The following is a 57671-nucleotide window of genomic DNA, read 5'->3' on the forward strand; positions in this document are numbered from 1 at the left end:
TTCTTGTATGGGATGAACATCTTGTCTATAGAAGAAAAATTACCTTCATCTACACCACTTTTATCCATAGACATAATGAAAATATGCTCGGGTCCTCCTGGTTTGCGGGTGTCGTAGATACTTATCAGGTCAGGCGATAAGCTATAGGTCGATTGATCATACAATACTTTACGTGACCAATCCGCAGCAAACTGATACATCTCAGACACATCTTTATCCATCTCTTTATAACCAGCAACTCCATTTTCCTTGGAAGAGGCAATACTGAGATATACCTTTGCCAGTAGGGCCTGTGCAGCGACTTTGTCCACTCTTCCTACTATTCGCCGAATGGACATCCGTTTCTCCGCCTCTATACAATCGGCGATGATAAAATCATATAATTCGTCGAAATCTTTGGGCATTGGTGCCACAGTCTGCGACGCAGACGTGATAGCGCTCTTATGAAGAGGCACTAATCCATACATCTGGATGAGATGGTAATAGTTCCAGGCTCTCAGAAAGTACGCTTCACCCAACACACTACTTTTGAAGTCTTCACTCAGATTGCTGTTGATGACGTTGTCGATGACTGCATTTGACCTGTTTATGGCAATGTAGCAGTACTTGTAGTACAGCTCCAATTGTTCATTTTCTCGGAATAAGGTATAGTCCCAACGATTGATCTCTTGTGAACCAAATCCCTCTTCTCCTTTCACATCACAGCTTTCCGTGGCTAGTTCATTAATATAGAATATTGCCCGTACATACTCATTGTATGAAAAAGTATTATAGGCGTAAAAAAGAGCGGATTCAGCATCCTCATTTGTTTTGTAAAAATTCTCCTCGGAATAGAATCCATAAGGTTCCTCTTCAAGGTCGCACCCCACTAATAGCGTGCATATGGTCAATAATATTAAATATCTGTACATATAAAAATCTTTAAAATGTAAAATCAATACCAAATGAGAACATTCTCAACTTGGGATAACCTCCGCCATAGCGCCCGTTGAGCCCTACCTCTGGGTCGTATCCTTCAAACTTGGTGAATGTATACAGGTTTTCGGCATTGATGGATACACGAGCCTGTTTTATCCATTTTTGAGTGGGTGTGGGGATGTTGTAGCCGACATTGACATTTTGGATTCGAAGAAAACTTCCGTCCTTTACGAACCAATCGGACGTATAATGCAATCTTCCTTGTCGTACGCTTGGGTACTCGGTACTGGGATTGTCCGGCGTCCAGCGCAGAGGAACGTACAAAGCCGAATTGTACATACCGCTCCATAGGACATCATTTCCAAATACGCCATTTAGGAAGACGCTCATATCTAATCTCTTATATCTGAAATTAAGATTCAAGCTCGCCATGAAATCAGGATTCGGATCTCCAATGGCGGTCCTATCTTTAGTGTCAAAAACTCCATCTTGATTCAAATCGGCATATAGGAACTCACCCGCTCGAGCCTCAGCGCCCACAAGTCCTGCTGCCTCTCCCTCTTGATCCGATTGGACAATGCCATTTACCCGATATCCGTAAAAGACATTGACAGGCAAGCCCACAGCTAAGATATTGGATGAAGGTTCTCGAAAAGGATCCATGCCTCCACCATAGTACTCATAATAGGTATCTGATAAGAAGTCTTTGTTAAGCCCTGAGCTGATTGCATCGCCTAAGCTGACCACTTTGTTTATATTTCTGGAGAATATAAATGTACCCGACAGTTCCCAATCTTGCTTACGAATAATGTTGCCCGTGAAAGTAAGCTCAATACCTTTGTTATTGATTTCCCCGTCATTGACCCACATACGGTCGTATCCCGAACTCAATGTCAGATACCGTTCACGTAGCAAGTCATACGTGTTTTTGCTATAATAGTCTACCGTAACTCCTAGCCGATTTTTTAAAAATGAAAAATCTGCCCCTATGTTATATTGTGCTGTTGTCTCCCAACGTAAATCCTTATTAGGTATACCTCCCCACTCTTTGTACCGTCCTCCGACACCCGTATTTCCAATGATATAGCCAGGGCCTATTGCCGTATTCCAAGCCCCGTCGGTATAGAATGTCTCGATTCCGTAGCGACTCAATGTCTGATAGGGCGATATCCCTTGATTTCCTGATACACCATAGCTCGCCCGTAGTTTGAACTCGTCAAATACCTGTAAATCCTTTATAAATTGTTCTTGATGCAGTTTCCAACTAATAGCCCCAGATGGAAAGTAAGCCCATTTATGGTTTGTGCTAAATTTGGAAGACCCGTCCGTACGCATGGTAAGCGTCAAAAGATACTTGTCCATGAAAGCATAATTTACACGTCCAAAATAAGAGAGTAATTTGGTCTCTGTCTGTGCATTACGATGACGATTTAGTTCTGGAGCTCCAGACGCCATATTCTCATTATTCAACGTTCCATTTTTAAAATTATAGGACTCCATGGCCGAACTCCGAGCATGAGAATACTCATAAGAATGTCCCAGCATAGCGGTAATATCATGGTTTTGCTTCACTAGCTTTTGATAAGTCAAGTAGGTATCCACCGTGTATACCTGTCCCATCCAATTGTCAAGGTAAGCGGCCCCCTTGTTATTGGTCCCTGCTTCTGTATACCGATCGGGTTCATAACGATCTTGTATCGAAGCTCCGTACTTGTAGTTGAGCTGCGACTTCAGACTTAGTCCAGGATACAGTTGCAGATCCAGTAGCCATGAGGAGATGACATCCGTTCCCTTAGCAATATTTTTACGATTGTCCGTCCAAGCCATCGGATGACTGTAATCGGCATTCCCTTCTAAAAAATAACTCCCATCGTCATTATATATTGGCCATAGGGGGTTGCGCCAGTAAGCTAACCCTGTATTCGTCCGGCGATTGTCTTTTGATAGGTTGTTAAATGCGCTGATATTTAGATATTTGTTAAACTGATGTTTGATATTCGAACTCACGATCTGTTTACCATAATTATCCCGGATATAGGAACCTTCCTGCAGCAGGTTATTTGCACTCAGTGTAAAGGAGGTCTTGTCGTTGGCCGTGGCCAGCGATATGGTCGATGTATTATTCATCGGATTGTCCCTAAAGACTACTTTGGACCAGTCCGTAAAATATGGCCAAGCGCCACTCTGGACTTCATCGACCGACGGGAAGTAGATCCCGGTGGAGTTGACCGAGCCTATATAGAGCGGGGGCATGTTGCCATTTATTTTGGCCTCATTGTCCAATTGTGCCATCAACGCTGGGTCTGTCCATTGAATGAATTCAGATGTAAACTGGGATAAGGTCGTTTGATGTTTGATGTGGATGTCGGTTTGTCCGTTCTTAGCTTTCTTGGTTGTGACCATGATGACCCCATTTGCTCCCCTAGATCCGTATATGGATGATGCCGAAGCATCTTTTAGAACTTCTACTGAAACGATATCAGCTGGGTTAATCTGCTTGAGATTACCCGCATCACCGATGGGAAACCCATCGACCACAATCAATGGCGCGTTGGATCCTCTTAGAGAGCTTCCTCCCCGTATCCTCACAGTCGTCCCGGCTCCCGGGTCTTGAGAAGTCTTGACCACGTGAAGGCCCGCCGCTCGTCCCTGCAATAGCCCCTCAATAGAATTTGCTGGAATATCTCGAATTTCTTCCGTTTTTACATTGGTCACCGAACCTGTTACATCTTTCTTTCTCATCGTACCATATCCTACCACGACCACCTCATCCAGATTATCGATAGAGGCTTTTAAAGTCACATTTGCTGTGTTGCTAGCGCCAATCCGTATTTCATGCCTATCGTAACCGATCATACTGAAGAATAAAGCATCCCCCGTTGATGTTACGACGATACTATAACTTCCATTATCATCTGTCGAAGTTACATTGGAAGACTGTGAAGCCCGTATCGTCACACCTGAAATAGGCACTCCCTGCGAATCCACTACCTGACCGGTGATGATGCGCTCTTGCGCTTGTGCAGGAACCATCTCCATTGATGAGACCGTCTTTGGATTTATAGGCCTTGGTTTTAAGATGATTGTGCCAGCACTGATTACCCAACCTACCGGTTGGTCGCGCAGGATTTCTTCCATGGCCTGCTCCACATCCATGTTCTGTACATTGGCGCTTACGGCCAGTTTGGCAAGATCCCTTCCATAAAGGAAAAAAGGATATCCAGACTGATCTTGGACACTCTTCATAATTTTTGATAAGGGCAAATTCTTTGCACTGATACTGATTTTTTGTGCAGCGCTGGGATGAGCGAACACTTGGAAAGCAGTCAAAAACATAATATATACCACTAGTTTCATAGCCAGAATACATCGGAATGCCAAAGGCCAAAATCGGTCTTTAACATATTCATAAAAAATCATAAGTTTGTATCGTTTGATAGTGTTAAAAAATGAGGTTGCTAATTGATTTGATAGCTTATCAAACTTATCCGGATAGAGTCGCCACTCTATCCGGTTTTGTTTAAGCTATTCCTATTCTCGTCTAGAGATAAAATCGTAAGTGTTTCATAACTTGTTTACATTTGGTCAATAATTGGTTTATATACGCTGAAATTATAACAAGACGATAAGTCTATTTTGATTTGCTTTTCTTTCTATTTTAAAGGATACACCTCCTTCTTTAAGTATAGCAAGCACTTCAGACAATTTTTTTGTTCTGCTGATTTCTCCATAAAAGTATGTTTGCTTACTCGCTCCTTTGTAGACGATTTCTATATCATACCATCTACTTATTTGTGCCATGGCATCCGGTAAGGTAGTCTCGTTAAAGATGAACTTATTGTCTTTCCAAGCCGTAAATTCTTCAACGTTCACGTTTGCCTTTCTAAACACATTGCCTCGGTATATCCCTTGTTCTCCCGGTCTTAGTTTCATGCTATCTTGGGGCGTCCTCAACAATACGGAGCCTTCTACCAAAGTCGTTGTACTACTCGCCTCATCACCATAGGCTTTTAAATTAAATTGTGTCCCCAATACCTGCACCGTTTGTCTAGCCGATTTTACCAAAAAGGGAATATGGCCATTGGGACCTTTCGCCTTGGCAACATCGAAATAAGCTTCGCCTTCCAACTCTACGGTGCGTGATGTGCGGGTAAATCTTATCGGATATCTAAGTTTTGATGCAGCATTTAGCCATACCTCTGTCCCGTCCGACAACGTAATTTTGTATTTTCCGCCTCTAGGTACCGATAAGGTCACCAAATCCGTACCTTGCAACTGTCCCGTAGGGATTGGTGCGCCATCTGCATAGGTAAGTTGATTGTCTACAACTATCCCTGCTTTAGTGCCGTTCAGTTCAACTATACGCCCATCGGTCAGTGTCAAGGAAGCTTTATCTTCACCAGCCTCGATGTCTATTACCGTAGTGAGCGCGTCCCCCTCCATAAATCTGCTCTCACGGTATTGATAGATGCCTATGCCGAATAATACGATAAGCACCGCTGCCGCCCCATAGGGCATCAAGCGCCTATATAGACCCAAAGAAGATTGCCTATCCCCCTGTTTGTGTTGGTGAATTTTTTCCAGTACAGTATCTTCTAAGCGATTACTCCAGTCTTGCTGATCGGAAAGCTCTAATTCAAGCCAGATACAAACATCTTCCCATAGCAGGTCCTCACGAAGAACACGTTCCAAAAATAAAGTGCGGTGTGGTGACTTCTTTGCCCACGAAAGTAAATAGTCGTTCTCAGCCGGAGTAATATTTCCCTCCAACTTCCTTTTGATAAGAAATGTTATCTCCTCATTACTCGTCATAATAATATTATAATGGTCTACAAGATAGAAACGGTAAATAGGAAGGAACCTTAGTAAAAAAATAAAATAAATTTGAGATTGTTTTTTAGGGTTTCAGTATCAATTTTTGCGCTGTCACTCGTCATTCTTGAATAGGTGCAATATTTCCATGCCGACGCCCGGGGGTGCTGTTGTTAGATATACGCTGTTGGTTTTTTGTAGACTTTACGATTATGACCTCCAACGACTTTAAAACCTTTAAAAGAATCAAATAAATAGACGTTATGCAACTCGCGCCAATGTTTGGAGTTAGTTTTTATGGATGCATTTCAATCGTGTCCAAGCATTGGGACGCGATCATACTTATGATTTGAATTCTACTGTATTATTTTTATGTTTGCATAGATAGTGATATTCCAATAAATCTAATAATACGTATGTGTAGGGACGATGATCAAGAAATCTTGACAAAACTAGCCTCGGGCGATACACTGGCTCTGGTCGCTTTATACGATAAGTACTGGAATAGTTTGTTCAAATATGTCGAGCGTATTTTATTCGATGATGACGAGGTCGCCGATATATTACAGGATACCTTTATTAGTATATGGGAAAACAGAGCTGATGCCCCAAAAATCAAATCTCTAAAATCTTACCTTATAGTCGTTGCTCGCAATAGAGCTTTTAAACGATTGAAGGATATACTAAAATCAGAAGAAGTACTTGCAGAATATAGTTCTCAATTTGAATATGGGGGGTATGTAATATCGGGCCTTGTTGATTCCAAAGAATTAGAAAAAGTTGTGAATCAAGAAATCGATAAACTGCCACCCCGGATGAAGGAAGTTTTCCTGCTGAGTAGAAAGGATAATTTGTCCTACAAGGAGATTGCCGAAAAATTGGAGATATCTACAGAGACTGTGAAAAAACAAATTAGCCTGAGTCTACGCTATTTAAAGACCCACCTTCCTCCAGAGTACTACCAGAGTGTTTTTATACTTATTTTGTTCGACTACACTAAAAATATGTAACTGACTATCAGGTGGTTGTTTTTTTTTATATATTTGATATACCCCTACACCTACCTTAATATACTCTACTATATAACAACTGATTATAAATTAAACCTTTTCCATGAAAAAAGAAATCATGGCACTGCTTAGTCGTTATGCGGATGAGAAAAGTACTGTTGAAGAAAAAAAGCAGCTTGAATCATTTGTACTCAAAAAAGGCCTTGCCAATCATATTCGAACGAGTGAACCCGACTATTCTTTTTTGAAGGATCGTGGTCGAAAGCAATTGGTGGCTTATTTATCTATTCAAAATAGATCAGTCAGACTTAGAAAGAGAATTAAGATAGTTACTGCTGTGGCTGCCACGTTTATTATTGGGTTTCTCCTTGTCAAACTACTATATATCCCGAGTTATTTGGATAACAATAAGACGGACATCTATATTACGGAGGCTGTCAATCCTGGCGATACTTCTGCTATCCTGAAGCTTGCGGACGGTAAAAAAGTGCTGCTAGGTAGGCACGATGGTGTGTTGATGGAAGGCCAAATGCAACTAGCTGAAAACAACAAAGGACAAGAATTAAACTATGCCAATCCACTAGCCAGCGAAGAGCAAGGTTTGGACGCTTGGAACGAACTGATTATTCCTCGAGGAGGACAATATGTAGTCATCTTGTCTGATGGGACACGTGTCACGATGAATTCTGCCAGTACACTACGTTTCCCTGTACGATTTACGGGAACAGATCGAATTGTTTCACTCGAGGGGGAAGCCTATTTTGAGGTTGAAAAAGATGCAAAAAGGCCGTTTAAGGTCCTGAGTAAAGACCAGATCGTACAGGTGACAGGGACCAAGTTTAATGTCAAATCATACGGTCAAAATGCCTACGTGCAAACTTCCTTGTTAGAGGGGGGAGTACTTATTTCACAAGGCGACCAACAGGTCCATTTATCACCGGGACAGCAAGCACAAAGTAGCCCTGGAACCACCTTGAAAGTACGGGCTTTTGAGGAGATGGATGTCCTTGGATGGAAAAATGGCAATTTTGCGTTCGATAACAAATCTCTACGAGAAATCATGGAAGATATAGAACGGTGGTATAATATCGACGTCTCATACGAAGGAGAAATATCTAGCGTAAAATACGGAGGAAACTTTACAAAATCTAAGGGCTTGAAAGTTCTTTTAAATCATCTAAGCAAGATGACAGGTAATCGATTTGTAATAGAAGGAAGGAGGGTCACGGTGAAATCTTAAAATACCTAAAGAATTTTGTCTGAACCAAAAAGTTGGGAATGTAGGGCATTCCCAAACTTTTCTTTACCAAATGGTAAAATCAGGTTCTTTATCCTAAGAGTTTTTATTTCGTAATTCTTACAAACCTAATCTATGCAAATATACAATTTTTTCCTGAGTCGAAGATTCAGGAGACCAGACCATTTATACCCCAAATTAATTAGAATGAAGCTTTTGGCAATTATGCTATTTGCTTTTGTAATGCAATTAGAAGCAAGCACAAGAGCGCAGACCGTCACTATTGTTTCGAAAAAGACAACCATAAAGCAGGTTTTTTTGGAAATCAAAAAGCAGACCGGTTATGATTTTTTTTATGCAAATGAGGATATTGCCCATGCCGGTAGTTTTTCCGTGAGCATAAAGAATAGACCTTTAGTCGATGCTTTGAATAGCATTTTGACGACAAATGGGTTAAGATTTGACGTAAACAACAAATCTATCTTTGTAGAAAAAGATAAGCGGGCGATTAAAGCCGAAGCATCAGTTGACAAAATACAACAGGAATTGATTACCGGGACAGTGCTTGATTCCTTAGGCAATACCTTGTCAGGGGTGACCATCGTTATCGTTGGCAAGAGTGGAGAGGGAACCAAGACAGATGCAAAGGGGCATTTTGAATTGAAGGCTCCACTAGGTAGCAAATTACTCTTTTCCTACGTCGGATACAATAGTCAAGAACTTACCGTTGCCAATTATTCTCCTTTGCGTATTGTCTTGTCACCCATTCAAGAAGCTCTGGATGAGGTTGTCGTTGTGGGATTTGGCACCCAGCGCAAAATACAGACCTTAGGATCCCAATCTACTTTGAGTGTCGCAGATTTGAAGCAGCCTGTAGCCAATATTACCACGGTATTGGCGGGACGTATATCTGGACTTGTAGGCGTTCAGCGTAGTGGCGAACCAGGTTTGGATGGAGCACAGTTATGGGTTAGAGGTGTTAACACACTAAACTCTGGCTTAGCACATCCTCTGGTGATAGTAGACGGTGTAGAACGTGATTTTAATAATTTAGATCCGAATGATATAGAAAGCTTTACTATACTAAAAGACGCTTCTTCGACCTCCGTATATGGGGTAAGAGGTGCTAATGGCGTTATCTTGATTACCACAAAGAAAGGAATGGTGGGTGATACAAAAATCAATGTAGAATACCTGCAGGGGGTGACCCAATTTACACAGGTACCACAGCAAGCGGATGGAGTCACTTATATGCAGATGGCCAACGAGGCTTTAGTTACACGCGGCCAATCACCTTTATATACAGAGGAAGCTATTCGAAAAACCTATACCCAAGAGGACCCTTACTTATTTCCGAATGTCAACTGGATGAATGAAATTTTTAATGACTTTGGAAAGAATCGCAAAGCTAATTTAAACATCCGAGGTGGATCCGATAAAATGCAGTATTATGTATCGGCAGGTCTTTACGGTGAAACTGGGCTTTTTAAAACGGATGATTTACAAAAATATAATGCTAAGATAAGCTTTGACCGTTATAATTTTAGCTCAAGTTTAAATATCAAAGCAACCAAGACAACGGATATAGATTTAGGGGTAAAAGGATATATTACCAACGGTAATTATCCAGGTACTGGAACGGCAGATTTATTTAGATCCACATTTGATACTTACCCCATTATTTATCCAGTGAAATATCCAAATGGGCAAGAGCCTTATGTATCGACTGGTGGAGGAATGGCCAACCCCTATTATTTATTGACAAATAGAGGGTATGTAACTACTTATGAGAATCAGTTAATGTCTGATATTCATGTTAAGCAAAAGTTGGATTTTCTAACAGAAGGCCTTTCTGCACGCGTCCTTTATTCTTTTGATGCTAGAAATACCAATCGCTTACTTCGGAAAAAGAGCCCAAGTACGTATTATGCTACAGGAAGAGATGAAAATGGGGAGCTGGTCTATCAATTGACAAGCGAAGGAAAGGACTTTTTGAGTTTCGATCGGGAAAACACCGGCCGTCGTCAGTTCTATCTGGAATCATCTTTAAACTATTCCCGGAATTTTGGAGAGCATAGTATTACAGGCCTATTTTTATTTAATCAGTCCGATCGAATCAGTGCGAATGCTACTGACTTAATTGGCTCCTTGCCTTATAGAAGTAGAGGTATAGTAGGGCGTGGTAGTTATTCCTATGCAGACCGTTATTTAGCAGAGGTGAGTTTTGGCTATAATGGTGCGGAAAATTTTGCACCAGAGTTTCGCTATGGTCTATTCCCTTCGTATGCCGTTGGCTGGGTCCCCTCAAATGAGCGCTTTTGGCAAGGCTTAGATTCGTACGTTCAAAAATTAAAAGTTAGGGGATCTTATGGTAAAGTCGGGAGTTCAACAATTGAAGGACGTCGTTTTGCCTATATTGAAGTCATTGGTGGTGTTGGAGGTTATTTTTATGGTAGAGAACGAGATAATAATATTGGTGGTTTAGATATTACTGAGTATGCTTCCAATGCATCTTGGGAAATAGAAACCAATTGGAATCTTGGTTTAGAACTTGGTTTATTAAAGAATTCCTTACAAATCGACTTGGATTATTTTAATAGAGATCGTGAAAATATCTTTTTAAATAGAGCATCCGTGCCCGAATCTGCAGGATTCAGAAGTAATCTGCTAGGCAATCTCGGAGAGACCAATGCAAGGGGACTAGATGCCAGTATGAATTATAATACACAATTTGGAGCGTTTTCGACCATGATTCGTGGCACATTTACCTATAGCAAAAACAAGGTCATCGAAAATGATCAGCCTATACAACCATATCCACACATGGAGCGGAGAGGGCATGCTATTGGTCAACGTTTTGGGTACATAGTAGATGGTTTTTATACCCAGCAGGAAATCGATGATCCGAGTGTCGCGAGGACTGTCGGGGTGGTACAGGCAGGAGATTTGAAATTCAAAGATTTAAATGAGGATGGCCTTATTGACGGAATGGATTATGCTGCGATTGGTAAGAGTGATATCCCTCAAATCGTATATGGTTTTGGAACGACCATTGGTTATAAAGGCTTTTCCTTGGGTGCCTTTTTTCAAGGAGTAGGTCGTACGGATTTTTACATGTCTAATCGTTTTATGCCTTTTTTGGAGGGTACGGCGCGAGGTGGACTTTATGAGAATATAACCGATAGATGGACAGAAGATAATCCCAGACAAGACGCCTTTTATCCCCGGCTATCCCACGGTAATTTGAATCAAAATTATTCATCAACCAATAGCCATTGGTTGATGGATGGTAGCTTTTTGCGATTAAAGACCTTAGACTTTGGCTATACGATTCCACCCAGTATATTCCAAAAATATGGAGTAAGCAATATGCGTGTTTATTTTGTCGGTTACAATCTTTGGACAATAAGCTCATTTAAAATGTACGATCCTGAATTAGGTAATGGGGATGGACTTAAGTATCCAAACATTAAGACGTTTAGTATGGGGTTAAACCTAACTTTTTAAACAAAAGAATATGAAAAGAATACTATTTATACAGCTGTGTATTTTACTGTTGGCAGCCACCTCTTGTACCAAAGGGTTCTTTGATCAGGTACCTGATGATCGTTTAACACTAGAACAGACATTTTTGAATCGAGCGACTACAGAGCAATACCTCGCGGGGGTATATGGTTACATTCGCAGGGAGGTCGATCATAATGGGGCGAACACCCCTTGGGAAGGTCTTTCGGATGATATGGATGTCACTTATAATGACTATCCAACCTATGCGATGAATTTGGGGAATTGGGACATTAATCGAGGAGACTATAATTTTTGGGGGCATTATTATCAAGGCATTCGCTCTGCGGCCGTTTTTTTGAAGTATGTCGATTTAAACAAGGATATGACTGCAGATGAGATTACCAAATACAAGGCCGAGGCTCGAGTATTACGAGCGTGGTTTTATTTCTGTTTGATGCGTCAATATGGCCCTGTCATTATCATGCCTGATGAACCTATGCAGCCTGATGCGACCATAGACCAATTGAGTATGCCTCGAAACAGCTACGATGAATGCGTTGCCTATGTGGCACAACAGATAGACCAAGCGCTGCCTGATTTGCCAGCTCAGGCTTCGAATGTGCGTGACTGGGGACGTATCAATAAAGGAATGGCCATAGGAATGAAATCCAGATTGCTATTATATGCTGCAAGTCCACTATTTAATGGAAATGCGGCCTATGCCAATTTTAAGAATTTGGATGGAAAGCTATTGATTAACCAGCAATATGATCAAAATAAATGGAAGATTGCCGCAGATGCAGCAAAAGAATTGATTGACTTAGGCTTATATTCCCTATATGTCAAAAAAGATGGGCAAGGTAAAGTAGATGCCTATGCTTCGCTAAAAGGCATGTTTTTAAATGATTGGAACAGTGAAGTGATTTTGGCTAATGGTAGACATACGGATATGCAACCTATAGACCGTAGCGGCACACCACGTTCCTTGGGTGGATGGTCATCATGGGGCCCTACACAAATGCTCGTGGATGAGTTTTTTATGGCGAATGGTAGAGCAATTACAGATCCCCAGTCGGGCTATACGGAAACGGGCTTTACGAATCAAGAGACATCTTATTTTGCGGCAGGAACGTATAATATGTATGTAGGACGTGAGCCTAGGTTTTATGTGGCGATTTCCTTTGATCAAAGTAAGTGGATCAATTCTGATAAGAATCCGAAGCCCTTAGTTATTGAGCACTATAGTGGTGGAAATAGTGGTTTGGGGACCAGTCGCAACTATTCGAGAACGGGCTATGTGAATCGTAAATTGGTACACCCCAATACCACCTTGAATCCCGATAGATTTGCAATCCGTATGGAGGTTCTAATTCGCTATGGGGAGATTTTATTGAATTATGTTGAAGCGTTGAATGAATATGATCCCGGTAATCCGGATATCTTGAAGTACCTGAACATGATTCGTGAGCGAGCAGGTATTAATCTATATGGCACTGCCGTAAGCGAAATCGCTCCCCCCGCTAGTCAGGAACTCATGCGGGCCGCTATCCGAAAAGAAAGGCGTGTGGAACTAGCATTTGAAAACTTTAGGTTCTTTGATACCAGAAGATGGAAGATTGCAGAGCAAGTGGAGGGTGGAGCTTTCTGGGGAATGAATGTAGAAGGTAGAAATAAAACAGAATTTGCACAAAGAAAAGTTTTTGAAACCAGGGTGTGGAGAGATCGTCAGTATTTATGGAATATCACACAATCTGAATTAAATCGTAACAAAAACTTGGTCGGAAACCCAGGCTGGTAAAGGTATTGAACGCTGTTGGAGGATTCGTTCGGCAGAAGTTCGTATTTAGTACAGTAAAATTAAAACCATAAATGGTTGAGGTTCTTTATGTCCTTTTTTTAGATGACCGAGCATTTATGGCGTAAAATTATAAAGAGATGAAACATATATATATCCTATTATTAGCTTTACTTTTTATGACAAATAGTTGTAAAGAGGAAGTCGTAAATCACATGACTACACTCTCTGATGTGATTTTGTTAGCGCCTGAGAGTGATACCTTTATCGATATAGATCCCAAGAGTAATGCTGTTGTCAGGCTGCATTGGCAAAAATCTATTGTAGCGGACGGGACCTTAGCATTCTATTCTATCTTGTTTGACAAAGAGTCTGGTGATTTTTCAAACCCTGTTCGTATACTGAAACCACTCAAGCAAGGTGTCGAACAAGAGTTTATACTATCACATCAAGAGCTCAACCGTATCGCATCGGATGCGGGCATTCCAGAGTTGGGTGCTGGGAAGTTAAAGTGGACAGTGCAAGCATCAAATGGTGTTAATCAATCGCCAAAGGGAGCTTCGTTCATCTTGCAGGTCAAACGGCCTTCCGGATTTGCACGTAATCCCGAACAGTTGTTTTTATCCGGTACGGGAACGGAAGCCGGAGCTAATCTCCAGAATGGTATACCCCTGCGAAAAATAAGTGACGGCATATTTGAGGTGTACACTTCTCTAGATCAAGGGTCATTGGTTTTTCACGATGGTCAAAATGCCCAGGCGGTGACCTATATCATGGATGGAAACGCTATTAAAGCAGGTGAAAAAGGAGTAAGTCCCGTGAGCAAGACGACTGTCCTTAAACTGCAGTTAAACTTTAATCAATCTGTCACTCAATTGACTGAAATTCTAGAAGTTGGTGTGTGGTTTTCTGGCTTCAATAGGGTGACGCACGGTTTAGCGTATGAAAGTAAAGGTGTCTGGGCTCTTCGCAATGCTGAAATTGCTTTCTCTCAGCAAAGTTGGGGTAAAGATGAGCGCTACAAATTTCGACTACGCGAAAAGGGACAAGATAATGTTGTCAAAACATACTATTTAGGAAGTTCAAAAAAAGACAATTCTAAGCCCAGCTCATCTACAGAAGCATCCTATTTCTACTTATTCCCTGTGGAAAATAGCCAGTGGGATTACACCTATAAATTTATGAGAGAAAGTGGCAATGCTGATATTCTACTTGATTTTAATGCGTCCGCGAATTCAACACATAAAGTCGAATACCGTTAAAATTAACCATCGTTATAATCAAAAATTATTATGAATAATACTATAAAATATAGTTGGTGCTTACTTGTTTTTTTAATGGTAAGCTCTTGTAAACAATCAAATCATGATTACGGTATAAAAGATGAATCCGCATCGATTCCCGAGACTTTGGTATGGAATGATTTAGCTGAGAGAAGTCAGCTATCACTGTTCAAGGAGTTTTGGTCCCAGGATTTGTATTTCAATCAAAACAATGATGGGCACAAGGGTTTCAATTATTGGTGGAATGCACACGGAGTTGATTTGCTGGTCGACGGATATCTGCGTACCAAGGATCCCATGTATATCAAGAATTTGGATCTTTTGTTAAGTGGCGTGTACAAGAAAAATGGGAATACGATGTGGAATACCTTTTATGACGATATGGAATGGATGGGTATTGCCGCATTAAATGCGTATGGGGCTACGGGTGATGTCAGGTATAAAGACCTAGCTGTGCAGCTCTGGAACTGGATTAAAGTGGGCTGGAGTGATGTGAAGGGTGGAGGCATTGCTTGGGCCTCTGGATCTAAGGATTCCAAGAATGCCTGTTCAAATGCGCCTGCGATTATCCTGGTTGCTCGTTTATATCAACTGGATAAAAATCCAGAGTACCTAGAATGGACTCATCGTATTTATAATTGGATGGAAAAATACCTGATTGACAATTCAAGAGGTGTTGTTTGGGATGCCTATGGCAATTTTAATGAGGACAATTTGTATACCTATAATCAAGGAACTTTTATTGGAGCAGCCCTTGAATTATATAAAATAACCAAAGATGTCAAATACAAAAATACAGCCATACGTACCGCCAATTATGTAATTAATGATAGGATAAAATTTTCTGTAGATGGCGTGCTCAAAGAAATGGGAGGGGGGACAGGTGACGGTGGACTTTTTAAAGGAATTTTTATCCGTTATTTTACCGATCTCATTATATATGGTGATTTGGATATCTATACCAAAAGGGTATATATCGACTACCTCAAAACGAATGGTGCGAGCTTGTGGACCAAGGGCACCATGCTGCCTGACGTGCTGTTTAGTCCGCATTGGCGTGAAAAGCCAAAGAATAGAGTTACGGATTCCTCGGTACATATGAGTGGTGCCATGCTCTTTGAAATGTTGGATTTGTTAGATAGAAAAGAATTGTTGAATTGATAAATCCAGTAAAAATGTTTCAAAAAAAGAAGAGCGTCTACATCGTCATTTTGCTATTGTGTATAGTATCTGTGCGCAGCACATTTGGACAGCATAAATATTTACAGAAGTGGCCGAAAGGCAAATCTCCAGAAGAGATTGGCTTACTCGTGGCTGGGCGGTTTGTCCAATCGGCTCATCCCAATTGGGGCAATCCTGGTCCAGCAAACGAGATAACCTATCCCGAGACGTGCGCATGGTATGGCGCACTGTTGTTTGCAGGTCGAATCCAACATGACATCCTACTAAAGGCGCTACAAGGGCGATATGAGATATTGCAGGCTACCGAAAGAAAGCTCATTCCCAAAGCAGATCATGTCGATCATACCGTATTTGGCAGCATCCCTTTAGAATTGTATATGCTAACCAAGGACAATAAGTACTTGAAACAAGGTATTCGCTATGCCGATCAACAATGGCAGTTGCCCGACAAGGCCACAACCGCTGAAAAAGATTGGCATGATAAGGGATTCTCCTGGCAGACTAGATTATGGATAGACGATATGTTCATGATTTCCACTATCCAAGCGCAGGCCTACCGCGCTACCGGCGATGTAAGCTATATCAATAGAGCTGCACGTGAGATGGTGATGTATCTCTCCCAATTACAACGCAGTAACGGCCTGTTCTACCATGCCGATGACGTTCCTATTTTTTGGGGACGTGGTAATGGTTGGTATGCAGCAGGAATGGCCGAGCTACTTCGTTCACTTCCCCTAGAAAATCCCTATAGGGCGGAGATTTTGGCCGGTTATCAAAAGATGATGCTGACGCTGTTGGACTATCAGGATACTACAGGTATGTGGAAGCAAATCATAGATGATCCGACCGCTTGGAATGAAAGTTCAGGTACGGCAATGTTTACATATGCAATGACTTTGGGTGTTAAAAACGGTTGGCTAGAAGAGCGAAAATTTGGCCCTGTAGTGCGCAAATCTTGGTTGGCCCTAACGGAGTATATCGATACCCTAGGAGATGTAAGTGAAGTTTGTGAAGGGACCAACAAAAAGAATGATAAACAATACTACCTAGATAGAAGACGCTTGAAGGGAGATATGCATGGTCAAGCCCCAATATTGTGGACTGCATTTGCCTTATTGCAGAATAATTAATTGCTAAAATTTACATACATGAAGAAACGACTTTTTGTCTTGTTTTTGCTCACTTTTCCATTCGTGCTGCTACAGGCCCGAGAATTGGAATTGAAATCGCCAAATGGTTATTTGGTAGCCAAAATATCCATTGATAAATCCATTCATTATACACTATATCATCAAGGGCAACTTCTGTTAGATTCCGTCCATTTGGGTATGCAAATAGCCGATAGAATATGGGGGGATACACCCCTTCTGAATAAACATCAGTATACACAATCAAATACCGATATTTTTCCGGTTGTACCCTTGAAGTTTTCAAAAGTTCAAAATCAATACAACGCGTTGAATCTAACCTTTAAAGGTGGTTTTTCCTTAGAATTTAGACTCTTTGATGATGGTCTTGCCCATCGTTTTAAGACAGATTTGAAACAGGAGCTATATATTCAAAACGAAATTTTTAGCCTTTCCCTACCCACCAGTTATGAGCTGCATGGACAACAAGTCGGCGGCTTTAAGACAGCTTATGAAGAACCTTACACTCATTTTTCCAGTGCAGAGTGGAAACCTCAGGATAAAAAAATCGTATTACCTGTACTTTTATCTGGGAAGGAACAGCTTCGGTTGTTCATTTCGGAGGCTAATTTGGAGCAGTATCCAGCGATGTTCTTACAGTCCGGAGGTTCGAATAAGATTCGGGCTGTTTTCCCCAAAGTGCCACTCGATTTTGGTTACGATGGTGACCGAAGTGTAAAGATCTTAAAAGAAGCAGACTATATCGCCAAGACCGCTGGTCAACGTGACTTCCCTTGGCGTTTTGTGGTGGTATCTACCTCGGACAGGTCATTGCTGGAAAATACGATGGCCGTCAAATTGGGCGCTAAATCCGCCATCCTTGATCCGAGTTGGATCAAGCCGGGACAGGTGAGTTGGGAATGGTGGCATGACGCCTCTCCTTACGGCGAAGATGTAGATTTTGTCGCAGGATATAATGTCGCTACATATAAATATTATATTGATTTTGCGTCAAAGTATGGTATCCCCTACATCATTATGGATGAAGGATGGGCAAAGACGACCACAGATCCATTTACCCCCAATCCTGAGGTAGATGTGCATGAGTTGATCCGTTATGGGAAGGAGAAAAATGTGGGGGTAGTGCTTTGGCTGACTTGGTTAGCGGTAGAGAATAATTTTGATGTCTTTAAGACTTTTCAGGAATGGGGAGTAAAAGGGATTAAAATTGATTTTATGGATCGAAGCGATCAGTGGATGGTAGATTTTTATGAACGTGTAGCTATTGAAGCTTCCAAGAATAAGTTATTTGTAGATTTTCACGGTTCATTTAAGCCTGCGGGTTTGGAGTTAAAATACCCCAATGTACTATCCTATGAAGGTGTTCGCGGTATGGAACAAATGGGAGGCGCATTTCCGAATAACAGTCTTTATCTTCCTTTTATTCGAAATGTTGTCGGACCAATGGATTATACACCGGGTGCCATGTTAAGCATGCAGCCGGAGGTTTATCGATCCGAAAGACCTAATTCGGCGAGTATAGGGACAAGAGCTTATCAAATGGCGTTATTTATAGCCTTTGAGAGTGGTTTGCAGATGCTGGCCGATAATCCGTCTTTATACTATCGCAATCCAGATTGTACTGCGTTTATCACCAAAGTTCCGACAACTTGGGACGAGACACGTGCTATCGAGGCCGAAGCAGGGAAATATTTGGTTGTAGCCAAGCGCAAGGGAGATAAATGGTATATAGCTGCTATTGCAAATAATGATCAAAAATGGCGGGAATTTAAGATTTCGTTGGATTTTTTGAACAGCCATCAAACATATCGAATGGAGGCTTTCTCCGACGGAATCAATGCACCTCGACAAGCGATGGACTATAGACGTACCGAACAATCTGTTACGGCCAATGAAGAGCTGAATATCAAGATTGCTCGCAATGGTGGCTGGGTTGCAGTTATTGAGCCCAAGTAAGGTATAGCTTATCATCGAGCCTGTCTCTGACATGTATGTCGGAGACAGGCTCGATTTTATTGCTGTTGATTCTCTTCACTGTATCGCCAATAATTAAGTTGCCCCTCGCCGTTTACCAATCACGATTTACTCCTTACTTGTCAGGATTTACGGCTTCATTTACCACTATTCCTTATCCATTTCGTATAGTCGCAATATTTTCTTGCCTTCCTCTGTGTATGGGTATCTCCATCCCTCCAGATGTAGACCGGAGTTGCCCTTACGAATTTTTAAAGGATTACTACTGTTTTGTAAAACTCTTCAAATTTTGGTAGGTTGATATTGAACGTTCCCGGGGTTGCCGTGAAAGTGATGATATAACCTGTTCCATTTTTAAAGATAAAATACTGTTGCGATACATACGATAGGTTTTTCATAAACGTGTTGGTAATATAAGCCGTGTGATCAACAGAATCTACCTTTACCTGATTCAATATGGTGGCGATGTTTTTAACTCTATTGAACTCCGCTTTTACTAAATCGTCAACGCTTTTTATCCTGCCATGTTTAATAGCTGTGATAGAAACCGCATTTTCGACTTCATGTTTATCCATTTCGGTATACACCTTTGGCAGTCCCCATCCAACCATCGTATAATTGAGCGTATCACCTCCAACTTCCTGATGCAATTTCCAATCAGCGGGAATGGATGCCCGAAATTTAAACCTTTTATTCTCAAAGGTGGTTTGGCTTAGTGCGGCACTACATACTGCTACAAACAGGAATATAGTGATAAGTAGTTTTGCTTTCATTGTCATTAGGTGTCATATGTTTCTAAATATACTAGTTTAATCCATTGTTCCATAGGGTTTTAAGCTAATTTTAGCCTGTAAATAAAATATTTTTTATCCACATTCCCAGAAACCGTCTATATTAGACGTTCGACCAATAGTTCTGAAAGGGCGGAGACGATAACGATGAATAATGGAGCGGATATTAAAATACTGGTGAGACTGGCAAAAAAAGTAAGCGAAGATGTAGAAGTAGAAGTGAAGCTGACCCCTTCCTTATTGGATAACTACAATAAGGAAAACAGTTCAGAGTATCTGCCAGTACCCAACTTTTCTTTACCTGGACAGGCCAAAGTCTTGATTCCTGCGGGAGAAATAAGTGCAATTTATACGATTCGAGTCGAAGATTTTGAAACCAATGGAAATAGATATGCGTTGGGTGTCGAATTAGGAGGAGTACTGAAAGGGAATATAGAACGTGCAGATTCTCAATCTCGATTTATATATCTACTGGCTAAGCCTTTGCATGTGTCTGTCCCTGAGATGTCCGGTTCCAATAGTCAGGTAAATGCACTTCCGACGGATAAATGGGGAATCAATACAAACCAATGGAGCTTGGAATGTTGGACCAAAATGTCTGCATACAGTATCAATAATCAAGCAATATTCAATACGGGAAGTAGTGACCATGAGATTTATATCCGATTTGGAGATGCCAATAGGCCGTATAATTACCTGCAGATTAAGACACTTGGGGGACAGATTCAGACCGCTTCCAATCTGGAGGCTAATAAATGGTATCACTGGGCGTTTGTGTATGATGGCAATACGTTGAGCATATACCGCGACGGTGAGTTAGATGTGAAATTCCAACCCCCAGCACCCAATGGCGGCAGTGTCAGATTTGATCAGTTCCAAATGGTATCCAGTGGCGGAACTTACTTCAGAGACAGGTGCCAGATGGGACAAGTGAGACTTTGGAAGAAAGCCATCACCCAGACCCAAATCAAGAACAATATGTATTTTGCCATCAATCCGAAAAATACCGATTTGATCGGATATTGGCCTATGGATGAAGGGTCGGGGGATACCTTTAAAGATATCACCGGCAATGGACACGATGCTGTTGCGGGAGCCGGAATATTAAGAAGTTGGATCTCCAATGTAGATTTTAAAAATTAAATAGAAAAAGTAGCGAGCAATCACTCGCTACTTTTTTTTGCCTCCGGCTTATAGCCATCCCATCTCACCTGTCTCCCCTCCGTTACTGATCACTACTAGTCACTCCTTATTCCGTCACTGGATACTTAATATTAATTTAATATCTTGTATTTTTATTTCTGTCAAAATGTATCTAACATTGTGCATAGAAGCAAAATAAAAAATAATGAAATATCCTCCAGAGATAAGCAGATCAACACCCCTGAATGTTGTTTGGACTTGCTGTCTGGCGGATGACTTCATAGGTCAAATTATAAACACATGAAATTGAAAGGTCAACATATTAAAAAGGAGCGAACTGACCTGTTCAGGGAATTTTATTTGGAATATAAGGACAAGGTGTACAAGTATGCATGGATGCACCTGAAAGAAGAGGATCTTGCCCTCGATATCGTACAAGAGGTATTCGCTAGGATATGGGTGCGCTTTGATGAGCTTGACCATACGCAGAATATCAAAGCCTATCTTTACACGGCCGCTAGAAATGCCGTCTTTGACGAGTTGCGCAAAATCCAAGTCAAGGGCACATATGCCACTCTTGAAGGTGCGCGTCCCCCGCAAGTGGACAACTCCACCGATGAGAGTCTTGCCTTCAAGGACTTGGAAAAAGTCTACCAAAACGCGATACAACAATTGCCTACCGAGCGCCAACGTATATTCCTATTGAGTAAGATGGAGTATCTGAGCAATACCGAAATAGCAGACCAGCTAGGCATTTCAGTCAATACAGTACGCGATCAATTAGTAAAAGCCAATAAGTCTGTACGTACCTTTGTCCTGGCCCATTTTGATGTATCACTAGCTGTCTTAATTTTTTTAAGAATTTTATGACCCCCAATCGTCTTTCTGTCATCTTGGCCCGTATATCTATATAAGAGTGCCCTAAAAGATGAAAAGAGAACACACCAAAGCCTTACACCACAAATATGTGACGGGAGTGGCATCAGCGTCTGAACGTCAGATACTGAGAGAGCTACTTGTACATGCACCCGAGGACGAATTGCTGGATTTTGAAGAAGTCCTCAGTCTGGTCGAAGAGGACATCTGCATGGATGCCCCTACCTCTGAAGCGATTTATGCAGCTGTCATAGGTACAGCATATAAGACCAAGTCAGCGTCCATATCCCTATCCCTATGGTGGCGGTCCGTTGCTGCTGCTGTGGCCCTATTGATAATGCTATCCGCTTATTTTTTGTGGGGACGAGATACCCCCCCTACATTATATACCAATAATACAAGCTTTATAAAGGAGATCCTACTCGAGGATCACAGTACAGTATTACTCAAGCAGGGCAGTACGCTGCAAGTGATCTCCGATTTCAAGCGTGACACCATCCGTAGCGTTCGCTTAGTAGGCGAAGCCTTCTTTACCGTATCCAAAAATAAATCGAAACCCTTTGTCGTAGTCGATGAGCACCATTTTAATGTGAAGGTACTCGGCACCCAATTCAATCTCAAACTAAACAAAGCACAAGGTGTATTAGTGCTCAATACTGGTGCTGTAGAGGTGAGTCGAGGGCCACTCAAAGCCTCGGTACGTCCTGGTGAGCGGGTTGATTTTGACGATAGGCACCAGCAGTTTCGGATTGCACAGGTGGACACCGCAGCACATTCGGCCTGGAAATACAATTTGATATACTTTACAGCAGTTCCTCTTTCCAATATTGTCAATGAATTGAACGAAAACCATCCCGACCAATCTATCCGATTAGATAGTCGATATAGTGACCATCGCTTTTCCGGTTACTTGCCCCAGCAGGATTTAGACAAGACCATCAAACTGCTCAATACAGCCTATAACTATACCATAATAACCAAATAAAATTCATATGAAAAAAACCAATTACTATCTTAAACTTATGGGTAGCGTCTTGTGCTTGCAGCTCTGCATGCCACAAGTACATGCTGCCGACCCTCAGCAAAATCGCGAAATAGGGAGCGTGATTGCCAAGATTGAAAAGAGGCTCAATATCCGATTTGGGTACGATACAGGTATCGCCCATCTGAAGATAAAAGACGATGCCAATTTGGATAACCTCAAAAAGGAAAATCTGAGCGCATTCGTGAAGGACATATCCTATGACAAACTGGAAGTGAGTCAAGTCGATAAGATGTTGTTTGTCCTGTCCAAGAAAGGCGAGCCTAAGAATGTGGCAGTCAGGGAGACATCGCGAGTAGAGATTGCCCATGTTCAAAACACCATTCGGGGAGAGGTGGTCGATCAAGAAAGTAAAGCCAAGGTCGCTGGGGTCACCATTCGGGTCAAGGGGACGGACAAAGCGACCACCACTGACAGCAATGGCGCATTTGCACTGGAGGATGTAGGGACTGATGCCATCTTGGTGGTGTCTTCCTTAGGTTACCACACGATTGAGATACAGGCGAGTCAGGCAGCACACATAGAGTTGGCCAAATCATCCGAAGAGCTACAGGAAGTGGTGGTAACGGCCTTGGGTATCAAACGTGAGAAACGGGCTCTAGGCTATGCTGTGCAGGAGATCAAAGGCGAAGAACTGCAGCGGGTGAAAGGAGTAGATGTGGGGACTACACTCACAGGGCGTATTTCTGGTCTACGAGTCTTCAACAGTACCGAATTCAATAAGATGCCCACTATCACCTTGAGGGGTATGGATCCTATATTGGTCATTGATGGGGTGCTGTACGAAAATATGAATCTCAGGGATATACCCGTTGACAATATCGAGAATATCAACGTTTTGAAGGGAGCTACAGCCACCGCACTCTACGGAGCGCGTGGTGTCGGGGGCGCCATCATGGTGAGTACCAAGAAAGGGCTGCAGAGCAAAGGGACGGAGATATCCGTGAGTTCAAACAATATGTTCTTCTCTGGCTATTTGGCTCTGCCTACTGTACAGAGTTCTTACTCAGCGGGATACAGCGGCAAGTTTAATACCGATGACGAGGTATGGGGCGATAAGCTGGATATCGGCCGTCGATACAAACAGTGGAATCCCTTTACCAAGCAGCTTGAAGAGAGCGAATTGGTGTCTAAGGGTAAGAATAATTTTCAAAATTTCCTGGAGCCCGGTTTTATCAGCAACAATAGCGTAAGCTTTACCAACCAAGGAGAGAATGGAAGTATTACCACCTCCATCAGTCATGTGTACAATAAAGGGCAATATCCCAATACCAAATTGAACATGACCAATATATCGGTATCGGGTGAGACCAAGATTACTGACAAGCTTAATTTGGAAAGTCGATTCGGGTACAACCGTCGCAATACGCCCAATGATTTTGGAGCGGGATACAATGCGCAAGGATATATTTACAATATCTTAGTGTGGACAGGGCCTGAATACGATTTGACCCAATATAAAGACTATTGGATAATCAAGGATGAAAAGCAAAATTGGAACTACAATGCGTGGTATGACAATCCTTATCTATCAGCATATGAAAAAATCAGTGCCGAGTTAATCAATAAGATGAATGCGGCCATCACCCTTAATTATCAACTGACCGATTGGGGCAAATTGGTATTACGCTCTGGATACGACTATTACGGAAATACACAAGAGCAGACCAATCCAATGGGTATATACGGTACTAGAGGTGGGTTTTCAGGATATGACAACAGAGGGAAATATTGGACACGCAAGCAGGATGGCTTTTCGACCAACAATGATCTGATCTTTACGGCCAAGAAGACCTTTGGTGACTTTGGTATTGATGGGTTATTGGGAGGTGCTATATTCTACCGTCGGGACAATACTTTGACGGCCTCTACGGTCAATGGTCTTTCCATACCCGGGTTTTATTCGCTTCGCAATTCGGTCGGGCCGGTTTCTTCTGTAGAGGGTAAGGTCAAGGAAATGACCAACAGCATGTATGGGAGACTATCGGTGTCCTGGCGAAACATCATCTTTTTAGAAGCTACCGGGCGTAATGACTGGTCATCGACTCTCCCTCAGGAGCACCGCTCTTACTTCTATCCGTCTATATCTGGAAGTGTGATGGTATCCGATCTATTTGACAAGCCACAGTGGCTCAATATGTTGAAAGTCCGCGGTTCGCAGGCCGTGACCAAGCAGATATTGGATCCGTATGAAATCAATCAAACTTTTGCTGTGACGGCCAATGTGTGGGACGGGATGTCTACCGGCTCTTACTCTAATTCGATTAAGGACTTTTCAGTATCCCCAACACAGCGTGACCTGACCGAGATTGGTGTAGATTTCTCCGTTTTGAACAACAGATTATATGGAGACTATACCCGCTATTACCGTAAAGAGCATAACAGAATTCAAGATGCGACTATATCGGGTGCTACGGGCTTCACTTCGCGATTGATCAATATCAAAGAGGAGTATATGACCAAAGGTCATGAAATCACGATAGGGGGCACGCCCATAAAGCAGGAAAAATTTCAGTGGGATATATTGGGTAATCTTTCCCAAAATATCACGTATTACCACAAGTTGGATTCCGAGTATTCGGCAGATGCCCTGCATGTCAAAGTCGGCGAGCGTACCGATCATTATGTCACGCGTGATTGGGAGCGCACGCCTGATGGACAGATTGTACACAATGCTTCTGGAATGCCTATCAGTGCCGTTCACGAGGCGAGAAGAATCGGCTATACGGCCCCCAAATGGATTTGGGGATTGACCAATACCCTGCGTTACCATGATTTTAGCTTATCATTCAGTTTTGATGGGCGTGTCAAAGGTCTCTCTTATTCCAATATGAATGCGCGCCTGTGGCAGACAGGGGCCCATCCAGATTCAGATTCGCCCGAAAGATATGAAGAGGTGGTCAATGGCAATAAAACGTTTATCGGCCAAGGGGTGAAGATCGTGTCTGGCAATGTGACCTACGATAAGTATGGGCAGATCCTGACCGATACCCGTGAGTTTGCGCCCAACGATCAGACAGTCTCCTATGAGTCGTACTGGAAAAGAGCCTATTCAGGTACGCGCAACATTTGGGATGAGACATTTATCAAGTTGAGGGAAGTGTCACTGAGTTACTATCTCCCAGCCGAGGTCGCATCCAAATTCAAGGCTAAGCGAGCCAGCGTAGGGGTGACCGGTCAGAATCTATTTTTGTGGACCAAAGAATATCGTTTCTCTGACCCAGATACAGGTTCAGAGGACCTCAATTCACCTTCGATGCGCTACATTGGGTTCAACCTGAATGTCAGTTTTTAACGTACCGGAGAGATTTAATCACGTATAGAGATGAAAAAAATCACGATGTCAAGAATACTTAGCACCAGTTAATTATTCCTTACTCGAGATCTGATCAACAATTGACAAAAGCAATACACAGATGAAAAAACTAAAATATATCTTATTTGGACTCGTGATAGCAGGTTCATCCTGTTCCAAATTTGACGAAATCAATACCAATCCTGAGGCTACTAAAAAGGTGACCTCGGCCATGATTGCCACGCGTATCATTATTAATATCGCCAATCAACCCACGCAGAAAGGTTTCTTACAGCCTTATATGCTCAATAAGAATATCGTATGGACGGAGTTTGTCGAGTCTTACCAGTATAATGGCTTTGGATCGACAGGGTTAAGCTTTACTTCTATCAACGACGCTCACTTTATGGCGCAATTCGCAGGCACCGAGAAGTTAGCGAAATCGTACGATGGGTTGATGTACTTTGCCCGGGCGGTCAAATTCTTCGAATCCACTATGGATTTGGGCGATATCCCCTACCAAGATGCCTTAAAGGGTGAGACGGATAAAAATTACTTTCCTAAGTACGATACCCAAAAAGATGTATTTATCGGTGTTTTGGCCGAATTGGAGCGAGCAGACCAACTGTTTGCAGAAGGAGAGAAGTTTGCCGGTGATCCTATGTATGGTGGTGATCCTGTAAAATGGCGCAAGTTGGTCAACAGCTTTGCGCTCCATGTGCTGATCCAATTGAGCAAAAAAGAAAGCGACAGCGACCTGCAGATCAAAAGCAAGTTTCAACAAATCCTCGCCAATAAGCCCATTTTTACTTCCAATGCCGACAATTACCAGCTGATTCGTTCGGATAAAAGTGGGCAGATATATCCTTTTTATAAGGTCGGTAATAACTTTACGATCTATCCCATCATGTCTACGGAGATCATCGACAGGTTGAAGACCTTGCAAGATCGGCGATTGTTCTATTATGCAGCACCTTCTCCTGTCAAGCTAGAAGGGGGGATGTCACAACAGGAGTTTGGTGCTTATGTAGGTATCGATCCATCGTTGGTTTATGACAATATCACAGCCATAAAAAGTACCCGAGACTACTCCAAGCTCAATGATCGCTACACCGAGATAGCCACTGGCGAGCCTACGCAGCAACTGTCCTATTCGCAGCTCTGCTTTATTGTCGCCGAAGCTGCTACTAGGGGTTGGATAGCCGATCCAGCCGTAGATTGGTATAAAAAAGGAGTTGAGGCGTCCATGAAATTCATTTACGATAATACACCCAATGCAGCCCAGTTTCATCACGACATGCCTTTGGATGCGACCTATATTTCGACCTACGTCACGGGGTTGGGTGCGGCATTTCCTGTGGCTCCCGAAGCACGTATCGAAGCCATCATTACCCAGAAGTATTTGGCGAGCTTTCTACAGTCGGAATTTTATACTTACTATGACTACCGTCGTACGGGCTATCCTAAGTGGAAGATCAATTCGGCAAGTAGCCTCAACTCTGAGGCTCCCGATAGGATTCCAGTCCGTTGGAAATACCCATCTAGCGAATTTAATTACAACACGGAGAATGTAGATGCTGCCGTCGCCCGACAATATGACGGCGTGGATGACATCAACAAGCTCATGTGGATATTGAAATAAGGTATTCCTAGCGTCAGCTAGGTAACCACCTACCCCCAAGAAGGATTTTGCTTCTTGGGGGTATTTTTTTATCCACTTATCTACGGATTAGATAGTAGGAGTAGGTGTTAAGTCACTGATTTACTTCGTCACCACGGGCTTGGCCCGGCGTCTACACTACAATCTACTCTTGTTGCCATTTATATGGTATTCCATATGTAGTTGGTAGCAAATTTTTGCTATTTGATCCGTTGGGTGTGGATTTTTTGATAAAAAGAATATCATTTGCACTAAATCGAAATATCCTGAATTGAAACTTTTGGATACCTATGGAAATATTGGAAAAACAAGATACATCACTCGCGAAATCAATATATGTAAATGAAGTGGGGCCCGATGTCCAACTTTTAAATGGAAAGCCAATGGATTGTTATTTTAGTATCTTATTGAAGATAGAAAATTTAAATCTTGCGAAGGATGAAATAGGTAATCAGTATGTGATTCGTATTTTAGGAAGGGGAGACAATCTTCTTTTCATAGAAAATAAAAAAGGTCTGATTTGTACTATTGATGAGGCCCATGGCATTATCTATGGTAAGTCTATCAAAAAATGGTACAATACTGATGAGGTCTTGAGTATTGATGAAAGGAGAAGAGCTGTTGGTTTGATAGAAAAATATTATGGAGAGTTTTATAACCCCAAAGTTATTATGGATGAGGATGACAACCCTAACCAGAGCAATTGGCTGAAAGAAGGATAAGGGATACCACTTAAATTATAAAATGCTTATTTTCAATTTAGGTAGTATCTTTTGTTGTGCAGATGTTTATTTAAACATTACTTTGCCTTTCTACGGGAAATATGCAGGTGATCAATGTCCCCTCTTCAGATGATTTTATCTCCAGCTTACCATCCATTTCTTTAATTCTAGTAAACATATTCTGGAGCCCTAATCCTCTTTTTTGTGCTTTCTTCATTCCTTCACCATTATCTTGGACTTCAAGGATTAAATCTGTCTGTTCGTGGTACATGAGTACCGATACCGCTGTAGCTTTGGCATGTTTCAATATGTTTGCAAAGCTTTCCTGTACGATGCGGATTAGGTAACTCCGAAATTCGAATGATGTCCCATCTAGCGCACCCTCGTCAATGATAACGTTATAAACGTAGACTGCATTTGGGAATGCTGCTTTTGCAAGGTCCATCACATGCTGCCTGAAGCGGCTCTCGTCAACAATGTTGGCCTTATCGTACAGCGTATGACTACGCCCTCGCACTTCCGCATACACTTGTTCGGTCATCTGCTTTAGTTGTTGTAGATTCTCCTGAAAATCTCCCTTTAATGAATTGGCTTGTATTTCCAATCTATTCTTTAGGCTGGCTAGGGTACCCGAAAGGCCATCATGTAGCTCGCGAGACAGCCGGTGTTGTTCATCCCGTTTCGCTTGGTCACGAGCCTCTTCCATAAGTGCAATTTGTATATTTGCGGTGTCATTGAGCGCGGAGATGATTTGCTGGGCTTTTTTGTGCCTTTTTTGCATGAGCAAGTATATGCTAAGTATGGCCGCTACCGCTAAGCCAGAAATACCGATCAGCCAAATGGTCCGTTGCTGTTTCGCCTTCTCCGCCCTCTCCAGTGCAATTTGATTGTGCTCGGCCTCTGTATGGGCGTAGAGTAGCGTATCCATTTCGACGGTCACGTCAGCCTCCGATTGTTGATAAAGCGTTATGGCCTCGTGGAGTAGATTATAAGATTCTTTATAATTGCCCCTTATCGCTTGTACATCCCCTTTATATGCAGCGATATGAGCTTTTTGCTTATTGCTGGACGTAGGATATTTTTCCATCTCTTTGATGTAAAAGCTTAGGCTATCCGCATTGCGAGTTTGTAAGAAATAGTGTAGCCGCCACTTAAAAAGGCTGCCGTCCACATACACGGTATTTATATCTTTATATGTCGTCTTTAATCCCTCTAGTTTTTTCAATAACACTCCTATTTTATTATTGTCCTTTTCATGTACCGCCTTAGCGATCGGTATGCTGATCAGAAATAAGTCGGTATTGAGCAACATTTGCCTCGATACACTGTCTTTCCTTTTCAACTCTTCGCCGATTTGGTTTGCGAGCTGTGCTGCCTCCTCTGCTTTACGCTTATCATCCTTCTTAAGATATGCAGTGACGGTTGGGTGTAGTATATATATAGCATCCATGCCGCTACTGTTCTTAACTTTGTTGTTCTTAAGTAAGGAAGGCAGCTGTCGGATGTATTTTTCTTCCTTTTCGTAAGCTTGGACAATCTTATCAAATAACCCCTGGCCCATGTAAATATCGAATTTTTGCAACATTTCGATGAGCGGGTGTGCATCACCATTGGCTCGAGCTTGTTCGCTCATCTTCTCAGCGTAGTAGATAGAAGCCCCATCTTTACCGAACATTCGAGCGTTGTTCATGAATTTCTGGTAGTAGCTGATACGGTTGGATTTAAAATGCTCATCGTCCCACGCGATCGATTCGTATAGGGCGAGGTAGTCAGAAAGATCTCTTGTCTCAAAGTATACACCTTGTTCTAGAAAAGCACTAGCAAGCGAATCTACCTGTCTTAAGTAGGACTCTTTTGAAAGCTGCTTCTCCTGATAAGCTTTAGCCAGTTTCTCATATTCTATTTTGATTTGACTTGCAGATGGGGCTTGAGCAAAGGCCTGTCGGAAGCCGAGTATAAAAGAAGATGATATCAATACAAGTAATAGGGTTCTTTTTAACGAAATCGAAATCATAAATATAATCAAAGAAAGGTTTAAAAGGTATGGGGGTTGATTTACCTTATCAGGTACAGCCGCCAATTCCGCATAGCGACATGATGTTCATATCATAAAAAAATCAGACCAACTTGCATTGGTTAACATAGTTCAATAATTGGTTAATCGAAGTGCACTTGGCTTTCGCCATCATATTTCGACGATGAGCCACAATGGTATGCCGACTCAAGAATGTCTTTTCTGCGGTCTCAGCTATCGTATGGCCCGACACGAAAAACCGGAGTATTTCGAGCTCACGTGCCGTGAAACTAACAAGGCGAATATCTTGATTTGCACTTTTTAGCGCTTGAAAAAAGGGGCATAGATAGCGTTCACCCTTGTCGATGATTTGCATGCATTCCAAAAGAACATCTAGGCCGCTGGTTTTGCTGACGATGGCGTCTGGAAAATGGCTTTCGATATTGTACACTACTTGCCAATTGCTGACACTGGTCAAAAAAATAATCTTAGATAATTTGTTGAGGCGCCGAACATCACCTAATACAGCCAGACCATTGGTGTCTTTGAGGTAGTAATCCAAAAAGATAAAAAACTTTTGTCTGGTATGTTGACTTAAAAAACGAATCAACTCCGATATACCCTGAAATGTATATACCGTCTCGACCTCGGTATATTTTTCCAATAATACGGCGAAGGACTCACCAAACAGTTGGTGGTCATCTAAAATAAGGACACATTTTTGATTCATGTAGTTTTTAAACTAGACTCTATGTTGAAAAGGTTGTAAACAAAGGTAAATATTCTAAGGATGTGATGCACGGCTTTTTTTGTAGGTAAATCTTGGTAAAATCATGGAATAACATAGCAAATTTTTGCTATTGCAAGGCCTCGTATTATATTATTACTATTATTAAGAACTCTGATGCTACCGGGAGGAAGCACAGAGTTGTTAACTATGAAAGGCCAACTGGGGGTTGACCAAAAAGAAAAAATTGCCTTCGCTACTTTGTTATCCAATATTTATTCACCTCTTGGCTAATTTGGGATATACTTAGTACAAAGTAACTATTGTCAAATTCTAAAATGCCATAAGCATCTTTAAATAGCTAATATTTGTCATGTGCCAATTTGATTTTCACTAATTTATGCTAGTGGTGTTGAGGCTGATAGAAGCATTTCCAAGCGTTCTTTGAGGATTGTGAGGTATATTATGCATGGAGTTAGATTGACAAACAGTATTTTCTTTAACTTTTTCTCCAAAAGTTAAGTAGCCCATGGTAGGCCGTTGCGTCTAGGTGAAAGCTACCTGGAATTTCATCCTCGCCGCTCCAGTAGGTTACTACCCGTGTGCCCACAGGTGTCTGTTCGAGTTGGCTCTTTACATAGTCTGTATAAGAGTAGAATAAGTCTTTGTGGGCTGGTATCAACTCGTCAATCGGGCATGAAGTATCTATATTCTCGTAGAATGAATTGTAAAAATAGAATGCATCGTAGTCCGAAAAGTCGATTTGATCGATATTTGCATGGATGAATTCTACATTTTCGATGCGGTGTCTTTCTGCTATGTCGGTCGACAGTTTCGTAAGAGCTTCCCGTTGTTCCACTCCATAAAAAATCCCATCCGTGCATGAGGCCCCCACAAGACAAAATTTACCCGCTCCAGCCCCGATGTCAAGTACTTTTTTATAGGGTTCTTCAGCCAAATATTGAGCGGCCATCTTGGCTACTGCCACTGGTGTCCAATGGCGTTGTGCTAATTTCTGGATGTGGAGCGGATAGAGTTCGTTAAATATGCTATCTCTTACATCTATGTTCAGTCTCAATGCTTTGAAAATCATCTATTTGGTGTGCTTTTGTTTTATGTTAAAATGAGGTTATGCAATGAAGGAGCGTTGTTTTAGTGTAAGCCGCTTCTGAGTTTTCGTCTCCATGTATAATATCTGAATAGCAATCTATCATACCACAGTGTAAATAGTAGTAATCCCACTGGAAACAAAAGTGTCTTTAATTCCAGATAAGGAAAGGCAAATCCTCCCACTATACCCCCTGCGAAAAAACAAAAGATAATAGCTAGTTTGAGATAGATGCTTTTGTTAAGTTTTATCCTATCAGAGCGGTCTCTAAAAAAGAATATACGAGAAATGTCGATTCCGAGGTCTGTAAACAATCCTGTGAGATGAGTTGTTCTTACAACCGATTGCGATACACGGGTTACCAAAGCATTTTGTAGGCCCATTGCAAAAAGCAGGGCCGAAGATAAAAGAATAGCATATTGAAAATCTTTCGTCAGTAAGAATCCTGAGAAGGCAACGGCAGACAATATAATGATTTCGATAGCGATGGGGATCATGTAAGGTGCCTGTGATGTATACTTGGATACCCATTCCATGATGAGGCTGGAAATAAATGCCCCAAGCAAAAAAAACAAAATATAGAATAGATACGCAAAAGCCATTTTATAATCTTTCAAAACGAGTTCTTCAGCGAAAAAGGCGAAATGACCCGTTACATTCGTTGTCAAAGTATGCAGTTCCAATACACTTGTAATATTGACAATACCCGCTACGCCTGACAAAATGGAAGCTAATTTGAGATTGTGGGAATAGGTTCGACCTTTTCCTCTATGTCTGAACATATTTGAATCCTTTAATTACAAATTTACCAAATAGGGCTTACTTTATCACTTTTCGTAGATATACAGTCCATGCCCACATGGTTTAGTTTACGATGTTAACAAATAAAATGCAGACTTTCCAATTGGTCCTTTTTTGGAGGTAAAGCAATCGCATTAAAAAGCAGAAGCCATATGCTTTCCAATTGGCTTGCGGTTAGTGCATTACTTATCTTAAAAGAAGATAATCGGCGCCAAGCAGCTTCGTTATAGTGTAGTCTTTGGAAGAGAATACGAATCTCTGTCTGTCCATATTTATAGCTACTAAGATGAGGGGATACATGCGGACCTATTCACAAATCTTCAATTGGCCCCATAAGAAGGGCAAAAAAAAATAGTGTAACGGCTTTCAGTTACACTATTTTATCACAAACGATTAAGAGGCGTTTATTGTTTTAGTATGCTACGCGTACATTAGTTGCATTAACGCCTTTTCTGCCGTTTTCTAAATCATATGTTACGCTATCGTTTTCGCGTATATCATTTACTAAACCTGTTGAATGTACGAATACATCTTCTCCACCGTTTGACGGAGTAATAAAACCAAATCCTTTGGTTTCGTTAAAGAATTTTACTGTTCCTTCTTGCATTGTATTATTGTATTTGTTATTAATTATTTATTTCTATTTGAGGCATTGCCACTTATGCTATGAGTGTCTCATAACAACTTAAATCAATCTGTTTGTTCGCAAGAAAATGATGTTGGTAATTTAAAGCCCTTGAAGTGATTCAAGTGTCGAAAAGATACTGCACCCGTTATTTGGTAACAAAAATTAGCAGCTGGATATGCAAGGGATGAGAAAGGAGAGTCAACTTTACAAGCTCAAAAATTGCTTAGGCAGAGCCTGATTATAAGGCAAATATAGGTATAATATGTTAAAGTAGAGTAAATTTGTTTAGACGGGTCATTATATTCAGGGGTTAAGGACTACGGACTCGTCATTATGTCCCCGACCATTCGTCACTTGTCACTCTTTACCGGTCACTTTCAAATTGATTATCTTACGCTTTAAAGGAATTTAATAATTGTGTTAGCCTATTTCTGTCTTTTGTCGACATGGCAGGGTATACCGGTAGATACACAAGATTTTCAAGAGTCAGGTCATCTTGGGCAGGAATGTAGTCCCATCCTGGTTGTTTGATGAGGCTGGAAGCCTTTTGGGAAGCATCAAAGCCGTTGATTAGCAGATAATGGATTAGACCATTGGGGTCTTGGGTTTCAATGGGCAAGACCCAGTGGGTATGCCTTTTGTTTAGCGTGCCGATTTTATAATGATCTGGAATATTTTGTAGAATGTCATTCGCCAACTGTATTCTAGCATCAATATCATCTTGCTTAAAGCGGAGCATCTTATGTTGTAACAGCTTTTTATTTGCAAGACTAGGACGATAGCGGATTTGTCTAAGAAGCTGATCATTGGGGAATCCCTTGGTCAGGCTAGCCAGTACGTTATCAAAATCCTTTCCACTAGCATTTATAAGCTTATAGAATACCGTATAGATAATTTTGGTGGTGAGCACTTTGATCGATATGACTTTAAGTAATTTATGTAGAAATTCCCTGGTTCGTTGTTCGGGATATTGTCCATTTTTAGATAACACATCAGCGTACAATATAGGGTCTTTTATTTTTACTATTGCTCCACGGACAGCGGTGTTGGTTTTTATGAGCCCAAAGCTAAACATGCTAACATCCGTTGCCGGACTGCCTTCATATAGATTGCCGGCATACGCCTGGGCACAATCTTCAAATACAAATATATTGTGTTTTTGGGCTATCGCATTTACTTCATCAGTGTCCATAATCGCGCCAAAAAGGTGGGTGATCAATATCGCTTTTGTTGTTGAGGTTATAGCAGATTCCAACTGCTCAGCCGAAATGCTTAGCGTATTTTTATTTACAGGTAGTGGAATGGGTACCAGATGATGAGCAGTCATGATTTTGAACATATCTGGAATGTTGATATCTGTCACCAAAATTTCAGATCCTGCTGGAAAATTCAGTGAGGTTAAAACCAAATCGAAAGCCGTGCGCACCGAAAGGCAGGTCAGTGTCTTGCCATTTTGATATTCAAAGTCTGTTTTTTGAGCTTGTAAGCCATCCGTAAAGCAATAAAAAATTCCAGTCAACAACTCGCTATTGCTGATGTATAGTTGTCCTCTAGGTATCATCTCTACAAGGCCTATTTAGTTATGTTCGTTTTAAGGTCAAGTTGCGCGGAAGCAATACCGACCAATGTGCTACTTGCTGATAAATATAGCGGTTTTTATTAGATATCATTTTTTTCAACCGGTTCGGTGATTGTTGTATCCAGATATCGCATAGCAGCACGTCACTCCGGGCTTGGTCCGGAGTCTGTTGGTTAATTGCACTTTAGGGAGGTTTCTCCTTCGCTACCCGCTTGTGACTCATTATTTTCAGGAGTTAGGTCATAGGAGCTAGAAATCAGGGATTGGAGACTAGTCATTATGTCTAAGCCATTTCTGCCACTAGCCATTTCTCACCGTTAACTAATTCCACTCCACATAACAGCACGTCACTCCGGGCCTGGTCCGGAGTCTGTTGGTTAATTGCACTTTAGGAAGGTTCCCCCTTTGCTGCCCACTACGTTACTCGTTATTATTCAGGAGTTAGAGATTAGGGGCCTAGACTCCACATAGAAGCACGTCACTCCGGGCTTGGTCCGGAGTCTGTTGGTTAATTGCACTTTAGGGTGGTTCCTCCTTTGGTGCCAATTCGTTACTCGTTTTATTCAGGAGTTAGAGATTAGGGGCCTAGACTCCACATAACAGCACGTCACTCCGGGCTAGGTCCGGAGTCTGTAGGTTAATTGCACTTTAGGGTGGTTCCTCCTTTGGTGCCAATTCGTTACTCGTTATTATTCAGGAGTTAGAGATTAGCGGCCTAGACTCTACATAACAGCACGTCACTCCGGGCCTGGTCCGGAGTCTGTAGGTTAATTGCACTTTAGGGTGGTTCCTCCTTTGGTGCCAATTCGTTACTCGTTTTATTCAGGAGTTAGAGATTAGGGGCTAGACCTTACATAACACCACGTCACTCCGGGCCTGGTCCGGAGTCTGTAGGTTAATTGCACTTTAGGAAGGCTCCTCCTTCGCTGTTCACCAATTGCGAGTTACTACGTCACTCGTTATTGCCCTAGAACAATTTCGTTAAGTGTTGAAGAAAGATGGACATGTATTTCCCCTCTGAAAAAATGGACCTTTTACGATGACTCCATTCCGCTAATTTATTATTTAAGGGGCGTCGGGTCAGCAGTATTGTGTTTAGTTGTTAATAATCAAAACCTCAAACGAGCTCAAGAGCCAAGTCAAAATACAAGGATGACAAAAGCGATGATTTTTTCCACAATATCAGTTGGAGAGGCGAGCTCAAATACTAATTTCTGCTCCTACTTAACTGTATAATTTTTGCTCACAAGAGATTAATAATATATCATTGATTGTTGCAAAGGCGCTTTATTATTCTCATTTTAGCCGTACCCAATTGACTAAATGCATGGATGCACCCGAACAAAATGATGAGAGAAACTTGCTTTTACAGTTACGTGCTGGAAGTTATGAAGCCTTTGAGCGTGTATACGATCGGTACAAAGGTCCACTCATGGGTAATTTGTTGAAACTGCTCAAATCACCAGATCTAGCTTCGGAGATGTTGCAGGAACTTTTCACTAAACTGTGGAATCATCGTGCTAGCATAGATGTTGAGCGACCTATCAAGGGCTATCTATTTCGTATCGCCGAAAATCTGGTTACCGATATGTTTCGTCGAGCAGCCCGTGACAAAGAAATGCGTAACTACTTCATGGCTCATATGCATGAAGCTTATGACCACATTGAATCCCACCTTTTTTCCCAGGAATATCGTCATATCCTCCAACAGGCCATCTACCAGCTACCTCCGCAACGTCAACAGGTATTCCGGCTCTGCAAGCTTGAAGAGAAGAGTTATCAAGAGGTAAGCGAACTGCTTGGCATTTCACAGGCCGCTGTCAACGACCATATTACCAAAGCGAATACTTTCCTTAAAGAATATTTTACGACTCGTCCAGCACTTTCTATCGTACTTGTCGCTGCGCTTTTGTCCGGTATTTAAGTGCCCATCACACTCTTTGCTAAGTAAGTATCTTAGTGGTGTCGGTTAGGTATTCATTATCAGTGCGGGGTAATTATTTTAAAAAAATAAATTCCTGTTTTACAGTTGTTTATAATTATTTTTATTTTTTTCACTTTGAGCAGCTATTGATATTTCACATTCGAGCGTATTGGCTATAAAAGTAAATTGTGAAAACATACCAGTATATCCACGATCTTTATTATAAGTTTTTAGCTAACCAGATTTCGTCTTATGAACTTCAAGAATTATTTGAATGTCTCGACGATCCTCATGATGAGCAATTGCTTAAGCAACTTATTCAAAATACCTTTTCTGACCCTCACGCTACCGACTATAACCAAGAAGTGGAACTTTTAATGGATGATGTTAAGCATCGCTTACGTGCCAAGTTACAGCCAGCCCCCAAGAAGAGGTCTTATCGTAAACTTTATGTTGCTACTGCTGCGGCTGTGGCCCTTGTCACTATCGGTATTACATTCTATTTCCAAATACAGCGTAGCTCCACCCAGATTCAGGATACTTCTATTACACGGCTGCACCCGGACATACAGCCCGGCGGCAATAAGGCCGTCTTGACTCTTTCCAATGGCAAACGTATTCAGCTCGACGATAGTCGTACCGCTCGATACACCGAAGCCGGAGTCACCATCAGGCAAGATAAGGATGGGTCCATAGCCTACGCAATACAAGAATCACAAGATGTGCATACTCCCGGGATCAATGCCGTCGAAGTGCCCAAAGGCGGCCAGTACAAGGTCACTCTCCCCGATGGTACCAAGGTCTGGTTGAATGCAGCCTCCTCCTTGCGATATCCTACCCAGTTTATTGGAGATTTGAGAGAAGTAGAATTGACCGGAGAGGGATACTTTGATGTGACCGCTGACAAGTCCATGCCATTTGTCGTGAAAAGTCGTGGGCAGTTTGTTAAAGTGCTAGGGACTGAATTTAATATCAATGCTTACGAAAATGAAGCACTAGTCTCGACCACCTTGATCGAGGGTAAGGTACACGTCTCTCGAGCTGCGAATAGGGGCGATGTCAGAGAATTGCATCCTGGTCAACAAGCGGTAATGAGTAGCGGTCGTATTGACATAAAGAACGTAAATGTTTCCTATTACACGGGCTGGAAGGACGGTAAGTTTATTGTCAACCGAGAGAAACTTACTGTGGTGTTACGGCAGATAGAGCGTTGGTATGATGTCTCTTTTGAATATGACAAGAATATTCCAGATGTACCACTGTGGGGTACGTTATCGCGTGGAGTTTTGTTGTCAGAATTACTACAAGCGTTGGAAGCTAATACAGGTTATCATTTCAGACAAGAAGGGAGAAAGGTAATTATGAGTCAATAATTCGCTGTCTGCCCTAGTTCGAACAAAGCAGAATTCCGACGGCTATCAGAATTCTGCAGATATACCGGGCTCTATAAATGAGGAGTTAACAAATCACCAATTATAAACCAAGCATACAAACTTAGCAAAATAAAAGCAGAGGACGTATGTAAATCTAAATTACAGATCAATGAAATTTGATGAATTAATACAATTTTTTCGGGTTATGAGACTGACTTTAATACTGTTGCTTGCCGGCGTATTCCAAGTGTCGGCTTATACCTATGCACAACGTATCCATTTAACAGCAAAAGACGCCTCGTTGGAATCTGTACTAGTCGATCTCCAGCAACAAAGCGGGTTTAATTTTTTATTCAAGGCCGAGTACTTCAATCGTGCGAAGCCCGTGACCTTGAAAGTTAGGGATAAGACGCTGAATGAAGTATTGTCGGTTGTACTGGCTGATCAACCTTTTGACTATCAAATCAAGGGAAACTTTGTGTCGCTGATACCTAAAAAAGGACGATCTCCTAGCGAATCTATGAAGCAGCAACAGATTGAAGGTGTGGTAACCGATTCATTAGGCACCCCATTGGAAGGTGTCTCCGTCTTGGTAAAAAGCACTGCACGAGGTACATCGACAGATGTTAATGGTGTTTTTTACATAGATGCCAAGCAGGGAGAAGTACTGGAATTCAAGAACGTGGGTTATGTGACACGAGAACTGGTCGTGTCGGCTGCCCAGTCCAAAATAACAGTACGCTTATCCGCAATTTCCTCTGCGCTGGATGAGGTCGTAGTGGTCGCTTACGGCAGCCAGAAAAAAGAGACAGTCACGGGAGCAGTTGCATCCATATCTACCAAAGAAATAAAGCAAAGCCCTGCGGCCAACCTTGCCGTAACACTAGCGGGGCGCTTGCCGGGGCTTACTACCGTCCAACAGAGCGGCGAACCAGGAAGAGACTTGACCAGTTTATACTTACGTGGGCAACGTACCTTGAACGGACAAGCACCACTGATCATGGTAGATGGTGTGCCTCGGGAGCTTACCTATATCGATCCGAATGAAGTACAGACCGTCACTATTTTGAAAGATGCCTCTGCTACAGCTGTATTTGGGGTGAGGGGAGCCAATGGCGTCATCCTTGTAACCACCCGACGCGGTATTTCTGAAAAGCCTGAAATATCTTTTTCAAGTGAGACCGGAATACAGCAATTCAATCGGCTCCCGAATCCCGTCAATTCAGCAGAATATGCCGAATTATCCAATCAAGCTTGGATGAACGACGGCCGCCCTGCCTTTTCAAAATTTAGCGAGCAAGCAATTTTGCACTATCGCAACCAAGATCGTCCTGATATCTATCCAGACAATGACTGGATGGATATATTGACCAAGGACAATACGATGCAACAGCGTTTTAATTTGAATGTGAGTGGACAGGCAAAAGCAAAAGCCATGCGCTACTTTGTCAATGTTGGTGCGCTCAGCCAAAATGGACTGTGGAAAACCGAACAAACGGACTACAATGCCAATAGCTCCTTAAAACGCTATAATTTCCGCTCGAATATCGATCTTGAACTCAATAAAAATCTGCGTGCTTTTCTCAATGTTGCCGGATATTTAGAGCTGATAAATGCTCCAAATCCAGATCGTGGCACCGATCAATTATTGTATTATTCCTATATCTATCCCGCTACTATGCCCGGACCGCTTACGCCGGATGGTCAGGTATTGACCACGCTATCTGAATCTAACCCGCCATGGGCGCTCATTAATCGCTCAGGCTATCGACAGCAAAAAAATGTCAACGTAACGGCTTCCTACGGTATGGAGCAGAAGTTGGATTTTGTAACCCCGGGTCTTTCTGCCAAAGTAATGGCATCCTTCGACACGCGGACTATTTATCGGGTCGATGCTCGTCAAACATTCCAGCAATGGATCATGGATTTAGTTCCTGATGAAAATGGAGTGGAACAACCCGTCTACCGTCGGCGTGATCAGCAGGAAAATACACCATTGGCACTGAGCAATAGTTCAGATTTCATGTCATATTTTAATTTACAAGGATCTTTAAATTATAGTCGTGAATTTGGCGAGCACGCCTTTACAGGTTTGTTGTTGTTTCAACAGGACGAGCAGATTCTTAATGGTGACAGATTGCCCTACCGGATTATGGGAGCTGCATCTCGGTTGACTTATGGGTATAAAAGTAAATATTTTGTTGAATTTAATGCCGGTTACAATGGTTCAGAGCAATTTTCGCGTGGCAACCGTTTTGGATTTTTCCCTTCTGTTTCAGGTAGCTGGATCGTGACCCGAGAGAAGTTCCTAGCGGCCAACGATGTATTGAGCCTATTAAAGCTACGGGCTTCCTACGGTAAAGTTGGAAATGACCGGCTGGGCGGGGCTCGTTTTTTATATCTTGATAACATTAGTTTGGCTGGAGGTGGTTATAATCCTAGTTTATTTAATGGACAAAAAATCAATGAAATATTGATAGGTAACCCCAGTCTGCGTTGGGAGGTAAGTTCGAAAGTCAATTTAGGATTTGAAATTGGTCTATTTAATCAATTTGATGTGGTCGTGGATGTTTTCAACGAAAATACGGACAATATGCTTATCAATAGGCAACAGGTATCTCAAATAATTGGGTTATCGGGTCTGCCGCCTATCAATGCAGGAGTGGTGAAAAATAAGGGCTATGAAATCGAATTAAGGTATCGTAAAAACTTTAAACCAGACTTCGGTTTCCATGCCAATTTAAACTTTAACTATGCTAAGAACAATTTAGTATACAATGACGAACCTTTGCGGACCGAAGATTATGCTTTCCGCTATAGGCAGCAGGGATTCCCCATTGGTCAGCAGTTTGGCTATTTAACCGATGGCTTCTGGAGGAGTCAGGAGGAAATCGACCAATCTGGCCTTACTTATCAAATTGGATTGGGACAGCCTCGGCCTGGGGACCTTAAATATAGGGATTTAACCGGTGACCAAATCATCAGCGAGCACGATATTGCACCTATTTTATACTCCAGTGTTCCGCAATATACCTTTGGAGGGGCCTTTAGTCTCAACTACAAAGATTTTGATATTTCATTCTTGCTACAAGGTGTCGCCAACGTAAGTAAAGGATATACCGGAAATGGTATCTTTGAGAATGCCGGGGGGACGAGTGTATTTTTTGATATCCATCGAAATGCGTGGACCCCCGAAAGAGCCGCCAATGGTGAGAAGATTTCTTATCCTGCCTTAGGTTCGTCCACCAACACCAATCATGTAGCCAACCAATTTTTTATTTGGGACGCATCCTATCTGCGAGTTAAGAATGTAGAAGTGGGCTACACATTCCCCCTTTCGATCAAATCAAAATTACACTTGCAAAATTTGCGGATATATGCCAATGCATTGAACCCGCTCACCTGGGATCGTATGCCAACAAAAGCCTATGACCCCGAGATAAGTTGGGTATTGGCATATCCCATTCAGCGGGTGTTTAACTTCGGGATTAATGTTGTTTTTTAATTTATTACCAACCAAAAAATAGAATGAAAACTAAATTTCTATCCATCATACTCTTGGGATTAATGGCAGTAGCAACCAGCTGCAAGAAATACCTAGACATTACTCCAGACGGTCGCATTTCGATGGACGATGTCTGGAATGACCCCAAAATGGCTGCAGCCTATCTCAATAGTGCCTATACCAATATGAATGTCAACCAAGGCGGAGCGCGTTATTTTACCTATGCTTTTTTGGAAAGCATAACCGATCTTTTTCATGATTCAGATGATCTCGAGCCGGATGCTCTGATTGCTAATATGTGGTACAAGGGAAGTTTGACACCTTCCTACGATCCTACCCAGCATCACGACGCTGCTCGCAATGGAAATGTCTACCAGGCATACTGGTCAGGGATTAGGCAATGCAATGTGTTTTTAGCCAACATTGACAAAGCGGTAATGAATACCGAGCTTGATCGTGCGCGTTTTAGAGCTGAAGTTAAGGTTTTAAGAGCATGGTATTATTTGCAGCTGTGTCGTAAATACGGACCTATGCCTATCATAAAAGAGCCCTTGCCCATCGATATGGACTTTAAAGGGCTAAAGCGTCCAGAATCATTCCAAGAAATCGCCGACTACATTGACCAGGAATGGCAAGATTTGAAAAATGTCCCCGAGCTACCCTGGCGGATTACCGTAGCTACAGAAAAAGGCAGGATGACCAAAGCAGTGATGTTACTTTTGCGTTCTCGTGCGCAGCTCTATGCCGCAAGCCCCTTGTATAACCCGGCCAATGATCCCGTAAAATGGGAGAAAGCCCGAGACTATGCTCGGGAGGCTATTGATTTATTGAAAGCAAACGGTAACTATCAGCTCTATCATGATTCCGATATCGGAGAGCAGTCTTACGAGAACTACTTTATCACCAATCAAGATTTTAGTCAATCACCACGTGATAAGGAGACGATTATGGAAAATCAGTTACCTACCTCTCTATACAATGGGTTCATTACCGGTATGAACGGATTTCCACAACGCGGTGATTTGGAGAAAGCAGGAAGTTGCCCCACACAAGAGCTAGTTGATATGTATGACGTACAATCCTCAGGCTTGCCCGTATTGGACCCTTCCAAGCCTTATTTGGACAATGATCATTTGCAGCCAAACTATTTTACAGCTTCTGGATATGACAGCCAGCATCCCTACGAAAATAGGGACCCCCGTTTTGCTGCTACCGTTTTTTACAATGGGTCTTATTCTCCCGGTACAGGAATAACCTTGCAAACCTATGTAGGAGGAGGATCTGAACTTCGGTCCTCTGATAGACGATACACGAGGACAGGTTACTATCTGAGAAAATTCATCAATCAAAATGTACCTGCCGGTCAAAATCCGGGGACCATTTGGAAAAGTATGCGTTTTGCAGAATTGTACCTCAACTTGGCCGAGGCTGAAAATGAGGTCAATGGTCCGGGGCAGGCCGTGACAGCAGCGATGAAGCCGATAAGGGATCGTGCACATATGCCAGACATTCCTCAACAAATTACCGATAAGAACATCATGAGAGCCTATCTGCAGAAAGAGCGTGCCGTTGAACTCGCATTGGAAGAGCAGCGAGTATGGGATGTCCGTCGCTGGAAAATATTAGATAAAACCGATAAACTCGTTACTGGAATGCGAATAACTAAGCAAAATGATGATATCTATAAGTATGAGCGTTTTGTAGTAGGGCACCGCGATTCATGGTCAGACAAATTTTTGATTTTTCCGATACCACTGACCGAAGTAGCTGTTTTAGGCAATGATTGGCAAAACCCAGGATGGTAAGCTAGTAATATGGACCAATGAATCTGAGCTTAATCTTCATTAAAAACAAACTATACCGATGAAAACAAAAACAAGAATATTGTTCATCACATACGTCCTTGTATGTTCGACCTTATTTTCCATTACAGGCTACGGCCAAGCGAAACAAGGAGAGAGCCGTGTAAACAAAACGACGGACTACTATGTTGCGGCCTATATCTGGCCTTCTTGTCATCATGATGAGCGTTTCGGAGATATGTTATGGCCAGAGCGTACGGGCGAATGGGAAGTCATCAAAAAGGGTACCCCTAGATTTGATGGACATTATCAACCTAAGCAGCCATTATGGGGATACGAACTGGACAATGACCCTAAAGTGATGGAGAAATGGATAGATGCGGCCACCGATCATCATGTGAATCTGTTCATATTTGATTGGTACTGGTTTGATAATGGTCCATTTCTCGAGAGCACGCTTAATGATGGTTTTCTTAAGGCAAGCAACAATGATAAAATGCAATTTTACCTAATGTGGGCCAATCATGACGTAAAGCGTAACTATTGGAACGTTCATCAATTTCAAAAGGACGAATCTGTTTTGTGGCATGGAGCCGTAGGCCGTCCTGAATTCAATAATGTAGTACACCGGGTCATAGATAAATATTTCAAGAAGGACAATTACTTTAAGATCGATGGTGCGCCGGTTTTTTATGTGTTTGACCTGAATAATTTCGTCAAAGGGCTTGGTGGTTTGGAAAAAGCAAGGATAGCACTTGAATATTTTCGCGACGAAGTCCGTCGGGCAGGTTTTCCAGATTTACATTTTCAGGTAAGAGCTGGAGGCGATATGGAGCCCAGCATACTACATGCTTCTTTGAGTGAAGGTAAAGATATCAACGAAATTGTTGCTTTCTTGGGTATAAATAGTGTAACCAAATATGGCTGGGGACAAAAAGAAGACTATCTAGAATTGGGCAAAGAGTCCATGGAGAAGCGAGAAAGACTAGATCAGACATTGAATGTCCCTTACTTTCCGAATGTGTCCATTGCTTATGATGATACACCCAGATTCCCAGCAAGTGGAAAGAAGGATGTCGTCCACTATCACGATACACCACAGACCTTTGGGGCCTTTCTGCAAAAGGCCAAGCAGTACTGCGATGATCATCCCGATCAACCAAAGCTGATTACGCTATTTTCGTGGAATGAATGGGTTGAAGGAAGCTATCTCTTGCCCGATATGAAGAATGGGTTTAAATATCTCGAGACGGTGAAGGAAGTAATGACCGGTAATTATGATAAATATACGAAATGATTTTACCGCTAAACTTATCGATGACCGAGAATGATAGGAGATTATCGTGATACATTCAAACCTAATGGAACACATTCATGAATATAATCAAGGAATACATTGTGGATAAATAATCTTACGAGATGATTGATGCAACCAAGTCTACGACCTTAAGGAATAAATCGAGTTGCTGCATCACCTTTAAAAAACAAACCGAGTGAAACGAACTCATGGATACAAATGAGAGAAAACACTTCTCAATAATGATATACAGATGAAAAATTTATTTAGCGGCATCTTTATTTGCATCAGCTGCTTTGCTTGTAGCAAATCCAATGATGAGAATATTGCACTCACCCGTGCCGATGCTAGTCGCCTTGACAAAGCGATCAAGGCCAATGTCAACAGCGCACAAGATAGCTTTGTAATAAGTACCTTTCATGGTGTTCCGGGCACGGTAACCCCTTATTACCAGCAAATTTTGGAAAATACCAAATTGGCCAACTTTACACATTTTGAAACCACGTTTACTTCTGCTACCGGCAATTTAGAGGCCTTACGTATTGCCGAAGAATTGGGCTTGAAAGTCATTGTCCAAGACTATACGAGGTTTGGAGGATTTCAGAACTACCCAGCACAAATAGCCAATACCACCCCCACAAGTGTAGCTGAAGCGGTAGCGATGTATGGCGCTTATCGTTCATTTGCTGGGTATTTTGTCTGGGATGAACCCTTTTTGCAGCAATTGCCTCAAGTCAAGCAGGATTTGGATCTTTTAAAGCAGGCCGATCCCCAAAAGCTATTTCACATCGTAACCCTGCAGTCTTATAGCCCCACTTATACTTGGCAAAATGCACAATATCCTGCATACATTAATGCCCTCTTGTCGACTGTTCAGCCACCCATGTTGTCTACAAATTATTACGTATTCGACCAAGATATAGATAATGGAGTAGCGTTGACAGATTCCAAATTGTGGAAGGATTGGGGATTTATTCGTAAAAGAGCCTATGAAGGAGGAATCCCATTTTGGCTATATACGCAGTTGATGGGTGATATTCCAGGAAGTGCCCCCGGAAATATGACGGTCCCCAAGGTTGCAGTCCAAAACTACAGCGCTCTGGCATTGGGAGCCAAGGGAATTTCTTATTACAATACCATTAATGGTATTTTTGATGATCAAGGTACTCCTAATAGTCTATATCAAGGAGTCAAGGAATTAAACAAAGAGATATCTGTCATCGGTAATAAGCTTCTTAACACTCTTCCGGTCCTTGTCTATCCTACTATGGGGCTGTTGCATGGAGATTATCTCCATGTCATGTCACAATCACAACTTGTGAATTATGCGCCACCCGGCCTGTTGATTGCCGAATTTCGACGTGTTGAAGACACCACCACCTACCTGTTGGTCGTCAACCTCGATTATGCACAGCCCCATTCAGGTTCTATACAGCTAGATGCCGCTATAAACCTATTCTTGATCGACAAAGAAGATGGAGACGAACAGGCCGTTGCCTCCAATACAAGCGTTGTGAATTATGACCTACCCCCGGGTAGAGGGGAGTTATACCTCTTAAAATAGGCATTCGATATGAAGTATAGTTTTAGCTTAGCCTTTATTTTCACTTTCAGTCTGACCAACGGTCAGGCTGAAGGGAAAAATTCGACCATATCCCATTTTGCAGATTCGGCTAGTATCCTCAATTCTGACATTATGGACATCAAGAGTGTTCAGGATAGTTTCGTGATCAGCACCTTTCACGGTGTCCCGAGCACTCCATCGCCCTCTTATCAACGATTTTTGGAGAATACCAAGTTGGCAAATTTTACACATTTTGAAACCACATTCACCTCCTCTGCCGGTAATCTAGAGGCACTACGTATTGCAGAAGGTTTAGGCCTGAAGGTCATCGTCCAAGACTATGCAAGGTTCGGTGGATTTCAAAACTACCCAGCGCAGATAGCCAATACGACCAAGGCCAGCGTGGCAGAAGCCAAGGCCATGTACGGTAAGTATCGGTCTTTTGCAGGCTATTATATATGGGATGAACCTTTCTTAGAACAATTGCCCCAAGTTGGAAAGGACCTAGGTCTATTGAGACAGGCCGATCCCGATAAGTTGTTTGTAGTCACCACCCTCCAATCCTATAGTCCTACCTATACGTGGGAAAATGGACTGTACGCTATATATATGGATTCGCTCTTATCTACTGTCCAGCCGCCTATCCTTATTACAGATTATTATGTATTTGAAGAAGATATCGATAAGGGAGTTAAGCTTGAAGATTCCAAACTATGGAAAGATTGGGGATTCATTCGTAAACGAGCCGCTGAAGAAGGGATTCCTTTTTGGCTCTATATACAGTTGATGGGTGATATTCGGGGAAATTCCCCCGGAAATATGACAGTTCCGAAGGTGGCATTTCAAAATTATAGTGCGTTGGCCTTTGGAGCCAAAGGAATCTCTTATTACAATACCATCCATGGTATCATTGATCATGAAGGCATCCCGAATCACTTGTTCGAAGGAGTTAAGGAATTAAATAGAGAAACTGCCGTCATCGGCAACAAACTGCTCCATACCCTGTCAGAACGTATTTACTCCACCATGAGGCTGTTGCATGGTGACTATATGGATACCCTGTCAGACTCAGATATCGTGCAAAAGGCACCCGAAGGCCTGCTGATTGGCGAGTTTAGAAAGATGGCAGACGGGGGCAAATATGTATTGGTCGTTAACACGGATTATGAGCAGCCCCATTCAGGTGCAATACAATTAAATCAGGCAAAGGATGTATTTTTGATTGATAAGGAAAATGGGAAAGAGCGGGCTATAGCGCCAGGTGCCCGAGTTGTGTATTATGATTTACTGCCCGGAAGAGGAGCATTGTATCTTCTTAAATGAACTTAGATTATTGCCATATAGGTAACCCCCGGCTAGCCGCAATATTTTTCCCTGCCTCGAGGGTAGCAGTATTATTTTTTACAGGCTTGTGTGATACGCTCTTTTGTGCTGAGATGGGAACAAAAAAGAGAGCAAACATTAGATTGCTCTCTTTTTTATCAAATCAATCCTTTTTACCAAGAAAAGGTATAATCCTTGATTATGGATATGTCGTTTACCACAAATTCTTTATAGAATAAACAACGTTCAGTTCTCGAAAAGGCTGGCTGTTGTTATTTTTTACTTTAGTATTGCCTGCACCTTGCCCTTGGATGTATTTCGGTTTTTATCTATTTGGTATGCGCAAGGTTGTAGCAGGTGGAAATAATCGAGGAGAGAAATGACAAGCTCATTTGTTCCATTGAAAATCAAATCAAAATACAAATAATAAGCCAAATCTGTCAAGTCACTGGAGAGCTTCACAGTATCTTGTAAAGGCACTGTCGAAGATATATTCATCCTGAACAGCACAATATTCACTCTGTGCCCATATTTATAGGAGGAGATTACGGGTTTATTGCTTTCAAATATTGTCTTTGGGAGCGATATCACTTATTTTATTAGGACTTTTTGTTCAGCAGGAATCAAGAATTTGAAAATTAGCATTATTTAAAATGTACAACGCATAAAGATTATCAATAGGATGTCAAGAATATTTTATCCTTCGATATTAGTTACTACCATCGACGATTTTACGTTTTAAAATCATATTCCTTCACCTACACTTTTGGACGGTGTATCCAGTCCAAAGTAAAGCATTTAGTCCAACGAATGAGAACCTGTATCATCGGAGGTAACAGTCTAATACGGGAACCGTGAAGATGTAAATGTCTTAATTTGCGTGATTAGAATATCAACGTATCGATGACAAGAATAAAACAGTTAGGGAGATTGCTGTCAATGATTGCGCATATCAAAGTCAGATGCTTGTCTCTATACAGTAAAATAAGGTGCCTCCAACATTTGTTCGAGACACCTCACGGTAGATTGTAGTAAAGCTGGGTACAACTAAAACTCTACGAACTTGTAGGTATAACTGCTTCCTGTGACCTCAAATTTCAGAAAACCGGGGGGGCCATTTCTTTGGCCTCGCCACGATGGTCGCCCAGCGATAGCGCTTCCTGTGATAAACCGCGTCTTGCCTTTGACCTGAATATCTTCGAAATAATGCAAATGTCCCTGCAGGACCAGTTGGATATTGTATGGCTCTATCATTTCAAGGAGGACGTCTCTGTTCCGAATATTCGGCCCCATACTGACACCATTTTGAGGAATATCCAATTGATTTTGAACGGATACAATGGGGACATGCATCATGATGACAACGGGTGTCGAAGGAGAGATGTTTGATAGGTCATTTTTCAGCCAGTCTAACTGCTGCTGATCAAAGGAGGCGAAGTAAGCATAACTGGCCGCATCCAAATTATTCAAGACAACAAAATGCCAACCTTTGTAATCAAAGGAATAATACAACTCCTCAAAATATTTTTTATATAAGCCGTATTTGTACAATCGATGTGTGGAGTCTGTAGGGCTCTCTTTGTAGATTCCGAACAATTCATGATTGCCGATGCAATTGTATACGGGTGCTCTCAAAGCTTTCGTTTCATTAGCATACAATTGGAATAGTGAATCTGAAACGGCTTCATTACCCCGCATGACATCAAAGACCTGATCGCCACCGGAAAGAATGAAATCGGGATCTAGCACATTAATCTTGTCCATTGCCCGCCGGAAACCCGAAATGATGTGAGGTTCATTTTTTAAGTGCACATCTGTCATGAATACGAAACTAAAATTTTCTTGTGCCTGCTGGGCAAAGGAGGGAATACTGCAATAGAAAAGTACAGTAATCCATACGAGTTTAATAACCTTCATTTTGCTTCATTTTTTCAGTTAAATTTGCATCGATTACGATTTGAGGTATCGGAAATAGTGTATCTCTTTCGGTGATATATTGTCCTCCATTTTTATTGTATTTTCGGGTGCGCTCGATCCATTTTTGATGTCTCAATAACGTGTATCTCCTATCCTCTTCGAGGACAAGCTCTCTTGAGCGCTCGTCTAAGATGAAATCGATATTGACTTGCGATGAACTGATCTCAGATGCTCCCGCACGCCTACGGACAATGTTGATCATATCTGCAGCTTCTTTAGCTTTGCTTTGTGCAAATAATATTTCAGCATATAATAAATATGTATCGGCCAATCTTAAATAGATTTGGTCTTTGTAGTCAAGGTCACCAGCAATATTCTCGGAATCAGTATACTCAACTTTACGAGAATATGGCCAATTGACTAAAGCATTATTGGTCTCGCTGATATCTGTCTTCCAATCAAGATGTAAGGTATCGCCATACTGATATCCTGTGGGTAAAAGATCGGCTTCTGCTGGTGCATTTTGAACAGCATTTCTCAAGATAAAAAATTTGCGAATGGCATACTCACTCCCTCGGTGATCCTGCGGTTCGTACAGGTCGATTGCAAATTTGGTAAGGGAATTCCGGCCAAGTCCGCGTCCCCCTCGCTCCACACTAAATTTTAAAGGATTGATACCATTCACTTTAATGGAGTTGTAACGACTGATATGATGTCTCTTAACGAAACTATTATTGCCTCCACCGACAGTCTGCCTTTCAAATTGAAAAACCCATAAAGCTTCGGTATTACCTTCGGACCGATTGGTATTGCCATCGATAAACATATCCATAAAAGGGACACCGGGTTGTCCCTTTTTTACTCCATATCTAGCATTTACTAATTTGTAACTGGAATTTTGGACCACTTGTTCAGCATAGAAGGCCGCCGAATCCAGTCGATGGAGATTGAAGTAAGTTTCCGCCAAAAAATGTCCAACGGCGCCTTTGGAAATACGTCCTGCTAAAGGTTCTATCGGTATATGTTGTAACGCAAATTTCAAATCTTCTACTATTAACTTTTGAACATCGCCCTTTGGAGTCCGCTTCCAATTCGTGACAATATTGGATCCTTTTGTACTATTCAGATTGAGTGGAACATCTCCCCACAGATAGCTCAAATGACGATATGCCCAAGCTCGTGTTGCCTTCGCATTGGCTAATATATAGTTTTTATTCTCTATATTAGACTTTCCTGAGGCCTGCCAGTCGACTTCTATATTTTCAGCCTGTTCAATAATCGTATTTGCCGAATTGACAATACGATACAACCAGCTAAAAGTTCCGCTATAGAAGCTATTGGTCGAATTGTTATTTACCCCCCAACGGGTCGTAACGGAGTTGTATGGTGATACTTGATGATTCGAAACTAGATTGTCTGTACCTAATTTGAATAAATCACTCGTTAGGGATGATCCTCCGTCTAAACCTTCATCGGTCAGCCTAATGAGGGCATACAAACCATTAACCCCGGCATCAAACCCCGAATAATCCGTGTATAGCGTTTCGGTGGTAATCAGGTTAGGGGGCGTCTCGTTTAAGATGCTATCTTTACAAGATGCAGTTAATATTAATAGTGAAGATATTAACAGATATATTGGTTTCATGATGATTGACATTTTAATAATTGAAATTTAGGCCTATTACAAATTCTTTGGCTAATGGCTGCCCACCCCGTCCAAAATCTAGCTCAGGGTCATTTGTCGTCCATTTTGTCCAGGTATGGGGGTTTCTAACATTAGCATATACCCTAAGGTTTTTCATCCCTAGCGTTTCTTCGAAATTTCCAGGAAAATTATAGGAAAGTGTAATATCCTTCACTCGTACGAATGAAGCATCTTGATAAATGGGTAAGGTTTGTGTTTTTATGGTGTTTGCATAATATTCATTTGTTGGATTCTCAGGGGTCCACCAGTTTTTGGCGATGACATTCCTGCGAACACCAGAACTGGACGAAGCATCCTGCAGTAATGAATTAAGACGCGTAACACCATGTATCCCATGTAAAAAAACAGAAAGAGAAATTCCTTTGTAACTGAAATTATTGGTAAACCCCCATGTGAACTTTGGATCTCTTTGACCTAAAAACACTTTATCCTCATTCTCTTTTTTATAATCTCCGTCAACGTCAAGGAATTTGGAGTCTCCTGGGATATATTGGTATTTTGCGGCCTCAGCGTTTTCATCCGTCTGCCATACTCCAATGAATTTCCAATCCTGATTAATACTAATCGGTTGCCCAATAAACCAAAGATTAGCAAGGTCATCAATTTCTTTACCGTCTTCTCCTTTGATACCATACAAAGACACGATTTTGTTGCTATTACTTGCAAAATTGAAACTGCTGAACCACTTGAAATCGCCTTTAGTGATTGCCTCAAAATTGACAATTGCTTCTAATCCATTATTGTTTGTCTTACCAATATTTTGTGTGATTGAGGTAATCCCATGAACTGGAGAAATCGTCCTATTGAGCAAAAGATCATAGGTATCTGTTTGATAGTAATTGACAGAGCCACTCAATCGATTATTAAGAACTGCAAAATCCAATCCTACATTCAGCGTTTTGCTGCTTTCCCACCCTAGCTCGTCTTGTCCAAGCTTAGTGGGTACATATCCGGGCAACGGAGAGGTTCCGGATACGTTATTATTTTCTGTCAATCGAGATATTGTCTCATACGCTTTTACAGCTTGATTTCCATTTACTCCGTATGATCCTCTTATTTTTAGTTCTTGAAAGTACGCATTCAACCCAAAATGCTCCTGCGTCAAGTTCCATCCCAATCCCAGGGATGGGAATAGTCCCCATTTTTTGTTTTGTCCGAAACCAGAATAGCCGTCACGGCGTCCTGTAACTGTTAAGAGATAGCGACCGTCATAATTATAATTCATACGCAGCATCTGACTCAATAGAATCGTTTGGGAATAATCAAAAGAAGGTAGCTTATAATCTGCTTGGGCTATTGCATATTGATTGATAAAATCATGTGGAAATCCGCTGGCTTCTAATGAAGATACATCGGTCTTATTTTTTTCATAACTATAGAGGGCAGTCCAATCAAATTGGTGTTGGCCAAATGATCTCCGATAACTCATGATATTCTCCCATAATAGATAATTATTGCGACTATTTTCAGCAGTATAATAGCCTTGCTTTGTAAAACCTACTGCAGTGGTTCGGTCTCGGTAATTGCTCATATTTCCCCATTGGCGTTGCACACCAAAGTTTGTTTTATAACTCAATCCTTCAATAAAGGGTATTTGGATTTCTAGGAAATTGTTACTAAGTATCTGAAAGCTCTTTTTTTCATACTCATAGTGCATTGGCTCCAAAGGATTGACTATATCTGTAAACTCAGGCCAGGGGTACATTAACAATCGACCTTCAGCATCATACGCACTTAGAAGTGGGTTAATCCTAAGAACGTCTTCCCAATCGATAGGCGCACCTCCGAAATCAAGGCTACTTATTTGAGTATTGGTCCCTATTTTTATCGTTTTTGACAATTGGGTTTGAATTGCTACGCGACCGTTAATTCTTTCAAATTCATCGTTCAATGTCTGCCCTTGGACCTTTAAATGATTTGCAGATAGAAGAAAGTTAGTTTTATCAGCGGTACCATCGACTGTAATATTGTTGTGGACTGCGTAACCATCTCGCAGTGCTTCTTTCTTCCAATCTGTCCAAAGTCCTTCGTTCCAATTGACTTCTTCCGTTTGTGTCAAATTACCAGGTTCACGCTCTTCTTTGAATTTTCGAAACATTGCTGCGTCCATAAAAGAGGGCATATCATTGGCAGATTGAAAAGAAAACTTGCCATCATATGCCAATCTAGTCCCATGCTGGCCGCTGCCGGTTTTGGTTGTGATGATGATGACACCATTGGCTCCTCTTGACCCATAGATAGCGGTGGCGGATGCATCTTTCAAAACGTCGATGGATTTGACTTCATTCACATTAATGTCGCTGAGATTTCCAGGGTAAGGTATACCATCCATCACGATCAATGGTTCGTTACTTGCCAATATGGAATTTCGCCCTCGAATTAGTATTGAACTTTGCGGATTAGAGCCACCCATCGATTGTTGCACGACGACACCGGGAATAGCCCCTTGGATAGCTTGCGCGATATTGATCTGGGGTATCATTTCAAGACGATCCTTTGGTACAGAGCTAATTGCACCGGTCACATCGCGCCGCTTTTGCGTTCCATAACCAACGACAACAACTTCATCTAAATGATCGACCTGAGCAGAAAGGACGACATCCGAAATATCTTTATCACTGACCTTTAAAATACGTCCCTGATATCCTAAAGCACTAAATTCTAGCTCATCTCCATGTCGCACTTCGATGGTGAATGTTCCATCATTGGAGCTAAAGGTTTCTTTCTTTGAACGAAGATTTCGAATGGTAACAGCTACAATTATGTGGCCTGTGCTATCTCGGACTATCCCATGCTTGATGTACGACTGAATAAGATTACTGTTTTTTTGACTTATAAAAATAGTTTGTCCATTGATGACATATTTAAGATCCAGCGGATTAAGAAGCCGTGTTAAGAAATTCGTTAAAGACATCTGATTGGCCGAAATATCTACTTTTCTATCTAACGCTGTAAGTCGGTCGTTAAATAAAAAGTTAAAACCTGTCTGCTTTTTTATGTGATGTAGTACATCAATAGCCGGCTTCTCTTTGCTATCGATGCTTACCGTTTGAGAAAAACTTGTGGCACTCAGATGCATTGTGCAGATCAAAAGAAAGAGTGTGGTAAACTTCATTCTTAATAGCGTTTTTTTTGATAAACTGAAGAATTCAAGATTCATGAAATGTGTTTCTGTTTAGAAACCAAGACATAACGTACACCTCACTATTGGATTTATATCCAATAATCGGTAAGTTTGTATGGTTTAGATTAATAATTTTATTTGCTTCCTAAGGCAGTTTTATTTGTTAATTTGGAACATTTAGATGGGAAGATGTTGATAGCATCTTCCCATTTTTTTAATTTCTTTTCATTTTTCCTCCCTATTATTTTTATGTTTTCATTGCAATTTTATTCTATATATAGTATGCCGTGCTGAAAAGTGCAAGAGATTCCAGAACTTTTGAAAAAATCCACGACCACTGCCAACTCGGCTTTCGTACTCAATTGTCCAGTAAATTTTTCTTTTGGAATACTACCTTTGAATTCATAGTCTAAATCAAATGCTCTTGATATCTGCTTAATAGCATCTTCGAAACTGGTTTGGTTAAATTGTAATTCATCTTGCATCCAAGAAGTTTGTTCATGGAGGGTTATTTTGGAGGTATAAGCTGAAATCGACTTTTGCATAACCACGGTTTCGCCAGGGACCATGACCTTCTGCGCCCTCCTATCCTTACTCTGTAATCTGACAGATCCTTCTATTAAAGCTGTTATGGTAGTAGATAGGTCTTCATATGCTTTCACATTGAATCTAGTGCCCAATACCTTGACATCCTGCATTTTACTTCTGACGTAAAATGGTCGGCCAGGATCATGCGCTATATCAAAATAGGCCTCACCTTGAAGAAATACTTCTCTCGACAATTCATCAAAATCAAGCTGAAGTTTAAGCCTACTATCTGCATTTACAAAAATGGTGCTACCATCAGCGGTGTGCAAATGGATTTTACTGCCTTTGGGGACGTACACCAAAATATCCGTGTTAGATGGATTTGATCTAAAATCTGCAAGCACACTGCCCGTACTATCTAAAATCTGTCTGTTCCTTAAGTAATAATGCTCGGATTGATCTAAACTATGTAATTGGTTTTCAGGTGCAGTACCAAAATACACTAAATTAGAATTTCGATTATTGGTATAAACGACTGGGACAGGTTCGATGATACTTTTCTCTTGAAACAGAATAAGCGTTCCGAGAAAAAACAGCAGAAAAGTAGCTGCAATTCCGATAATGCTATATGTCAGTCTTTTTACTTTTCGTGCTTTTGTGCTCTGTATATTCTCTTGTATCTTGTCGGTTACTTTTTCAAAGGTGAGATTCTGACCTTGGGCCGATTGTTGTTGAAGATCATGGTAGGTCGCCAGCGCATTGTCTAAATCAGCAGCGTTGCCAATTTCGTTCAATAAATTAGCGTTTGATTGCTTTTGAGCTGCCCATTCTTTTAGAATCGCCAACTCAGTGGTCGTAATGTTCCTAAGAGCATACTTCCTTGCTAACTTAATTATGTACTTACCGTTGTCCATCATTTCTATCTCATAAGACGATATTGATGGGAAATACTTACATTAAGTTATTGTTAATAAATCCAGCCTTTCTTTTTCTTGAAGACGCGTCTCAACGTTTCAATAGCTCGGGCATAATTAACATAGACCGAATTGTTCGACATATTTAGCTTTTGCGCTATTTCGGCAGTGGTTTTGTTGTCGAAATGGCTGAGGATTACTACTTGTTTTTGAGCACTCGGTAATTTTAATACCTCTTTGTTCAGAGCATCTAAAAGTTCTGCTCGCATCATTTCAACCTCAAAATCGGGGTATTCAATCAATAAATCTTCAGTGACATCAACAACAAATTTTCTTTTAGCATGAGGCGACCGAAGATAGTCTATGCATTTGTTTCTGGTTGTGGTGTACAGAAAGGCTTGAAGCTGATTCAATTCATTAAATTGTATTTTACACTCCCAAAGCTTAACAAAGCTATCTGATACAATTTCTTCGGAAAAGGGCAAATCTTTTACTATAGCATTTGCAAAATGAAGGAGCGGGTGTTTAAATCTTTCAAAAATTGATTCTAAAGCTTCTTCCGAACCTTCCCTCAACGCATTCAAAGTATGATGATTGTCCACGTCCATATAAATGCATAAAATAGTAGACAGCAAAGCTACAGAAAAGTACCTCAGTGATAGATTAAGTAATTGTTATGTTTTGTTTACTTATGTTGGTTTCGAAAAAGACCCTAGCCATTTTCTTCAGGGGAGACGGCCTGAGTACCTGTTCATAAAGGAGAGCCGAGAGGTATATTACGTAAAGAAAATGTGTGAAGTGTTGAACGTTAATAGCAATTGTTTTTGCCGTTTGTTAGTTTCTCCGGACTCCCTATCGGAACATCGAAGTAAATCTCTTGTGGGTAAAATATGTGAGGCGCACAGGGATGGTAAATATAGCTATTGTAGCCCACGGATAACTGTAGAGCTGCGCAAAAAAAGGTGAAAGGTGTCAAGCAGCTATGTTTCAAGGTTGATGAAGAAACATGGGGGTACGAAGCAAGCCAGATCCGTTGCACTTTAGGACGGTTCCTTCGTCGCTACCCAATCGTTACTCATTACTTGTCACTCCCCTTCTTTGTTCTGTTTACTAAAAAAATTAGTATTTTAACTTTTTGATTGTTATATTTGATTGATAACCAATTTATAATAATTATGGCTAGCACAAATAAGCGTCTTGGAAAGTACGTTGACCCTCGCACGGACTTTGGTTGGAAATTCTATTTTGGACGGGAAGAGAACAAAGTTTTGTTGATTGAGTTTCTCAATAGTTTATTCGTAGGGGAGAAAATAATTAACGATCTCAAGTATAAGGCTGTGGAGCATGATGGCGATCAGGAAGACATGCGTCGTGTTGTTTTCGATTTGCTCTGTATCGGTGATGATGGGGAGCATTTCATTGTTGAGATGCAACAGTTGTTCC

General features: G+C 41.6%; 37 protein-coding genes (2 of these 37 only partly in view). 22 read left to right on the forward strand and 15 right to left on the reverse strand.

The features are described from left to right. The 3 genes from OQ289_RS01280 to OQ289_RS01290 form a co-directional block, all read right to left on the reverse strand. Positions 1–911, reverse strand: the 5' portion of a protein-coding gene (locus OQ289_RS01280) for a RagB/SusD family nutrient uptake outer membrane protein (RefSeq protein WP_270089063.1). It extends 586 nt beyond the left edge of the window; only the first 911 of its 1497 coding nucleotides appear in the window; its start codon is at positions 909–911; the stop codon falls past the left edge of the window. A gap of 10 nt (positions 912–921) precedes the next feature. Further along, positions 922–4164: a TonB-dependent receptor gene (locus OQ289_RS01285; protein ID WP_270089064.1), complete on the reverse strand. Its 3243-nt coding sequence runs from the start codon at positions 4162–4164 to the stop codon at positions 922–924. Between the two features lie 366 nt (positions 4165–4530). Next, entirely contained in the window at positions 4531–5730 is a 1200-nt protein-coding gene (locus tag OQ289_RS01290) for a FecR family protein (protein ID WP_270089065.1), read from the reverse strand. A gap of 416 nt (positions 5731–6146) precedes the next feature. Here OQ289_RS01290 and OQ289_RS01295 point away from each other — a divergent pair, with 416 nt between their 5' ends. From OQ289_RS01295 to OQ289_RS01330, 8 genes are all read left to right on the forward strand, one after another. Further along, positions 6147–6740, forward strand: a complete 594-nt coding sequence (locus tag OQ289_RS01295; RefSeq protein ID WP_270089066.1) for an RNA polymerase sigma factor — start codon at positions 6147–6149, stop codon at positions 6738–6740. Between the two features lie 103 nt (positions 6741–6843). Beyond that, positions 6844–7980, forward strand: coding sequence for a FecR family protein (locus tag OQ289_RS01300; RefSeq protein WP_270089067.1), 1137 nt, complete (start codon positions 6844–6846; stop codon positions 7978–7980). Between the two features lie 204 nt (positions 7981–8184). Continuing rightward, entirely contained in the window at positions 8185–11484 is a 3300-nt protein-coding gene (locus OQ289_RS01305) for a TonB-dependent receptor (RefSeq protein ID WP_270089068.1), read from the forward strand. Positions 11485–11494: 10 nt separating this feature from the next. Then, positions 11495–13282, forward strand: a complete 1788-nt coding sequence (locus OQ289_RS01310) for a RagB/SusD family nutrient uptake outer membrane protein (protein WP_270089069.1) — start codon at positions 11495–11497, stop codon at positions 13280–13282. Between the two features lie 137 nt (positions 13283–13419). Beyond that, on the forward strand, positions 13420–14541 hold the full coding sequence (locus tag OQ289_RS01315; RefSeq protein WP_270089070.1) for a SusE domain-containing protein: 1122 nt from the start codon (positions 13420–13422) through the stop codon (positions 14539–14541). 30 nt (positions 14542–14571) lie between these two features. Beyond that, the gene (locus OQ289_RS01320) at positions 14572–15723 is read left to right on the forward strand and encodes a glycoside hydrolase family 76 protein (protein ID WP_270089071.1); all 1152 of its coding nucleotides are present in this window, start codon (positions 14572–14574) and stop codon (positions 15721–15723) included. 14 nt (positions 15724–15737) lie between these two features. After that, on the forward strand, positions 15738–16874 hold the full coding sequence (locus OQ289_RS01325; protein ID WP_270089072.1) for a glycoside hydrolase family 88/105 protein: 1137 nt from the start codon (positions 15738–15740) through the stop codon (positions 16872–16874). An 18-nt stretch (positions 16875–16892) separates the two neighbouring features. Then, positions 16893–18848, forward strand: coding sequence for a glycoside hydrolase family 97 protein (locus OQ289_RS01330; RefSeq protein ID WP_270089073.1), 1956 nt, complete (start codon positions 16893–16895; stop codon positions 18846–18848). Between the two features lie 269 nt (positions 18849–19117). Here the strand turns inward: OQ289_RS01330 and OQ289_RS01335 are convergent, their stop codons facing one another. Next, the gene (locus OQ289_RS01335) at positions 19118–19639 is read right to left on the reverse strand and encodes a hypothetical protein (RefSeq protein ID WP_270089074.1); all 522 of its coding nucleotides are present in this window, start codon (positions 19637–19639) and stop codon (positions 19118–19120) included. 120 nt (positions 19640–19759) lie between these two features. Between OQ289_RS01335 and OQ289_RS01340 the strand changes: the two genes are divergently transcribed. The 6 genes from OQ289_RS01340 to OQ289_RS01365 all read left to right on the forward strand — a co-directional run bounded on the left by OQ289_RS01340 (position 19760) and on the right by OQ289_RS01365 (position 28395). Then, positions 19760–20800, forward strand: a complete 1041-nt coding sequence (locus OQ289_RS01340) for a DUF1735 and LamG domain-containing protein (protein WP_270090888.1) — start codon at positions 19760–19762, stop codon at positions 20798–20800. A gap of 300 nt (positions 20801–21100) precedes the next feature. After that, positions 21101–21670, forward strand: a complete 570-nt coding sequence (locus OQ289_RS01345) for an RNA polymerase sigma-70 factor (RefSeq protein ID WP_270089075.1) — start codon at positions 21101–21103, stop codon at positions 21668–21670. A 58-nt stretch (positions 21671–21728) separates the two neighbouring features. Then, positions 21729–22661 carry a FecR domain-containing protein gene (locus tag OQ289_RS01350; RefSeq protein ID WP_270089076.1) on the forward strand — a complete coding sequence of 311 codons (933 nt, stop codon included), beginning with the start codon at positions 21729–21731 and terminating at the stop codon, positions 22659–22661. A gap of 7 nt (positions 22662–22668) precedes the next feature. Beyond that, on the forward strand, positions 22669–26013 hold the full coding sequence (locus tag OQ289_RS01355; protein ID WP_270089077.1) for a SusC/RagA family TonB-linked outer membrane protein: 3345 nt from the start codon (positions 22669–22671) through the stop codon (positions 26011–26013). 121 nt (positions 26014–26134) lie between these two features. Beyond that, the gene (locus OQ289_RS01360) at positions 26135–27655 is read left to right on the forward strand and encodes a SusD/RagB family nutrient-binding outer membrane lipoprotein (RefSeq protein ID WP_270089078.1); all 1521 of its coding nucleotides are present in this window, start codon (positions 26135–26137) and stop codon (positions 27653–27655) included. A gap of 308 nt (positions 27656–27963) precedes the next feature. Then, positions 27964–28395, forward strand: a complete 432-nt coding sequence (locus OQ289_RS01365) for a carbapenam-3-carboxylate synthase domain-containing protein (RefSeq protein ID WP_270089079.1) — start codon at positions 27964–27966, stop codon at positions 28393–28395. Positions 28396–28465: 70 nt separating this feature from the next. Here the strand turns inward: OQ289_RS01365 and OQ289_RS01370 are convergent, their stop codons facing one another. From OQ289_RS01370 to OQ289_RS01395, 6 genes are all read right to left on the reverse strand, one after another. Then, positions 28466–30409 (reverse strand): sensor histidine kinase, encoded by a 1944-nt coding sequence (locus OQ289_RS01370; RefSeq protein WP_270089080.1) that lies wholly within the window; start codon positions 30407–30409, stop codon positions 28466–28468. 103 nt (positions 30410–30512) lie between these two features. Continuing rightward, on the reverse strand, positions 30513–31139 hold the full coding sequence (locus tag OQ289_RS01375) for a response regulator transcription factor (RefSeq protein ID WP_270089081.1): 627 nt from the start codon (positions 31137–31139) through the stop codon (positions 30513–30515). A 496-nt stretch (positions 31140–31635) separates the two neighbouring features. Further along, positions 31636–32229, reverse strand: coding sequence for a methyltransferase domain-containing protein (locus OQ289_RS01380; protein ID WP_270089082.1), 594 nt, complete (start codon positions 32227–32229; stop codon positions 31636–31638). A 59-nt stretch (positions 32230–32288) separates the two neighbouring features. Then, positions 32289–33026 (reverse strand): YoaK family protein, encoded by a 738-nt coding sequence (locus OQ289_RS01385; RefSeq protein WP_270089083.1) that lies wholly within the window; start codon positions 33024–33026, stop codon positions 32289–32291. 431 nt (positions 33027–33457) lie between these two features. After that, positions 33458–33652 carry a cold-shock protein gene (locus OQ289_RS01390; RefSeq protein WP_270089084.1) on the reverse strand — a complete coding sequence of 65 codons (195 nt, stop codon included), beginning with the start codon at positions 33650–33652 and terminating at the stop codon, positions 33458–33460. A gap of 412 nt (positions 33653–34064) precedes the next feature. Next, the gene (locus OQ289_RS01395; protein ID WP_270089085.1) at positions 34065–35234 is read right to left on the reverse strand and encodes a DegT/DnrJ/EryC1/StrS family aminotransferase; all 1170 of its coding nucleotides are present in this window, start codon (positions 35232–35234) and stop codon (positions 34065–34067) included. Between the two features lie 1345 nt (positions 35235–36579). On the opposite strand from OQ289_RS01395, the gene OQ289_RS01400 reads away from it, so the two are divergent. The 7 genes from OQ289_RS01400 (at position 36580) to OQ289_RS01430 (ending at position 48040) form a co-directional block, all read left to right on the forward strand. Then, positions 36580–37176: an RNA polymerase sigma factor gene (locus OQ289_RS01400; protein ID WP_270089086.1), complete on the forward strand. Its 597-nt coding sequence runs from the start codon at positions 36580–36582 to the stop codon at positions 37174–37176. Positions 37177–37364: 188 nt separating this feature from the next. Continuing rightward, positions 37365–38549 carry a FecR family protein gene (locus OQ289_RS01405; RefSeq protein ID WP_270089087.1) on the forward strand — a complete coding sequence of 395 codons (1185 nt, stop codon included), beginning with the start codon at positions 37365–37367 and terminating at the stop codon, positions 38547–38549. 205 nt (positions 38550–38754) lie between these two features. After that, entirely contained in the window at positions 38755–42054 is a 3300-nt protein-coding gene (locus OQ289_RS01410) for a TonB-dependent receptor (protein ID WP_270089088.1), read from the forward strand. 23 nt (positions 42055–42077) lie between these two features. Next, complete coding sequence (locus OQ289_RS01415; RefSeq protein ID WP_270089089.1) at positions 42078–43859, forward strand: RagB/SusD family nutrient uptake outer membrane protein; 1782 nt, start codon at positions 42078–42080, stop codon at positions 43857–43859. 58 nt (positions 43860–43917) lie between these two features. Continuing rightward, complete coding sequence (locus tag OQ289_RS01420; protein ID WP_270089090.1) at positions 43918–45153, forward strand: glycosyltransferase WbsX family protein; 1236 nt, start codon at positions 43918–43920, stop codon at positions 45151–45153. A gap of 253 nt (positions 45154–45406) precedes the next feature. After that, positions 45407–46717 (forward strand): hypothetical protein, encoded by a 1311-nt coding sequence (locus OQ289_RS01425; RefSeq protein WP_270089091.1) that lies wholly within the window; start codon positions 45407–45409, stop codon positions 46715–46717. A 9-nt stretch (positions 46718–46726) separates the two neighbouring features. After that, a complete protein-coding gene (locus OQ289_RS01430; RefSeq protein WP_270089092.1) occupies positions 46727–48040 on the forward strand; it encodes a hypothetical protein in 1314 nt (437 codons plus the stop codon). Positions 48041–49087: 1047 nt separating this feature from the next. Here the strand turns inward: OQ289_RS01430 and OQ289_RS01435 are convergent. The 5 genes from OQ289_RS01435 to OQ289_RS01455 form a co-directional block, all read right to left on the reverse strand. Beyond that, positions 49088–49957 (reverse strand): metallophosphoesterase family protein, encoded by an 870-nt coding sequence (locus tag OQ289_RS01435; protein ID WP_270089093.1) that lies wholly within the window; start codon positions 49955–49957, stop codon positions 49088–49090. Continuing rightward, positions 49944–51602: a RagB/SusD family nutrient uptake outer membrane protein gene (locus OQ289_RS01440; protein WP_270089094.1), complete on the reverse strand. Its 1659-nt coding sequence runs from the start codon at positions 51600–51602 to the stop codon at positions 49944–49946. The genes OQ289_RS01435 and OQ289_RS01440 overlap by 14 nt, the downstream gene beginning before the upstream one ends. Before the next feature lie 13 nt (positions 51603–51615). Beyond that, the gene (locus OQ289_RS01445) at positions 51616–54777 is read right to left on the reverse strand and encodes a SusC/RagA family TonB-linked outer membrane protein (RefSeq protein ID WP_270089095.1); all 3162 of its coding nucleotides are present in this window, start codon (positions 54775–54777) and stop codon (positions 51616–51618) included. 275 nt (positions 54778–55052) lie between these two features. Then, the gene (locus OQ289_RS01450; protein ID WP_270089096.1) at positions 55053–56231 is read right to left on the reverse strand and encodes a FecR family protein; all 1179 of its coding nucleotides are present in this window, start codon (positions 56229–56231) and stop codon (positions 55053–55055) included. Between the two features lie 50 nt (positions 56232–56281). Continuing rightward, positions 56282–56836, reverse strand: a complete 555-nt coding sequence (locus OQ289_RS01455) for an RNA polymerase sigma factor (protein WP_270089097.1) — start codon at positions 56834–56836, stop codon at positions 56282–56284. A 567-nt stretch (positions 56837–57403) separates the two neighbouring features. Between OQ289_RS01455 and OQ289_RS01460 the strand changes: the two genes are divergently transcribed. Next, on the forward strand, positions 57404–57671 hold the beginning of the coding sequence (locus OQ289_RS01460; protein WP_270089098.1) for an Rpn family recombination-promoting nuclease/putative transposase. 680 nt of this gene lie beyond the right edge of the window; 268 of the gene's 948 nt are visible here — the first part of the coding sequence; it begins with the start codon at positions 57404–57406; the stop codon falls past the right edge of the window.

Origin of the sequence: Sphingobacterium sp. SYP-B4668 (genome assembly GCF_027627455.1) — a bacterium.
In the GTDB taxonomy this organism is placed as follows: domain Bacteria; phylum Bacteroidota; class Bacteroidia; order Sphingobacteriales; family Sphingobacteriaceae; genus Sphingobacterium.

Excerpts from the sequence above, each read along its gene's own strand:
- OQ289_RS01330 (WP_270089073.1), top strand. The coding sequence starts at position 16,893 with ATGAAGAAACGACTTTTTGTCTTGTTTTTGCTCACTTTTCCATTCGTG.
- OQ289_RS01295 (WP_270089066.1), top strand. The coding sequence starts at position 6,147 with ATGTGTAGGGACGATGATCAAGAAATCTTGACAAAACTAGCCTCGGGC.
- OQ289_RS01320 (WP_270089071.1), top strand. The coding sequence starts at position 14,572 with ATGAATAATACTATAAAATATAGTTGGTGCTTACTTGTTTTTTTAATG.
- OQ289_RS01335 (WP_270089074.1), bottom strand. The coding sequence starts at position 19,639 with ATGAAAGCAAAACTACTTATCACTATATTCCTGTTTGTAGCAGTATGT.
- OQ289_RS01325 (WP_270089072.1), top strand. The coding sequence starts at position 15,738 with ATGTTTCAAAAAAAGAAGAGCGTCTACATCGTCATTTTGCTATTGTGT.
- OQ289_RS01310 (WP_270089069.1), top strand. The coding sequence starts at position 11,495 with ATGAAAAGAATACTATTTATACAGCTGTGTATTTTACTGTTGGCAGCC.
- OQ289_RS01290 (WP_270089065.1), bottom strand. The coding sequence starts at position 5,730 with ATGACGAGTAATGAGGAGATAACATTTCTTATCAAAAGGAAGTTGGAG.
- OQ289_RS01285 (WP_270089064.1), bottom strand. The coding sequence starts at position 4,164 with ATGAAGAGTGTCCAAGATCAGTCTGGATATCCTTTTTTCCTTTATGGA.
- OQ289_RS01370 (WP_270089080.1), bottom strand. The coding sequence starts at position 30,409 with ATGATTTCGATTTCGTTAAAAAGAACCCTATTACTTGTATTGATATCA.
- OQ289_RS01360 (WP_270089078.1), top strand. The coding sequence starts at position 26,135 with ATGAAAAAACTAAAATATATCTTATTTGGACTCGTGATAGCAGGTTCA.
- OQ289_RS01375 (WP_270089081.1), bottom strand. The coding sequence starts at position 31,139 with ATGAATCAAAAATGTGTCCTTATTTTAGATGACCACCAACTGTTTGGT.
- OQ289_RS01410 (WP_270089088.1), top strand. The coding sequence starts at position 38,755 with ATGAGACTGACTTTAATACTGTTGCTTGCCGGCGTATTCCAAGTGTCG.
- OQ289_RS01430 (WP_270089092.1), top strand. The coding sequence starts at position 46,727 with ATGAAGTATAGTTTTAGCTTAGCCTTTATTTTCACTTTCAGTCTGACC.
- OQ289_RS01350 (WP_270089076.1), top strand. The coding sequence starts at position 21,729 with ATGAAAAGAGAACACACCAAAGCCTTACACCACAAATATGTGACGGGA.
- OQ289_RS01435 (WP_270089093.1), bottom strand. The coding sequence starts at position 49,957 with ATGAAGGTTATTAAACTCGTATGGATTACTGTACTTTTCTATTGCAGT.
- OQ289_RS01440 (WP_270089094.1), bottom strand. The coding sequence starts at position 51,602 with ATGAAACCAATATATCTGTTAATATCTTCACTATTAATATTAACTGCA.
- OQ289_RS01455 (WP_270089097.1), bottom strand. The coding sequence starts at position 56,836 with ATGGACGTGGACAATCATCATACTTTGAATGCGTTGAGGGAAGGTTCG.
- OQ289_RS01380 (WP_270089082.1), bottom strand. The coding sequence starts at position 32,229 with ATGATTTTCAAAGCATTGAGACTGAACATAGATGTAAGAGATAGCATA.
- OQ289_RS01400 (WP_270089086.1), top strand. The coding sequence starts at position 36,580 with ATGGATGCACCCGAACAAAATGATGAGAGAAACTTGCTTTTACAGTTA.
- OQ289_RS01425 (WP_270089091.1), top strand. The coding sequence starts at position 45,407 with ATGAAAAATTTATTTAGCGGCATCTTTATTTGCATCAGCTGCTTTGCT.
- OQ289_RS01355 (WP_270089077.1), top strand. The coding sequence starts at position 22,669 with ATGAAAAAAACCAATTACTATCTTAAACTTATGGGTAGCGTCTTGTGC.
- OQ289_RS01300 (WP_270089067.1), top strand. The coding sequence starts at position 6,844 with ATGAAAAAAGAAATCATGGCACTGCTTAGTCGTTATGCGGATGAGAAA.
- OQ289_RS01420 (WP_270089090.1), top strand. The coding sequence starts at position 43,918 with ATGAAAACAAAAACAAGAATATTGTTCATCACATACGTCCTTGTATGT.
- OQ289_RS01450 (WP_270089096.1), bottom strand. The coding sequence starts at position 56,231 with ATGATGGACAACGGTAAGTACATAATTAAGTTAGCAAGGAAGTATGCT.
- OQ289_RS01390 (WP_270089084.1), bottom strand. The coding sequence starts at position 33,652 with ATGCAAGAAGGAACAGTAAAATTCTTTAACGAAACCAAAGGATTTGGT.
- OQ289_RS01315 (WP_270089070.1), top strand. The coding sequence starts at position 13,420 with ATGAAACATATATATATCCTATTATTAGCTTTACTTTTTATGACAAAT.
- OQ289_RS01365 (WP_270089079.1), top strand. The coding sequence starts at position 27,964 with ATGGAAATATTGGAAAAACAAGATACATCACTCGCGAAATCAATATAT.
- OQ289_RS01395 (WP_270089085.1), bottom strand. The coding sequence starts at position 35,234 with ATGATACCTAGAGGACAACTATACATCAGCAATAGCGAGTTGTTGACT.
- OQ289_RS01415 (WP_270089089.1), top strand. The coding sequence starts at position 42,078 with ATGAAAACTAAATTTCTATCCATCATACTCTTGGGATTAATGGCAGTA.
- OQ289_RS01345 (WP_270089075.1), top strand. The coding sequence starts at position 21,101 with ATGAAATTGAAAGGTCAACATATTAAAAAGGAGCGAACTGACCTGTTC.
- OQ289_RS01445 (WP_270089095.1), bottom strand. The coding sequence starts at position 54,777 with ATGAAGTTTACCACACTCTTTCTTTTGATCTGCACAATGCATCTGAGT.
- OQ289_RS01385 (WP_270089083.1), bottom strand. The coding sequence starts at position 33,026 with ATGTTCAGACATAGAGGAAAAGGTCGAACCTATTCCCACAATCTCAAA.
- OQ289_RS01305 (WP_270089068.1), top strand. The coding sequence starts at position 8,185 with ATGAAGCTTTTGGCAATTATGCTATTTGCTTTTGTAATGCAATTAGAA.